Source organism: Actinomadura fibrosa (assembly GCF_900659615.1).
Taxonomy (GTDB): Bacteria; Actinomycetota; Actinomycetes; order Streptosporangiales; family Streptosporangiaceae; genus Spirillospora; species Spirillospora fibrosa.
In genome coordinates this window covers 1-56,511 of sequence record NZ_CAACUY010000032.1, presented here as the reverse complement: position 1 = coordinate 56,511, position 56,511 = coordinate 1, and the positions used below count along the sequence as shown (strand labels likewise).

Here is a 56,511-nt window from a genome sequence, read left to right as displayed (position 1 = left end):
CGAGCGGGTCACCGCCCTGGATCATGAAGTTCGGGATGACCCGGTGGAAGATGGTGCCGTTGTACAGCGGCGCGTCGGTCTTCTGGCCCGTGTTGGGGTCGTGCCAGGTCCGGTTGCCCTCCGCCAGGTCGACGAAGTTCGCCACGGTCTCGGGCGCCTGCTCCGGATAGAGCTGGATCACGATCTTGCCGAGCGACGTGTTCAGCGTCGCGAAGATCTCGTTGGCCATGCTGGCCCCCTCCTCAGGAGAACGGGTGTTCGGCTGGTCCCGGACGAGCACCTGACCCTCACGCTCGGTGACCGCGCGACCCCGGAACAGGGTTTACCCCGCGGACTTGGGGAAGGGTGCAGAACAGGACCTCGCAAACAGGGAGGTTAGCGTGTCCCTAATGATCAGTATCCGCCGGAAGCCGCGCGAAGAAGTCCTGACGCGGCTCGGCCGCGCCCAGGAGGCGGCCCGCCACGGCGCCGAAGCGTGCCGGCGGCAGGCCTCCACGGCGACGGAGCGGATCCGGCCGGTCGCGCAACGGCGCGTCCGGGACGCCCGCGGCTGGGGTGCGCCCCGGCTCCGGCGGGCGGCGCGGTACGTGGAGAGCGGGCTCGCCCCGAAGGTGAGCACGTTCCTGAGCGACGTCGCCCATCGGGTCGAACCGTCGAAGCCCGCACGGGCGCGGCGCGCTCCGATGATGGCGATGGTCGGATCGGTGGCGGCGCTCGGCCTCGCCGGCGTCGTGCTGACGCGGCGCGGCGCCGCGCGCGACCTGGCCGGCGGGCCGGAGCGGGACGAGGCGGCCACGTCCGCCGACTCGATGACCGTGTCCGGCTCCGGCGAGCAGGCGCGCTCCCCACGCTGACGCACCGAACGGAGGGCCCGGCCGAGGCCGGGCCCTCCGCCGTGCCTGCCGTACCGGGTGGTGCTACCACCCGGTACGGTGAACGCCATGTCGCCGCGACCCCACCCCCTCCGGCACCTGCTGGCCGTCCGGGCCAAGGAACGGGCACGCCAGGGCGTGCACACGGCCGTGCACCGGGCCTGGGAGTGGATCCAGCGCCACGGCGAGATCACGCCGCACACGCCGGGCCGCCGGAAGTTCGCCCACCTGGGCGAGGGCGCCTGCATCGGCTTCCCCGTGGGCGCGATCTACGGCGAGCCGTGGATCTCGATCGGCGACCACACGCTCGTCGGGACGCACGTCACCATCTCCGCCGGGTTCGTCCCCGGCCTCGACCTCGGCCCGGACGTGATCGTCAAGATCGGCGCGAGCTGCTCGCTCGGCCGCGGCACGCACATCGTCGGCCACCAGTCCATCGAGATCGGCGACGACGTCTTCACCGGTCCGAACGTCTACATCACCGACCAGAACCACACCTACGGCGACCTCGACACGCCGATCGGGCGGCAGTGGCCGGAGAACAACCCGGTCGTGATCGGGGACGGCTGCTGGATCGGCACCGGCGCGATCATCCTGCCCGGCACCCGGCTCGGCCGGAACGTCGCGGTCGCGGGCGGCGCCGTCGTCCGCGGGGAGTTCCCCGACCATTCGGTCATCGGCGGCGTGCCCGCGAAGATCCTGCGCAGCCACGACGAGGAGAACGGCTGGCAGCCGCCGCTGCGCAGCAGCCCGCTCATGTCCCTGGACGAGCTGGCCGCCCTGTCCGTGGACGGCCTGGAAGGGCTCCAGATCCTCCAGGACAAGCTCCGCGAGGACAAACTCCGCGAGGGCGAGGACAAACTCCGCGAGGAAGCCGGCTAACGCGTCCCGAACGCGCGGGAGCCCCCGTCCCGGATCACCGGGACGGGGGCTCCTCACATCGCGCGTCAGTTGTAGCGGGCCGCCCTGCGGTCGCCGCCCTCGCGGCGCTGGCCGCCGCCTCCGTACGAGCCGCCGCGGCGGTTGCCGTGCTGGCCGCCGCCCGTCCGGGGGCCGCCGCCGCGCCGGTCGCCGCCCGCATACGACCCGCGGTGCTCGCCGTAGCCGCCCTCGCGCCGGTCGCGGTACCCGCCGTCACCGCGGCCCTCGGAGTAGCCGCGGCCCTCCGAGTAGCCGCCTTCGCGGCGCTGGCCGCCGTCCTGGCCGCGGTCGAACGAGCGCGGACCGCGCCCGCCGCCGTTGAACCCGCGGCCGCCGCCGCGGCGCCCGCCCTGCCGTCCCCGGCCGCCTTCGCCGCGGCGCGGGCGCTCGGGGATGATCGGCCCCTCGATCGGGATGCCGGACGGGGTCCGGGCGCCGGTCAGCTTGATCAGCTCGGCGTCCCCGGTGGCCACCTTGACGCGGGGCGCGTTGATGCCGGCCCGGCGCGTCATGGCGGACGTGGAGCGCACCTGGTGCGGCAGCACGAGCGTGACGACGGTGCCGCGCTCGCCGGCGCGCGCCGTCCGCCCGGCGCGGTGCATGTAGTCCTTGTGGTCGGCCGGCGGGTCGACGTGCATGACGAGGCTGACGTCGTCGACGTGGATGCCGCGCGCGGCGACGTCCGTGGCGACCAGCACGCTGATCGAGCCCTCGCGGAACTCGGCGAGCGTGCGGGTGCGCAGCCCCTGGCTCTTGCCGCCGTGCAGGCCCGCCGCGCGCACGCCGACGTCGACGAGCTGCTGGGCCAGCCGGTCGACGCCGTGCTTGGTGCGGGCGAACAGGATCGTCCGGCCCTCGCGGTTGGCGATCTCCGCGGTGATGGCGCTCTTCTCCCTCGGCGCCACCAGGAGGAGGTGGTGCTCCATCGTGTCGACGGACTCGTCCACCGGGCCGATGGCGTGCGTCACCGGGTCGTCCAGGTACCGCTTCACCAGGACGTCGACGTCCTTGTCCAGGGTCGCGGAGAACAGCAGCCGCTGCCCGCCGGGCTTCGCCTGGTCGAGGATGTCGGTGACGTCGGGCAGGAAGCCCATGTCGGCCATGTGGTCGGCCTCGTCCAGCACCGCGATCTCGATGTCGGACAGGTCGCAGGCGCCCTGCCGCATGAGGTCCTTGAGGCGGCCGGGCGTGGCGACCAGGATCTCGACGCCGCGGCGCAGCGCGTCGATCTGCTTGAACATCGAGGTCTGCCCGATGACGGTCTTGAAGTGCAGCCCGAGGCCGCGGCCGAGCGGCTCCAGGTTGGTCTGGACCTGCTGGGCGAGCTCGCGGGTCGGCACGAGGATCAGCGCCAGCGGGCGCTTCGGCGCGGCCTTGCGGCCGGCGAGGCGGGCGAGCAGCGGCAGGCCGAAGGCCAGGGTCTTGCCGGAGCCGGTCTTGCCGCGGCCGAGGACGTCGCGGCCCTCCATGATGTCGGGGATCGCGGCGGCCTGGATCGGGAACGGCGCCTCGATGCCCTGGCGGGCCAGGGCGGACACCAGCGCCGGCGGGAGGCCGAGCTCGGCGAAGGTGGGAACCCGCTCCTCGCCCACGGTGGCGGGCATGTCGGCGGTCGGGTTCTGAGCAGCAGCAGCTGTGGTCACGCAGTACCTTCCGAGAGGGGGGCACGTCTCGGGAGGCACCACGATGAGGATCGGTGGGCTGCAAGGACGAGCCTGGCGCCATTGGGGCGCCGAAGAGTGATTTGTTCAGTCTAACGTCGTCGGGGTACCTCCTTATGCCCCGTCCCGGGCGGATCACTCGGCATCCGCCTCCCCGGCCGTCTCCCCGCCCCCTCCTATGACCGTCGAAACGGCGGGTCAGCAGGCACAGGACACGCCGCCGACCGGTGCCGTCAGGGGGTCGGGGGAGCGCCGCGCGACGGCGCCGTCGCCCGTCTCGACCGGGAGGCCCTCCCGCGCCCAGTACTCGAAGCCGCCGATCATCTCCTTGACCCGGCGGCCGAGCCGCGCGAACTCCAGCGCCGCCCTCGTCGCGCCGTTGCAGCCCGGCCCCCAGCAGTAGACGACCACCGTCGCGCCGGGCGGGACCAGGTCCGCGGCGCGCTCGGCGATCTCGGCGGTGGGCAGATGGACGGCGCCCGCCACATGGCCCTGTGCCCAGCTCTCGGCGCTCCTGGAGTCGACGACCACGACACCGCCCGCACCGGACGCCAGGTGCTCGGCGACATCGGACACGTCCGTCTCGAACGCGAGCCGGGACGCGAAATGCCGGACCGCCTCGTCCGGGGCGGCGGCCGGGACGGATGTGACGGGGGACACGGAAGTCATGGTCTGCTCCTTCTGGCCATGCGGACACCACGATGTTCCGGCCTGGCCAGACCGGAGCGACAGTGGCAGGAACGCCGTCCACCATTAAGATCGCGCCATGCAGGTCGCTCCCCCGGGCCGCCGCCACACCGTCTCCGTGGTGGCCTTCGACGGCATGGCGCCGTTCGAGCTCGGCTCCGTCGTCGAGGTGTTCGGGCTGCCGCGCCCCGACCTCGACGTCCCCTGGTACGACCTGCGCGTCTGCTCCCTCGAACGCGGCCCGATGCGCGCCGTCGGCGGCTTCACCCTGACCGCCGAGCACGACCTCCGCGCGTTCGCGTCCGCCGACACCGTGATGGTCGTCGCCGTCCCGGACGTGCGCGGCGAGCCGCCGGCCGAGGTCGTCGCCGCGCTCCGCGAGGCCCACGCCCGCGGCGCCCGGATCGCGTCCATCTGCTCGGGGGCGTTCGCGCTCGCCGCCGCCGGCCTGCTGGACGGGCGCGCGGCCACCACGCACTGGCAGCACGCGGACCTGCTGCGGCGGCGCTACCCCCGCGTCCGCGTGACCCCGGACGTCCTGTACGTGGACGGCGACGACGTGCTCACCGGCGCCGGAAGCGCCGCGGGGCTCGACATGTGCCTGCACCTCGTCCGCAAGGACCACGGCGCCCGGATCGCCAACGCCGTGGCCCGGCGCCTCGTCGTCCCGCCGCACCGCGAGGGCGGCCAGGCCCAGTTCGTCGAGGCCGCCGTGGGCACCGGCACCGGCGGGGACGACGCGATCGCGCGCAGCATGGCCTGGGCGCTCGCCCACCTCACCGAGCCGATCAGCGTGGCGCGCCTGGCGCGGGAGGCGTGCCTCGCGCCCCGCACGTTCATCCGCCACTTCAAGCGGCAGACCGGCACGAGCCCGCTCCGCTGGGTCGTCGCCCAGCGGATCATGGCGTCGCTGCCGCTGCTGGAGGACGGCACGATGCCGGTCGAGGAGATCGGCGCGGCCGTCGGCTTCGAGAACCCGGGCACCTTCCGGCACCACTTCGGCCGCGCGATGCGGACCTCACCGTCCGCCTACCGGCGGACGTTCCGCTCCACCGCCTCCTGACGCCCGGCGGAACGGCGAGAGGATCACCGGAGAGGAGCCGGTTCGGGCGGTGGCGCCCGGGGTAGCCAACGGGCGGGAGGTGCGGGTATGGCGCTACCGACGGCCCGGCCGGTTCGACCGCCGCGGCACTGGCTCCGCGTGCTGTGGACCGGGCTGGTCCTCTGGACCGCGACGGTGCTGGTCACCGTCATCACCGCCAACGCGAACCTGCTGCCGACGATCGTGCTGCTCGGCAGCTTCCTCGTCCCCGTGACGTTCGTCGTGTGGGCGTACGAGCACGGCAGGGCGGGCGAGGTCACCGTCCCGCTGCTGTTCAACGCGTTCGTGGTCGGCGGCGTCCTCGGCGTCCTCGGCGCCTCGCTGCTGGAGCGCTACTTCCTGGCCCCGTCGATGTGGATGTACTTCGGCGTCGGCCTCATCGAGGAGCTGGTCAAGCTCCTCGCGCTCGCGTTCGTCGCCCGGCGGCTCCAGGTGCGGACGCTGCGCGACGGACTCGTCCTCGGCGCCGCCGTCGGCTTCGGGTTCGCCGCGCTGGAGTCCGCGGGCTACGCCTTCAACGCGATGTTCACCGTCCACGGCATCAGCGTCCGCTCGCTGCTGGAGACGGAGATCCTGCGCGGCCTGCTCACGCCGCTCGGCCACGGCCTGTGGACGGCGATCACCGGCGGCGCGCTCTTCGCCGCGTCCCGGGCGCGGTGGCGCGTCACGGGCGGGGTCGTCCTCACCTACCTCAGCGTGTCCGTGCTCCACGGGCTCTGGGACTCCATGCACACGATCGCCATCGCCGCCACCCTCTACCTGACCGGGACGGCCTGGCAGTACCGCCTCCTCGAACTCGGCTACCTCCCCCGCGCCACCGACGCCCAGGACCACCTGATCACCCTGCTGAACTGGGCCGGTCTCCTCGTCATCTCCACGATCGCGCTGCTGTGGATGCGCTCCATGGCCGAACGCTCGCGTTACGGCCCCCGACAGCCCTACACCGGCCCGTAACCGTGGACTTCGAGCCCTACCGCGGCGAACTGGTGGCGTACTGCTACCGGATGCTGGGCTCGTTCCACGAGGCCGAGGACCTCGTCCAGGAAACGATGCTGCGCGCCTGGAAGGCCCGCGACCGGTACGACGCCACGCGCGCGTCCGTCCGGACCTGGCTGTACCGGATCGCCACCAACGCGTGCCTGACCGCGCTGGACGGGCGCGCGCGGCGTCCGCTGCCCTCCGGACTGGGCGCGCCGAGCACCGACCCCGAGGCGCCCCTCGTCCCCGCACTCGACGTCCCCTGGCTGCAACCGTTCCCCGACGCGCGCTTCGACGTCGCCACCGACGTGCGGCTCGCGCTGGTCGCGGCGATGCAGGTCCTCCCTCCGCGGCAGCGCGCGGTGCTCGTCCTGCGCGAAGTCCTCCAGTTCAGCGCCACCGAGGTCGCGGCCCACCTGGAGACCACAGTCCCGGCCGTGAACAGCGCCCTCCAACGCGCCCGCGCCGCCCTCGCTCAGGTGGACGACGCAAGCCAGGTCGCCGAACCGGACGATCCCGAGGTGCGCGCGGTGGTCGGCCGGTACGTCCAGGCGTTCGAGGCCGCCGACGTCCCCGCGCTGGTACGGCTGCTCACCGACGACGCCGTCCTGGAGATGCCGCCGGTCCCGCTCTGGTACCGGGGCAGCGGCGACTACGGCCTGTTCCTGCGCCGCGTGTTCGCGCTGCGCGGAACCGGCTGGACCATGACGCCGCTCACCGCCAACCGGCAGCCCGCCCTCGCCGCCTACGCACCGGACCCCGGCGGCGGCCACCGGCTGCACACGATCCAGGTCCTGACGATCACCGGCGGCCGGGTGGCGCACAACGTCGTGTTCGCCGACCCCGACGTCTTCACGGCCTTCGACCTGCCCGAACGGATTCCCTCGAGATAATCCCGCGAGAAGCGATGAGCCGCGCCGATGCCGCCGGTATGTACCGGCGAACATCGACCGGAAGGAACCATCGTGAGCGTCATCGTCATCCAGTTCGTCACCCTCGACGGCATCGTGTCCGACCCGGACGGCTCAGCGGGCTCACCGAACGGCGGCTGGGCGTTCCGGCACGGCCCCGAAGCGGTCACCGGGGACAAGTTCCAGCTCGGCGGCACCCTGGACAACGGAGTCATGCTGCTGGGACGCCGGACATGGGACCTGTTCTCCCGCCTGTGGCCAGGCCGCGACGACCCGTTCTCCGCACGGATGAACGCGGTCCCCAAACTGGTCGTCTCCCGCACGCTCACCGACACCTCGGCGTGGTCGAACTCCCGGCTCACCGACGGCGGCCCCGCCGAAACGGTCAAGCGGGAGCACCGCGATGTGATCATCGCCGGCAGCCTCAGCGTGGTACGCGCGCTGATGGCCGAGGACCTCGTCGACGAGTACCGGCTCCTGACCTTCCCCACCGTCACCGGAACCGGCGAGCGCCTCTTCCCCGCCAGCGCTCCGCCCACGCACCTGGAGTGCCTCTCAGCCGAACTGGTCGGCGCCGCCGTCCTGACCAGATACGCCAGGTAACGCCTCGCCGGCCCGGTTCCGCGCTGGACGGCCCCGAGGACCGGCCAGCGCGGACGGACCGCTCAAGCGGTGACCGGATACAGCTTCGCGACACCTCCCGCCAGATCGGCCTGGGCCCGCTGCGCGTCCTGGTCGGCGAGGATCTCCAGGGACCCCCGCTCAAGAGCGTCGAGCGCCAGCGCCGCGATCACGGCCGGGTCGCTCTTGGGGGCATCGACGAACGCGACCATGTCGGTGTCCAGGTAGCCGACGTGCAACCCGGTGACCTGCGTGCCCTGCGCCGCGAGTTCGAGCCTCAAGGCGTTGGTCAGCGACCACTGCGCCGCCTTCGCGGCGGCGTACCCGCTATAGCCGGGAAAGGTCAGCCACGACAGCACCGACAGGACGTTGAGGATCGCGCCGCCCCCGCCGGCTGCGAGCCGCGGTGCGAACGCCCGGCTCACCGCCAGCGTGCCGAAGTAGTGGGTCTCCATCTCCAGCCGGATGTCGTCCAGCGACCCGTCCGACACCGACGCCCCGGTGTAGGAACCCGCATTGTTGATCAGCAGCGACACCTCCGGGACGGCGTTCGCCGCCGCGAGCACCGACTCCGCGTCCGTCACGTCGATCCTCACCGGGATCACGCCCGGCACGTCCAGCGAGGCCACATTGCGGACACCGCCGTAGACGGTCGCCCCTCGCGCCACGAGCTGCTCGGCGAATCGACGCCCCAGCCCCCGGTTGGCGCCCGTGACGAACGCCGTACCGCCCTCTATCTTCATCGCTTCCCCTTCGGAATGAGCAGGTCACGACCGTCTCAGCCGGAACCCCGCCCGGACGACACAGCATTCGTACGGTCAGGCGGCCGGACAGTCGTGATACGCCTCCACCTGCCACCGCCCGGCGGACCGCCGCAGCACCCACGTGACCATCGACCAGGTCTCCGGCTGCTCCTCATCGGCGCGCGCCGTCCCGCTCCGGGTGATCGCGATGACCGTGTCGTCGTCCAGATGGCGGGTGCTCTGCACCTCGTGGACCCGCCGCGTCCCCTTCAGCGGCCCGGCGAAGGCGTCCGCCATGGCCGCCCGGATGTTCTCCCTGCCACGCAGGTGAAACCCGGGCAGGGTCGCCGTCGCGTCCTCGCTGTAAGCGGCGGCGAACTCGTCCACGTCACCGGCCCGCCACGCCTCCGAGACCCCGTCGAACACCGCGCGCACGTCTTGCTGCATCCCGTCCTCCTCGAATAAGTGGAACCCACCTATTCGTCGCGGGACGGACCGCGTTTCGGACACTCACCCCCGCAAAGTCTGCAACCGCCGCGCCAACTCGGCGCGCTCGACCTCGTTGCCGGTGATCTCCAGGGCCCGCCGGTACGCGCCCTCCGCGCCGTCCACATCACCGGCGCGCCTGAGCAACTCGGCATGCGCCGCGTGAAGCGGCTGGTAACGCTCCAGAACCGGCTCATCGAGCAACGGCGCGAGCAGCGCCAACCCCGCGCCCGGCCCGTCCGCGAACCCGACGGCGACCGCCCGGTTCACCTCCACGACCGGCGCCGGGCTGATCTCCCCCAGCGTCCCGTACAACCGCGCGATCAGCGTCCAGTCGGGCTCCGGCGCCGCCATGTGCAGCGCCGCGATCGCCGCCTGGAGCCGATACTCGCCGGGCCCCTTCGCACGCGCGAGCGCCGCCAGCCCCTCACGGATCTCGTCGCGGTCCCAAAGCGAACGGTCCTGCTCGTGCAGGGCGACGTAGTGCCCATCCGCGTCCACCCTCGCCGGACGCCGCGCATCATGCAAGAGCATCAGCGCCAACAGCCCCCACACCTCCGTCTCACCCGGCAGGAGCTCGGCGAGCAACCGGCCCAGCCGGACGGCCTCACCGCACAGCTCCCCCCGGACAAGCCGATCCCCCTCCGCCGCCGAGTACCCCTCATTGAAGATCAGGTAAACGACGCGCAGCACGCCCCGGAGCCGCTCCGGCAGCTCGTCCCGCCCCGGCACCCGGTACCCGACGCCCGCCTCGGCGATCCTCCTCTTCGCCCGGACGATCCGCTTGCCCATCGTCGGCTCCGCGACCAGGAACGCCCGCGCGATCTCCGCCGTCGTCAGCCCGCCCACCATGCGCAGCGTCAACGCCACCCGCGCCGGCATCGCCAGCGCCGGATGGCAGCACGTGAAGATCAACCGCAGCCGGTCGTCGTCCACGGCCCCGGCGTCCGGCCGCCCGTCCTCCAGCCGCATCAACCGCGCGAGCCGCTCCGCCCGCTCGGCGATGGACCGATCCCTCCGCAGCCGATCGATCGCCCGCCGCCGCGCCGCCACCGTGATCCAGGCCCCGGCCCGATCCGGCACCCCGTCCCGCCGCCACGCCTCGACCGCCGCCGCGAACGCGTCCTGGAGCGCGTCTTCCGCCAACTGCACATCGCCCACCTGCCGGATCAGCGTGGCCAGGACCGCCAGCCGCTCGTCCCGGAAGACACGCGCGACCACCGCGTCCGGCGACTCGGTCAACCGCGTCCACCCCACCCCGCCACGACCGGACGCACCTCGACCGCCCCGTACCGCGCCAACGGCAACCGGGCCGCATGCCGCAACGCCTCGTCCAGATCCGCGCAGTCGAGCACGTAGTAACCCGCCAGGAACTCCTTCGTCGTAGCGAACGGCCCGTCCGTCGCCTCGGCCGCCCCACCACGCACCCGCACAGTGGTAGCCGCCTCCGGAGACTCCAACGCCGCGTTATCCACAAGCACCCCCGCCTCCTGGAGACTCTTCGTCACCTCAACCCAGAGCGGCATCTCCTCCCACCTGTCGCGTTCCCCGTCCTCGGCGTAGAGCAGCAACACGTACTCGGCCACAACGCACCTCCAGTCGGCACTCCTACCAACACGTCGCAGCACCCCCCACCATTTGGACCACAGTCAGGCCGCGCCGTCGTCATGCCACTGCACTCCCGGCCAACAGCCGGTCGTAGCCAAGAAGTGAGCGAGTATCGGCATGACCTCACGAGTCTCGACCGTGTCGCGGTCGGCGTACTCGTCCAACTGCCCATTGGCGAGCAGGTAGTACCCGACCTGCTCCGATGACGCAGCCGGGTCAACGGCATGCCAGCCAGCGTCACCGGATTCCGCGAGACGAAGGACCATCGCCCGTCCGGAATCACCGAGCACGATCCCAAGGACCGGCCCATCGGCATGCTCCACCCACAACTCGCCCTGACCACGGCTGATCGCCTGCTCCATAACGCTGACAATCTCGGCGTCACTCGGGTCATGGACAACGACGTTGCCGTTATGCAGAGTCCACACGTCGACTCCTCCGCTGCGTGGCCCGGAATGCTGTCAGCGGCTGAGGACTGGCGCCTGCCGATCGATCTCACGGCAGAGAACGGTGATCATGTCATCGAAGACGCCGGCGCCGTGCTTCTGGATGAGAACGCCGTAGAGACCCTTGCGGCTGGCCTCTCTGACCATCCAACTGAGTGTGCGGTGATCAACCTGCTGACCAGCGGTGAACTTGTCGTAAGCATCACGCGCGACCCTCATCAACTTCGGAAAGGCGGCAGACTCCGCCAGAATCATGCGAGTCGCGATGGTGAGATTCATGCGAGGAGCCTAGGCCAGCCGCTGCGTCCTGCCTCCCATCCGGCTCTACAGTGCGGGCATGAGCGATGGAAAACCGGCTCCCGACCAGCGCTACCAGGAGTTACAGCGTCTTGGCGAGCAAGAACGTCTGACGGCAAAAGAGCTGCATGACCTCCGGGAGGCGATCGCACGTCTCGTCAAGGAGCTCCTGCCGCACCACGCCCCCAAGAACCGCATCAACGACGTCGTCAAAGCGAGCGGCTACAGCCGACCCCTGATCGAAGCGCTACGCGGCGGCAAGGACATCTGGACACACCCCTAACCCCGACCTCAAGCCGCCAACCCCCACCAACCACGCCCGGAGGTTGCTATGCGAATGGCACCGATACGGTGCAGGCAGGGGATGAACGAGTTCGACGATGAGTCCGGGATGCAGGGTCGCCCCCGGTCAGCGGACCTCTTCAAACTCGCGGAAGACTCCGACTTCCCTGGAGAGCGGGACGCCTTCCGCCCCTATCCGGCTTTCGAGCGGGTGCGGCCGATTCATCGAGGCTGCACGCGATGCACCGCCGGGCCGCCGGCCGGAAGGAGGGTGGGGTCACGGGATTCTGCCTGCTCCGAGACGTATCCGGGAGCGGTTCCATACCCACCCTCCCTGAGCCGCGGACCCTGACGGGTACTCAGACCGGTCTCCAACACACGCAGACTACTCTCCGGAGGGCGCTCTGGATCCTGGCTGTGCACGTATGGTGCCGACCATGGACCTGGAGGCGATCCGGCGAGCATGAGTGGTCGTGCCGTGGGAGGATCTGGCGCATGCTGCTCAAACGAAAGGGCTATGCCGCGTAGGCGCCCTGCTCGGCTTCGCGCCGAACGGCTTCCCTATGGCTGGATGAGGCGTACCGGTCCGGAGCGAGACGTCTTGGTTGTCCCCGGCCTTTCGCCGCATGGCCGGGTGGTCGTCGCCCGCTTGGAGCATTCACGGTTCTGGCCGGGGGCCGCTGCTGAGGCGCTGACCGCCTGGGAGTGGTTCCTGCGTGATCCGTATCATCGCCTGTTCGATCCGCAGACAGGCTGCGGGATCATGCGGTGCTGCCCGGATCCTGTGGAGCTCCGCCAGATCTTCGAGGCCGTTGCGCACGCGCTCCCTTGGCGTGATGCGCGGGAGTTCAGACGGCGCCTTGCCCTGCTCGATGCTCAATGGTGAGCGCCACGGCGCGTATCCCGTGACCGCCGTCAGCCGAGCTGCTGGGCCCGGCCGGCGGCTTTCGCGCGCCCGCCTTCGGCCCGCCGGGGTGGGGCCGGCGCCCACGCCGCACGCCGGCCCCGGCGTCGCCGGGCAGGCGGTGCGGTGCCACGAAGCGCCGCCGCCCATTGAAATGGACAGTGGTGATCTGGTGGTGGGGCCGACGGAATCGCGGGCTGGCGCTCGTACCGTGTCGCTTCCGGCGGCGACTCTTTCGGCGATTACTTCCGGCGCGCGTCACGGGGGGCGGACGCGGTCACTCGTAGTACCAGACCTCCTCGGTCCACGGCTCCTCAGTCATGAGAGGGAGGCACCTACGGGCTACCTGTCTCGTTTCCTCCCAGAGCGGCAGAGTCATGATCGCGTCATCGGTCCAGGCGCGGCGGTCGGCGCTGAGGCGGTCCAAGAGGGCGTCGAGTTCATCAAGCTGTGACCGCAGCTCGGGTGAGATCCAACCGACCTGCTCGCACATCCAGGATGCCGGGTAGCCCGGATCCCACTCGAAGCATTCGCCTACGTCGGGGTCTTTGATCTGCTCGGCGCCTTCCAGTCCGAGTTTGATCACGCTTCTGCGCAACATGGACCAGATCCCTGGTGCCCGCGCTCGAACCATCCGCTGGGTGTCGTCGGGGGGCTCGCTCATGTGGCGATTCTCGCGCGGGGTGACCTCCGCGCCGCTGGCTTTGCTCCCCACCATCCTCCCCCCCCCGCCCCGATAAAAGCCGCACTTGGCGGCGGGGACGAGGAGGACGGCGAGGAGGACGGCGGTCTCGGTGGCGTGCTCGTCCCGGTGGCCTGATTGCACGAACGCCCCCGTCCATGATCTGGGCGGGGGCGTTTTGGCTGGTGGAGCCTAGGGGATTCGAACCCCTGACACCCGGCTTGCAAAGCCGGTGCTCTACCAACTGAGCTAAGGCCCCTGGGTCTACCTGCGGTGACGCTGGTTCGGTGCGACCGGCACCGATCGTACACCGTTGGTCGGGTGCTGGCCTTCGGGCCGAGTGCTCCGGGGCAGGCGAGGGCTAGTTGTGGTCGGCGGTGGCCGGGGTGTTGTGCGGGGTCGGGGTGGGGAGCAGGAGGTCGGGGAGGCCGGCGACGCTGGGCAGGACGTGGGTGGCGCCCGCCGCGTGGAGGGCGGTGCTGTCGTGCGCGCCGGTGAGGACGCCCGCGACGATGGACGCGCCGGAGCGGCGGCCCGTCAGCATGTCGTTCGCGGTGTCGCCGCAGACCGCGATGTGCCGGACGTCGTCGGCGCCGAGGCGGAGCGCCGCCATGAGGACGAGGTCGGGCCAGGGGCGGCCGCGGCCGTCCTCGGGGCAGAGGGTGAGGTCGACGCGGTCCCACCAGCCGAGCGTGTCGAGGATCCGGGCCTGCGTGCGGCGGCCGAAGCCGGTGAGCAGGCAGACGCGGATCCCGGCGCCGCGGAGGCGTTCGAGCGCGCCGTCGGCGCCGGGGACGGGACGCAGGCCGCGGCGGTCGACGAGCTGGTCGTAGGACCGCTCGAAGGCCAGGTGCGCGACCTGGGCGCGGGGCTCGTCGAAGAGCGAGCGGAAGATGCCGAGCTTCGAGCCGCCGCGGGACTCGTGGAAGCGCGCCATGGCACGCCTGTGGGCCGCCGTGCCGGGGACGACGCCGAGGACGGCGATCGCCTCCGCGAAGGCGGTCTCGACGGTGTCACCGTCGGCGACAGTGGTCCCGGCGAGATCGAGGCAGGCGATGGTGATCGGCTCTGCTTCGCTCACGCCGGGCCCTCCCTCGACGTCGGACGTGCGCTAGCGCCGCCGTCTCAGTTGTCGGACGAGGTGGCCTCGGTCCACAGGTCGAGCTCGGCGCGGTCCTGCTGGAGACGGCGCCAGACGGCGAAGCCGCCGAGAGCGACAACGGCGAGAACGAGAAGCTTCTTCACGGTGGGGACCCCTTCACCTCGGTTATGAAGCCAAACCCGGGACGTGATCGGATCAGTGTCGACTCCCCCAGGTTCTCCGCAGCCTAGCAATCGTTCGCGGGCGATCAGCACCTGCGGGTGTTATCGGACCGGATGTCCAACGATGGGGTGCCGCGGCTCTGCCGTTCCGGGCATCTCGCCGGATCGGGCCGGGCGCCGGATAATCCGGGGAACGACCCTCGGGAGTGCCGATGCCAGAGGACGACTTCGGGCTCTGGGAGCGCGAGCTCGATCCCGGACCGCAGGACGACGGCACGTCCAGCGGGCTGGGGATGGTGGTGGTCGCCGGCCTGACGGCGTCCGGCTGCACCGCGATGATCGCCCTCGGGGAGGTGCCGCTGGGCGCGGCGGGGCTGGTGGTGTCCTCGATCATCCTGCTGCTGTGGCGCGTGGGCATGTGATCGGCCATCATCGGCGCCATGGATCTGCGCGGAGCGAACGTGCTGGTGACCGGTGCGACGGGCGGGATCGGGCAGGCGCTGGCGACGGCGCTCGCCGGACGGGGCGCGTCGGTGGTGCTGACGGGGCGGCGCGCGGCGGTGCTGGAGCCGCTGGCGGAACGCCTCGGCGGCCGGGCCATCGCGGCGGATCTGGCGGACCGGGCCGCGGTCGAGGGCCTGCTGGACGAGGCGGGCGACGTGGACGTGCTGGTCGCGAACGCGGCGCTGCCCGCGTCCGGGCTGCTGTCGGAGTACTCGGTCGAGGAGATCGACCGGGCGCTGGACGTGAACCTGCGGGCGCCGATCGTGATGGCGAAGATCGCGGGGGAGCGGATGGCCGATCGTGGCCGCGGGCATCTGGCCTTCATCTCGTCGCTGTCGGGGAAGACGGCGTCCGGCCAGGCGTCCCTGTACAACGCGACGAAGTTCGGCATGCGGGGGTTCGCGCTGGCATTGCGGGAGGACATGCGGCCGCACGGGGTCGGCGTGTCGACGGTGTTCCCGGGCTTCATCCGGGACGCGGGGATGTTCGCCGACGCGGGCGTCACGCTGCCGCGGGGCGTGGGGACGCGCTCGCCGCGGGACGTCGCGAGGGCCACGGTCCGGGCGATCGAGAGGAACGTCGCCGAGGTGGACGTGGCGCCGCTCGGCCTGCGTCTCGGGGCGGTCCTCGGCGGTGCCGTGCCCGCGCTGGCGGCGGCCGTGCAGCGGCGGGCGGGCGGGCCGCGGATCTCGGCGGGGCTGGCGGCCGGGCAGCGCGACAAGCGTTGACATGCCGGATGTGCCGGAGATAATCCCGGCACAGCCCCGCGTGATCAGCGGGACGCGCGGGCGCGCCGTCCCCCCCGGGCCGCCCCCGCCCACCGTGCGCGCCGCCGAGGAGGTCCGCGCATGTGGAAGGGCAAGGCGAGCGCGATCGGGACGGCGGCCGCGACCGTCCTGGCCCTGGCCGCGGTGCCGGCGCGGGCGTCGGCTCCGGCGGACGCGACGGTGGTGCCGATCCAGGTCACCGGTGACCCGGCGCGGCGTTTCAACCTCGTGATCATGGGTGACGGGTACACGGCGTCCGACATGCCGGAGTTCCGCGCCCATCTGGCCGAGCACCTGAACGACCTGTGGACGATCGAACCGTTCAAGTCCTACCGCAGCTACGTCAACGTGTACGCGGTCGAGATCCCGTCGGGCGAGTCGGGTGTGAGCTGCGATCCGGCGCTGTCGTCACCGCGCCGGACGACGCCGTTGAGCATGGCGTTCTGGGGCGGTTGCAAGGCGGAAGGCCCGCAGCGGCTCCTCGTCATGGACTCCGCCGCCGCCAAGACCTACGCCGACCTGGTGGCGGGGACGACCGCGGCCAACCGACAGATCCTCGCTCTGGCCAACAGCGACACCTATGGCGGTGCGGGCGGCACGTACGCGACGGCTTCGGGTGGCAATGCCCTCTCGGCCCTCATCGCGCCCCATGAACTCGGGCACTCGCTTGGTGGACTGGACGACGAGTACGACTATTACCAGCGGGGAGTCCCTGGCGGTCCCTATACGGGACCGGAGCCCGAGTCCATCCATCACACGCTTCTGACAGAGCGGGAGATGCTCGCGCAGAAGAAGAAGTGGTGGCGCTGGTTGGGCGAGCCCAGCGAGGCGGGAGGCACCATCGGACGGTACGAAGGCGGCCTCTACAGCACCACGGGTGTGTGGAGGCCGAGTCGGCATTCCATGATGAAATCGCTCGGCTACTACTACGACCAGGTCGGGCGCGAGCGTATGACGGAGCGCGTCTCCGGCAAGGTCCAGCTCGTCCAGGCCAATACGCCTACGGACCGACCGGTAGGTGACGACCGTGTCCTGTGGCTGGAGGTCATGCATCCCACCAGTCACATGTTGTCCATCACGTGGACCGTCGATGGGAGGCGTGTGTCGAAGAGGGCCAACCTGGATCTCGCCCGGCTTCGGCTCAAGCGCGGCACGCATACGGTCACTGCGACGGTGACGGATCCGACGGACTTCGTCCGCGATCCGGCGATCCGGTCGTCCGCTGCGCTCACCCAGTCGCGGACGTGGACGGTGGATACGCGCGTCGACACTCCGCCGACGAACGTGCCTGTGGATTTCGTCTCCGCCACCTCGACCGATCAGGCAGTGGGCGGAGACAGCATCGTGTACGTGGAGAGCACCCATCCGGTGAAGGCTGTACCTACTGTCCGGTGGGAACTCGACGGACGTCCGGTGCGCGGAGGTGAGCGTGACATCGATCTGGGACGTCTCCACCTGGCCGACGGCACGCATCATCTCGTCGCACGGATCGGCTCCAAGACCCGTACCTGGACGGTGGACGCGCACCGTCCGACGGTCACGTACGAGCTGTCCAAGGCCGCGCAGGAGGCAGCCCGTCCGGGACGGACGCCCGAGTACACCTTTGACGGGCCGTTCACCATGCGCCTGACCGGGGCGGACGACCGTCCGGGCGTCGTCGTCACGGAGTTCCGCGTGGACGGCGACGGCTGGTTCAACTATTTCGGCTGGCCGACGGACTCCGACGCTCCCTGGCTGTTCACCGATCAGGGGACGGTCATCGACAGCCTCACCTACGGCAAGCTCGGCAAGGGGCGGCACACCATCGAATACCGGGCGATCGACTCGGCGGGGAACGTCGGCAAGGCCCGAGCGTTCATCGCTACTCTGCGGTAGCCCCACGAGCCGGAACCTCGGTCACCTTGGGGGCTGGCACGTCCCCTTCCAGCAGGACGTCCTTGGTGGGACTCCTGCGTGCGGTGGCGAGAACGGAGCCACAGAGGATCAGCGCGAACGATGCCAGCATGGTCTTGCTCAGCGACTCGTCCAGGAAGACCACCCCGGCGAGGACGGCCACGGCCGGGTTGACGTAGGTGAAGACCATCGCCCGCGACGTGTCGACCTCCCGCAGGAGCTCGTAGAAGACGAGGAACGCCAGCGCCGTGCACACCACGCCGAGCCCGGCCAGGGCGGCGAGGACGCGTCCGCTGGGCAGGTCGTCCGGCCATGTCGCGATCGCCGGCGGCGTGTAGACGACCGCCGCGAAGCCGAGCGAGGCCGCGGCGAGGTGCAGGCTCGGGACACCGCCGAGGCGCCGGGCGGCGATCAGCGGCGCGGACGCGTAGCCGAGCACGACCAGCATGACCTCGCCGAACGCCCGCGCGCTGCCGCCGCCGAGGTTCGGCGCGGCCAGCACGCCGACGCCGCCGAGCCCGACCAGCAGGCCCGCCCAGCGGACGGGGCCGAGCCGCTCGGCGTCGCCGGTGAGCCGCGCGACCAGCACGCCGACGATCGGGACCGCGGCGATCAGCAGTCCGGTCATCGAGCTGGTCAGCCGCCGCTCGGCGTCCGACAGCAGCGCCCACGGGCCGAGGATCTCCAGCGCCGCGAACGCCGCCAGCGGGCGCCAGTGGCGGCGCACGACGTCCAGGCCGCCGGCGCGGAGGACGAACGGCAGCAGCAGGAGGGCGCCGAGGGCGGTCCGCGCGAACACCAGCACGGGCACCGAGACGCCCTCGACCGCCACCTTGATCATCAGGTAGGGGATCCCCCACACCACGCTCATCAGCGTGAACAGCACCCACCCGCGGCGACTCACGGCGTCCTCCGATCCAGGTCCTCCGCCGCTTCGCCCGGCGGGCCGACCGCGCCCGGACGCGCGCCCTGCGGGCGCGGGTACGGCGCGGCCCTCAGAGTGCGGGACGGCGCCGGACGGTGTCTTGAACGCTGTTGCGGTACGCCCCGGGCGTCACGCCGAGGACGCGCCGGAACCAGCGCGTCAGATGCGCCTGGTCCGCGAACCCGACGAGTGCCGCCGCCTCCACCGGACGGTGCCCGGCGTCCAGGAGCGTCCGCGCGCGCGCCACGCGGTGCTGCGCGAGCCACGCATACGGGGGCATGCCCACGGCGTCACGGAAAGCGCGCAACAGCTGATACCGCGAAAGGTCCAGATCGGCGGCCAATTCGGCGAGCGTCGGCGGGGCGACCAGCTCGTCGGCCAGGCGGGTCGTCACGGTGCGGGCGATCCGTGCGGAGTCGGGTCCGCGCCCCGTCGTGGACAGGCCTACCCGCCGGTCTGGTACCGCGTGCCGCCGGACGAGCGCGCCGAGCACCTCCAGCAGCCGCGCCTCGCCCTCCAGCGGATCGTCCCCGGCCCGGAGGGCGCGGTGCGCGATCCGGAGGGCATCGCTCAGCCGCGGATCACCGATGACCGGATCGCGGAAGTGCGGCCGCACCGGCGCCGCGTCCGGCCGCCGGGCGATCGCCGCGCCGAAGAACTCGGCGCTCGGATACAGGCATACGTAGGCATACCCCTCCGGACCGGCCGGCCCGCCCGTGTGCGCCTCCCCGGGCTCGATCACCACGAGGCCCCCGGCCGCCGAGAAGATCTTCTCGCCGCGGTAGCGCATGGTCTCCAGCCCGTCGACGCACACGCCGATCGCGAACTCGTCGTGGACGTGCGGCGCGTAGTGCCGCCGGCCGAACCGGGCGCTCAGCAGGTCGAGCGGCGTCCCGTGGAGCCCGTCGACCCGCGTCCAGACGGCCCGGTCGGCGCCCGTCCCGGGACGGCGGTCAGGCGGAGAAGAGGTGCCGGAGCCGCCAGCGGTCCTGGTCACGTCCGAGCTCCGCGACGGCCACGCCCTCCGCGCCCGTGACGCGCACCCGGTAGACCCGGCCCTCCGACGACGTCCCGTAGGTCTTCAGCACCTCGTCGACGGCGTAGCGCGACCCCCGCCACTCGTATGCGGTGAGCCGTCCCGCCGGGTCGTGCTCGGCCCGGATCGGCTCGTTCAGAAGGTGGCCCATGAGTCCGGGAGCGTAGCACGCGTTCGAACTGATGTTCGCAGGTGGGGGCGGGTACGGCGGGCTCTGGAAGGCCCCCGCGGCAGCACCCGATCATGCCGGACCGGGCTCATCGTACGCGCGCGAGATCGCTCCCGCCGGGCGTGGCGCGGGCCCTCGCGGACGCGTCACGCGAGCCGCCGAGCGCAGCGGACCGATCGCGACGGGCCGCACCCCGGGCGTGGCGGACGCATCCCCGAGCGTCGTTCGGAAGCCAGTGGACATGACTCCATGTCGACATTAAGTCGCAACCATGCCGAGCCTGTCCACACCACCCGGAATCGATGCCGATCTCATCCGGGCGCCTGGGCGTCCATGAGTTGTCCACAGGCTGGGGGCAGCCTTGCGCACAACGCTTCGAGCCCTGTACGCAGGGGCTCCGGTCTTCCGGTCCACAGGCGAATCCCCAGGCAGCACGGGCTTTGGCGATACCGCACAGTATCCGCTCACGGTTCTCCACAGGTCCCGAGCATCCGGGCGGCCGTCCACAGTTTCCACAGCTTGTGGATAACCATGGTGCACAACCTGGGTATGACCGAAGCCGCCGACGCCCACCATTCTTCCCCAGGTGGCCCCCAACCGTCGCGATCACTTATCCACGGCGTGGATAACGTTATGACCAGCGAAAAGGATGGGTCGAGCACTCGTCTGCACACAGTCCGTACACAGCCTGTGGGCGCCGGTCCTCCACAGGGGGCCGGTGCCGGTGGACAACGCTGCCCACTGGTAATCCCCAACCCGGTCCCCAAGCAGACCGGCCCACCTCTATCCCCAGGCTCGCCTTTCCACAGGCCGCAGCGGCCGAGCGCACCGCCGCGTCAACGGTGATCGGCAAGGGGTTGTGGCGGGGGCGTCGGGTTCAGCAGGACCGTTCGACGAGGGCGCGGGCGGCCAGGCGGGCGGCGGGGACCGCCTCCGCGATCGACTCCAGGGCGGCGGCGGACATCGCGCCGTCGAGGACCAGGGTCAGCTCCCGGGCGAGCATCGCCGGATCGACGGCACCGGCGGCGGCCGCGAGCTCGGCCACCCATTCCCGCACGGCGCGCTTGTGCTCGACGGTCGCCTCATGGACGGGCGTATCCGGCAGCGACTCGCTCGCGACGTTGATGAACACGCATCCGCGGTAGCGTCCGCCCTCACCGCCGGCCGCCCCGATCGCGTCGAAGAGCCCGACGAGCTGCTCGCGCGGATCGTCCCCCGCGGCGGCGGCCGCTTCCCGCAGCATCCGCCGCCACTTCTCGTCCGCCTGCCGAAGGAAGGTCAGGACCAGGTCGTCCTTCGACTTGAAGTTCGCGTAGAGCGTCGCCTTGGCCACGCCCGAGTCGGCGATGATGCGGTCGATGCCGACACCGCGGATGCCGTAGGCGTAGAAGAGATCCGTCGCCGTCCTGAGGATCCGGTCGCGGGCCGGCTCGCGCGTTCTCGTGGGCATCGGGCGGCTCCTCTCCGGCTCCCATCGTACAGACAGGTCCGTCTGGCAGAACCGCCCGATGCCCGTGTTTCAGGTCCCGCGCTTCGGTCTGAGGACGGCACCCTGGTGGTCGCCCTCGACCGCGTCCACGTAGGCTCGCGCGACGTCCACGGCCGGGACGCCGTCGGCACCGTCCAGGCCCATGGCCTCCAGCGTCTCGGCGACCCAGCCGGGACCGACCGCGTTGACCCGCAGCCCGCGCGGCATCTCGATCACCGCGGCCGTCACGAACGCCTCCAGGCCCGCGTTGACCAACGCACCGAAGGACGCGCCCGCCATCGGACGGTCGAAGACGCCGCTGGTCAGGGTCACCGATCCGCCGTCCCGCAGGTGGCGCAGCGCCCGCCGCAGCAGGTGGACCTGCCCGAACAGCTTGCCCTGGATCGCGGCGGTGAAGTCGCCGTCGCCGTCCAGCGGCGTGAGCGCTCCGCTCGCAGCGCAGCACACGACGGCGTCGACATCGCGGACCCGCTCGAACAGCGCGTCGATCGACGCGGGATCGTCCATGTCGACCCGTACCGGACCGTTCCGGGACGCCCGGACGACCTCGTGCTCCTTCTCCAGCAGAGCCACGACGGCCGACCCGATGGTGCCGGTCGCGCCGATAACGATGATCTTCATTGCGAGGCTCCTTCGAGGTCAGGCCGCGACCGGGACCGGCGCGTCCAGCAGCAGTTCGCGGTAGCGCCGCACCTCGCGCTCCAGCTCCTCGTCCGCCAGGGACGAGGCGCCGTGCACGATGAACGGCTCCTCATAGCGCATCCCGGTGAGATGCGCGGTCGCGTCGAAGGGCCGCAGCAGGTCCCGCACGGCGAACCGGTTGAGCCCCTCGGGCCGGTAGAGCTCCTCGCGTCCACCGACCGCCGTGGCGAGCTGGAGCCGCTTGCCCCGCAACGCCGCACCGCCCGGCCCGTAGGCCCACCCGCGCTCGAACACCTCGTCCAACCACTTCTTGAGCAGCGGCGGGACCGAGTACCAGTAGAAGGGGAACTGCAAGACCACCCGGTCATGCGCGTCCAGCAGCCGCTGCTCGCCGGGTACGTCGATGCGCAGGTCCGGGTGAGCCGCGTAGAGGTCGTGGACGGTGACGTCCGGCAGATCCCGGACCCCATCGGCGAGGGCCGCGTTGACCCGGGACGTCGCGAGGTCGGGGTGGGCGAGAACGACCAGCGTACGAGTCATGATTCGAAACTCCCGTCACAAGACAGACAGGTCTGTCTACTTCGTCCGCAACAGTAGGCAGACAGACCTGTCTAGTCAAGTCCTGTGACACGCAGGACCGGCCGGGTGGTGCCGGTCACCGCAGGATCGCGGGGTCGATCGCGGCGGCGATGGCGTGGTAGCCGGCGTCGTTGGGGTGCAGGCCGTCCATGAAGACGTAGCCGGGCCTCGGCATCGCGCGGTCGGCCGGGTCGGACATGACGCGGTCGGCGTCGATGACGGCGTCGTACTCGCGGCTGGTGCGGATCCACAGGTTGAGGGCCTGGCGGGCCTTCTCCGCCTCGGGGCTCCAGATCGGGAAGAGCGCGCCCTTCATCGGCCCGATCGTCATGCCGATCGCCTTGACGCCGCGGGCGTGGGCGGCGCGGATGAGGGCGCGGTGGCCCTCGATGAGCTGCTGGGCGGTGACCTTCGGATTCGGCCGCACGCAGGGGTCGTCGATCTGGGGCGCGCCGAGGTCGTTCGCGCCCAGGTGGACGATCACGGAGCGGATGCCGGGACGGCTGAGGACGTCGCGCTGGAAACGGGACAGTCCTCTCTCACCGCCGCAAAGGGAGTCGTTCAGCAACTTGTTCGTGCCGATTCCCGCGTTGAGCACGCCCAGTGGACGGGACGAGGTGGCGAGTCGTTCCTGAAGGTCGTCGGGAAAGCGGGCGTCGGCGTCCTTGGTGGAGCCCACGCCATCGACGAGCGAGTCGCCGAAGACGGCTACGGAGCCTGGGGACGAAGCGCGTCCTGCCACTTCGACGCCTGCCAGGTAGTACCAGGAGCCGGTGGACTCCTTGAAAGCGTCCTTGCCGACGTCGGCCAGGTGATCGCCGGGGGCGCGGTAGGAGTCGGTCAGAGCGATGCGGTGGAAGGTGGCGGGCCCCGTGGCCGCCGTGAACCGCATCGTGATCGCCAACCGCTCCAGCGGGGAGGTGGTGAGCGCGACGGGATCGCTGAGCAGCTCGCCGCCGGGCGGCACGACGGCTTCGGCCGAATGGCCGAAGGAGACCTTCGCGATGGTCTTCGGCCAGGCGAGGGCACCGCCGGCAGATCTACCGATGCTCACTCCCGCCACGCGCAGCGGCGCCTTGCCGTACGCGTTCGTCAGCCGGATCCGAACGCGGGTACCTCCCACGCCGACCCGCACCACTTGCCGAACGGACTGGTTGGCGAAACCCTGCTGCGACCAGTTGGGACCGGAGTCCTCATCGCCCGCGACCGGGGCCTGAACGCCGGCTCCCCAGGCGACCGTCCAGGAACCGGTGGGCGACTTCGCGCCGTCGAGCCGTGCGCCGACCGGACGGGGCGACGGCGACACGTGAGTCATCCCGGCGATCAGCGCGGCGGCGGCGAGCGCGCCCATGGTGATCCTCAGTGGAAGGGGCGGCATAGGGAGGTTCATGCACCGATCCCACCGCCCCGAGGACCTCCGGAGCATCACGGTGAGCTCTACTCTTCGGGTAGGGCTGTCCCTACCTGGATCAGTCGCCCTGGGCACGAAGGGACCACCGTGGACTTCAACGAGCACACCGCCACGAAGGCCGTCCAGGACAGCTTCGCCGGGACGCACGATCCGCGCCTGCGAGAGCTGCTCAGCATGCTCACCCGTCACCTCCACGATTTCGTGCGCGAGGCGAGGCCGTCCGTGCAGGAGTGGGAACAGGCGATCGGGTTCCTCACCGCGGTCGGGAAGACCTGCACCGATACCCGCCAGGAGTTCGTGCTGCTATCGGACGTCCTCGGCGTATCGATGCTCGTCGAGACGCTCAACGAGAAGGAAGGCGGGACGGAGAGCACCGTGTTGGGGCCATTCCATGTGGTGGAGTCGCCCCCGCGCGCGCTTGGCGACAGCATCGACCTCGTTGGCGAAGGACAGCCCTGCCTGGTCACCGGACGAGTACTCACGCCGGCCGGTACGCCCATCGCCGACGCCGAGGTGGACGTGTGGCAGTGCAACGAGCACGGGTTCTATGACGTCCAGCAACCCGGCATCCAGCCCGCAGGTAACGGACGTGGGCTCTTCCTCACCGATGCCGAAGGCCGGTTCGCCTTCCGGACAGTGACGCCCAGCCACTACCCGATCCCCTCCGACGGACCGGTCGGCCGTCTCCTGGAAGCCACAGGCCGCCATCCCTACCGGCCGGCGCACATCCACTTCATCGTCGGCGCAGACGGCTTCATACCGCTGACCACCCACATCTTCGTGGCGGGCAGCCCGTACCTCGACTCGGACGCGGTCTTCGCCGTCAAGCAGAGCCTCATCGTCGACTTCCCTGAATCGGACGACGCGGAGACGGCCGCGCGCTACGGCGTATCGGCGCCTTTCAGGCACGCGGAGTTCGACCTCACGCTGGCCGATGCGACCGGCTGACCGCCGTTCCCAAGCCTGTGGATAAGTTCCGTCCCGGAACGGCGACAGAAGTGGATCACGGGTTGCCCACAGGCGGGTTCGACGCCATTCTGCTGGTGCGATGCGCATCCACACTGGTCAGGACGGTGCGTCCGGCCACTGTGGAAAGCCGTCCACAACCTGTGGACAAAGATGCTCACAGGGCCGTGGACGAAGCATCCCCAGGCCCGCCTGTGGCCTCACCTAGCCGGGACCGTCTGCCTGTGATCGTCCGCGCTGGCGACCATGCCCGTCACGCTTGCGTCTGCTCGTAGAACGCTCGGACCCGCGCCGTCCGCCCCTGCTCGTCCAGCTCGACCACGTCCAGTACGCGGTTGCCGTTCTCGCGCTCCTGAGGTGAAACAGGTGCGATCGTGGGCCTTCGGTGCATTTGGCGCCGGGGAGGTGAACCGTTGCCGTTCACGACTGCCGTCAAAAGACCCCCACCGGTACACCGGTGGGGGTCTTCGAGGTGGTGGGCCTAGGTGGACTTGAACCACCGGCCTCATCCTTATCAGGGATGCGCTCTAACCGACTGAGCTATAGGCCCGCACTTGCCGCCGCCCCTGGCGGCGCAACGAGAGATTACCTCATCTGGCGCGGCAACCGGAAATCGATTGCGGGGCGGCGGCGGGACGGTGCTACTCGGCTTCCTTCAGGGTGACCTCGACGCCGCCCACGAGGTCGGCGGCGAGGTTGTAGATGACGGAGCCGACCGTGGAGAGGGCGGTGATGAGCAGGACGTTCAGCGCGCCCACGAGGACCGTGTAGCCGAAGACGCGGACGAAGGAGAACCAGTTGCCGGCGTCGACCCCGCCGGTGGTCTCGCCCTGCTGCTTGGTGAGGCTGTTGATCGTGTCGCTGATGGCGTCGAACACGCCGAGGCCGGACAGGATCACGTACAGGACGACCACCGCGACCAGCAGGATGACGAAGCAGACCAGCGACATCACGAAGCTGAACTTCATCACCGACCACGGTTCGAGCCGGGCCAGCTGGAGTTGGGCCTTGCGCGCCGGCTTGCCGTTGGCGGCGGGCTTGGACGAGGAGGCCGAGTTCATCGGGGCCGCCGCGGGAGCGGGACGGTCCTTCAGGACGGTGCCGGCGAAGCCGGAACCGGCGGGCTTGGCCGAACCCGAGGTGGAGCCCGACGAGCCCGACGGGCCCGACGCGTTCCCGGACGGCTCGCGGCGTCCGAACGGCTTGGGCGCCTTGTCGGTACGGTCGCGGGAGACGGAGCCGGACGGCTCGGCGGGCTTCGTCCAGGACGAGGAGCTCGGTGCTGCCGCCTCCGGGGTGCTCACCGGGATGCCCGTGGACGGGCTCGACGAGCTGGGAGAGGCGCTGGACGGACTGGACGCGGCCGCCGACGGGGTCGAGGTCGTGCCCGTGGACGGCTTCTTCGACGGGCTCGGCGCGCTCGGCGCGGCCGCGGCCGAGCCGCCGGCGTCGGCCGCGGCCCCGGAGGGCGCGGCCGGCGGCTCGGTGGTGTCCTTGAGCGGAGCGATCTCGGGGGTGTCGACGGCGGTGTCGTCGGTGACCTTGCCGAGATCGGTCCGCGTCGCGTCAGCGGACGAGGACGCGGGTTCGATGTCCACGGTCGTCTCGTCCCGGCCGGGCTTGGCGGACGCGGCCGCGACGGTCTTCGCGGGCTTGGCCCCCGGTTTCTGGCCGGAACGGCCCGCGCCGGACCCGCCCTTGCTCTTGCCCGGCTCGGTGCTCACGTGTCCTCCTGGCCTTGCGGCTGCGTGACGAGGTCGGATACGTCACTCACCGTCGCCCCCCTCGCCGTCGGCGTCTACGTCAGAGTCCACCATGGACTCTACGTTCCTCGCGATGGCGACCACGCTGTCGCCGTCGGCGAGGTTCATCAGCCGGACGCCCATGGTCTGCCTGCCCGACTGCTTGATCTCCGCGGCGGTCGTGCGGATGACACCCCCGTTGGACGTCATCGCGAACACCTCGTCGTCCGGGCCGACCATCAGTGCCCCTACCAACCTGCCGCGAGTTTGCACGATCTTAGCGGTCAGTACGCCCTTACCCCCACGTCCCTGCCGCGGGTACTGGCCGGCGGGCGTCCGCTTGGCGTAGCCGCCCTCGGTGGCGACGAGGACGTCCTGCTGGTCGTCCTGCACGACGAGCATGTTGAGGACCTCCTGGTCCTCCTCGAACCGCATGCCGATCACGCCGGACGTGGCGCGGCCCATCGGGCGCAGCGACTCGTCGTCGGCGCGGAAGCGGATCGCCTGCGCGCCGGTGGAGACCATCAGCAGGTCGTCGTCGGACGAGACGAGGCGCGCCGAGATCACCTCGTCATCGTCCACGAGGTTGATGGCGATGATGCCACCCGTGCGGGGTGAGTCGAAGTCGCGCAGCGCAGTCTTCTTGACGCGGCCCTTCTTGGTGGCGAGGACGAGGTAGGGCGCGACCTCGTAGTCGCGGAGGTCCATGACCTGGGCGATGTGCTCGTCCGGCTGGAAGGCCAGCAGGTTCGCGACGTGCTGGCCGCGCGAGTCGCGGCCGGCGTCGGGCAGCTCGTAGGCCTTGGCGCGGTAGACGCGGCCCTTGTTGGTGAAGAACAGGATCCAGTGGTGCGTCGTGGTGACGAAGAACTGGTCGACGATGTCGTCCTGCTTGAGCTGGGCGCCGCGGATGCCCTTGCCGCCGCGCCGCTGCGCCCGGTACAGGTCGGTCTTGGTGCGCTTGGCGTAGCCGCCGCGGGTGATGGTGACGACGACGTCCTCTTCGGCGATGAGGTCCTCGTAGGAGACGTCGCCGTCGAACGGGATGATCTCGGTGCGCCGCTCGTCGCCGTACTTCTCGACGATGGGCGCGAGCTCGTCGCCGACGATCCGGCGCTGCCGCTCGGGGGAGGCCAGGATGTCGTTGTAGTCGGCGATCTCGGCCATGAGCTTGTCGTACTCGTCCATGATCTGCTGGCGCTCGAGGGCGGCGAGCTTGCGCAGCTGCATGTCGAGGATGGCCTGGGCCTGGATCTCGTCGATCTCCAGCAGGCTCATCAGGCCCTGCTGCGCCTCCTGGGCGGACGGCGAGCGGCGGATCAGCGCGATGACCTCGTCGATGCGGTCCAGCGCCTTGAGGAGGGCGCGGAGGATGTGGGCGCGCTCCTCGGCCTTGCGGAGCAGGAACCGGGTGCGGCGGACGATGACGTCGATCTGGTGCGCGACCCAGTGCCGGACGAACTGGTCGATGCGGAGGGTGCGGGGCACGCCGTCGACCAGCGCGAGCATGTTCGCGCCGAACGTCTCCTGGAGCTGGGTGTGCTTGTAGAGGTTGTTCAGGACGACCTTGGCGACCGCGTCCCGCTTGAGGACGATGACGAGGCGCTGGCCGGTGCGTCCGGAGGTCTCGTCGCGGACGTCGGCGACCCCGTCGAGCTTGCCGTCCTTGACCAGCTCGGCGATCTTGAGGGCGAGGTTGTCGGGGTTGACCTGGTACGGGAGCTCGGTGACGACCAGGCAGGTGCGGTTCTGGATCTCCTCGACCTCGACGACGGCCCGCATGGTGATGGAGCCGCGGCCGGTGCGGTAGGCGTCCTCGATGCCCTTGCGGCCGACGATGAGGCCGGCGGTCGGGAAGTCGGGGCCCTTGATCCGCTCGATGAGGGCTTCGAGGAGCTCCTCGTCGGTGGCGCCGTAGTTGGCGAGGTACCACTGGACGCCTTCGGCGACCTCGCGCAGGTTGTGGGGCGGGATGTTGGTGGCCATGCCGACGGCGATGCCGGCGGAGCCGTTCACCAGCAGGTTGGGGTAGCGCGACGGGAGGACGTCGGGCTCCTGCGAGCGGCCGTCGTAGTTCGGGGAGAAGTCGACGGTCTCCTTGTCGATGTCGCGCAGCAGCTCCATCGCCAGGGGCGCCAGGCGGCACTCGGTGTACCGCATGGCGGCGGCGGGGTCGTTGCCCCGCGAGCCGAAGTTGCCGTTCCCGTCTACCAGCGGGTAGCGCATCGACCACGGCTGTGCGAGCCGGACGAGGGCGTCGTAGATGGCGGAGTCGCCGTGGGGGTGGTAGTTCCCCATGACGTCGCCGACGACGCGCGCGCACTTGAAGTAGCCGCGGTCGGGCCGGTAGCCGCCGTCGTACATCGCGTAGAGGACGCGGCGGTGCACCGGCTTGAGTCCGTCACGGACCTCGGGCAGGGCGCGCGCGACGATGACCGACATCGCGTAGTCGAGATAGCTCTTCTGCATCTCGACCTGGATGTCGACCGGTTCGATCCGCTCGCCCGGGCCTCCGCCCTCTGTGGTCACGTCCGTCACTCTTCAGACCTTTTCTGCTCGGTGGGGAAGGAAGTACGGCTCCGCTGGAGCCGGGCCGGCGGGACCGGCCGCAGCCGGCCCGGGCCCGCCCGTACCTCAGATGTCGAGGAAGCGCACGTCCTTGGCGTTGCGCTGGATGAACTCCCGGCGGGGTTCGACCTCCTCGCCCATGAGCACGCTGAACAGCTCGTCGGCCTGGGCGGCGTCGTCGAGCTGGACCTGGAGGAGGACGCGGTTGTCGGGGTCCATGGTGGTGTCCCAGAGCTCGTTGGCGTTCATCTCGCCGAGGCCCTTGAAGCGCTGCACCTGGTCGCGGGGGCGCGGGTCCTTCTTGCCGGCGGCGATCCCGGCCTCGATGACCGCGTCGCGCTCGGCGTCGGAGTAGGCGTAGTCGGACTGCGTGCCGCGGGCGTCCCACTTGATCTTGTAGAGCGGGGGCTGGGACAGGTAGACGTGCCCGGCCTCGATGAGCGGCTTCATGAACCGGAACAGCAGGGTCAGCAGCAGCGTGTTGATGTGGTGGCCGTCGACGTCCGCGTCCGACATCAGGATGATCTTGTGGTAGCGGAGCTTGGCGATGTCGAACTCGTCGTGCACGCCGGTGCCGAGGGCGGTGATGATCGCCTGCACCTCGTTGTTCTTCAGGATCTTGTCGATCCGGGCCTTCTCCACGTTGAGGATCTTGCCGCGGATCGGGAGGATCGCCTGGAAGTGCGGGTTGCGGCCGCCCTTGGCCGAGCCGCCCGCCGAGTCGCCCTCGACGATGTAGAGCTCGGACTTCGACGGGTCGGTGGACTGGCAGTCCGACAGCTTGCCGGGCAGCGACGTCGACTCCAGCAGGCTCTTGCGGCGGGTCAGGTCGCGCGCCTGCCGCGCCGCCACCCGCGCCCGCGCCGCCTGCGACGCCTTGTTGATGATCTCCTTGGCCTCGCCGGGGTTCTCCTCGAACCAGTCGCGCAGGTGCTCGTTGCACGCCTTCTGCACGAACGACTTGGCCTCGGTGTTGCCGAGCTTGGTCTTGGTCTGGCCCTCGAACTGCGGGTCGGCCAGCTTGATCGAGATGATCGCGGTGAGGCCCTCGCGGACGTCCTCGCCGGTGAGGTTGTCGTCCTTCTCGCGCAGCAGCCCCTTGTCGCGGGCGTACCGGTTGACGATCGTGGTCAGCGCCGCGCGGAACCCCTCCTCGTGGGTGCCGCCCTCCGCCGTGTTGATCGTGTTGGCGAAGGTGTGGACGGACTCGGCGTACGACGAGTTCCACTGCATGGCGATCTCGACCGACATGCCCTCGGTGTCGTCGCCGAAGTAGATCACCGACTCGTGGGCGGCGTCCTTGCGCGCGTTGATGTAGCGGACGAAGTCCTCGATGCCGCCCTCGTAGTGGTACTTGACCACGTGCGGCGCGCCGTCGCCCTCGCCGTTGCTGTGCTCGGGACGCTCGTCCTGGAGCGTGATGGACAGCCCACGGTTCAGGAACGCCATCTCCTGCATGCGGCGGGAGAGGGTCTCGAAGTTCCACTCGGTGGTCTCGAAGATGTCCGGGTCGGGCCAGAAGGTGATGCGGGTGCCGGTCTCGCCGGTCTCCTCACCCTTCCGCAGCTCCGTCTGGGGGCCCTGCCAGGTGTACGACTGGCGCCACACGTGGCCGTCGACCCGCACCTCGGCCTCCAGCCGGGTGGACAGCGCGTTCACCACCGCGGAGCCGACGCCGTGGAGGCCGCCCGACACGGCGTAGGACTTGCCGTCGAACTTGCCGCCCGCGTGCAGCGTCGTCAGGACCAGCTCGATGGCCGGCCGCTTCTCCACCGGGTGCTCGCCCACCGGGATGCCGCGGCCGTTGTCGAGCACGCTGACGCCGCCGTCGGCCAGCAGCGTGACGACGATCTCGTCGGCGTAGCCGGCCAGGGCCTCGTCGACCGAGTTGTCCACGATCTCGTAGACCAGGTGGTGGAGGCCGCGCTCACCGGTCGATCCGATGTACATGCCGGGGCGCTTGCGAACCGCCTCAAGCCCTTCAAGGACAGTGATCGAACTAGCGTCGTACGCCAAAGGAGATCCTCCTGCCGGGGACGTCGGCCGCCCCGCGCCCGAGGGAGCGCGGTGTGCCCCGTAACACACATAAGGGCGCCCATGTGCTCTGTACGTGTTCGGTAGAGCCCTGGGCGACCCATGGCGGCGCAGCATCCTGAACCCAGATTCATTCTACCGGCTCACGCGGCGAAAAGTGGCACTCACGAGCGCTGTGTAGACGTGTGGCGGCCGCACGGCCCTGGAGATGCATCCCCCCATAGACCCCGGGGGGTTCTCAGGCCTACGGCGCGCTCGCCGCTGAACTCGTCACCTCGCTTCCCGAACAGATGTTCCCACCCGCCACCGACATTCGGTCACGCGGAGCGACGGCGGCGCGAGAGCACCGTGACAAAACGCCCATCTTTGTTACTTGTGCGTAGAAAACGCGACCGCTCGTCCCCGGCGGCGGTCAGCGGGCGCGCCAGGCGCCCGTCCGGCGCGGCCCGGAGGAGGGCCCGACCACCTTCACCCGGCGGACCGTCCCATGGCCGAGTTCCTCGTTCAGCCGCCGGACGAGCGTGGACGACAGCAGGCGGAGCTGCGTCGCCCAGGTCGTCGAGTCGGCCGCCACGGTGAGCTCGCCGTCCTCGAAGCGCTCGGGACGGGTGTGCTCGGCCAGCTCGGGGCCGACGATGCCGGGCCAGTTGCCGAAGACGCCGCCGACGGCCGCCCGCTGCTCCCACCCACGGGACGCCAGTAGATCGCGGATCGCGGCGCCGAACGCCTTCGGGTCACCGCCGCGCCCGGGCTCGCGGACGCGCACCAGCTTGGGCCCGCCCTTCCGCTTGCCCTGCCCGGGCAGCGTGCCGCGCTTGAGGGCGTCCGCCTTCGCCTGGGCCAGGGCCTCGCGCGCCAACTCGATCCCCGACTTCGCCGGGACCGCCGGGGCCGCGGAGGTCTCTTCCCCGGAGGCCGGAGTAGCGGCACCGGACGGAGAGTCCACTGCGTCGGGGGAGTTATGCACATCCTGTGGATCGTCGACCATGAGCCTTCTCCTCCCCAGCCCGCGGATCACGCACCGCCGAGAACATGGAACCGCGCCCGCGACCGCTCGGGGGCGCCCCGGGAGCACGCCCCGGGATCAGTCGCGTACGACCTGACCGTCCGAGACGGTATACGAACCCCCTGTCAGTTCGGACGGGACGTCGGCGGGCACCGCCGCCGTGATGAGGACCTGCTCGGCCGGGGCCACCATCTCCGCCAAGCGCGCGCGGCGGCCAACGTCCAGCTCAGCGAACACGTCGTCCAGGATGAGCACGGGGTCGTCGCCGTCCGCGCGGAGCAGATCGAACGCGGCGAGCCGGAGTCCGAGCGCGAACGACCACGACTCGCCATGGCTCGCATAGCCGCGCGCGGGCAACTCCCCCAGCCGCAGGACGAGGTCGTCCCGATGTGGACCGACGAGACTGACGCCCCGCTCCAGCTCCTGTTTACGGGACTCGGCCACCGCCGCCAGCAGTTGCTCCGCGAGTTGTGCACGGTCTGTGGACAACTCAACGTCGCCCAAGGAGCTCTTGTAGACCAGATCCACAGCGCCACTGGCCGGGGCAAGGGCCGCGTACGCGCGCGCCACCAGAGGATGGAGCGCCGCCACGAGGTCGAGCCGCGCGGCGAGCAACTCCGATCCCGTGCGGGCGAGATGTGAGTCCCACACGTCCAGCGTGGCGAGAACCTCCGGGCCAGGGGAGCGCCGGTGAGCGGCCGCCGACTTCAGCAGGGCGTTGCGCTGCTTCAGGACGCGGTCGTAGTCGGAGCGCACCGCGGCGAACCGCGGCGCCCGGGTGGTCAGCAGCTCGTCCATGAACCGCCGGCGCTCCCCCGGATCGCCCTTCACGAGGGCGAGGTCCTCAGGGGCGAACAGGACGGTCCGCAGCATCCCCAGGATCTCGCGCGGCCTGGGGACGGGGGAGCGGTTCAACCTCGCCCTGTTCGCCTTCCCCGGGTTGATCTCCAGCTCGATCAGGGCCTTGCGGTCGTCCTTGACCACGCCCGCGCGGACGATCGCCCGGGGGGCGCCATGGCGGACGAGCGGCGCGTCGGTGGCCGCCCGGTGGCTGCCGTGCGTGGCGACGTACCCGATGGCCTCGACCAGGTTCGTCTTGCCCTGCCCGTTGGGGCCCACGAACGCGGTGACCCCTGGCTCTAGCCCGACCTCGGCGGCCGGATACGAGCGGAAGTCCTGGAGCGAGAGGTGGGCGACGTGCACGGGACACGAGCGTAGAGCCTTCCGCCCGTCCCGTACGTCACACACCCCCCGCCCAACCTGTGGACAACTCCGCTGAACCGAGGGTTCAGACCGGGGGACTGGAACCGAGGACTCAGACGGAGGGCGGGGAGACGTCCGCGCCGGGGGAGTCCGCGCCCTTGGCGGACTCGACCGCGTGCCCACCGAACTGGTTGCGGAGGGCCGCCACCACCTTCATCGCGGGCGAGTCGTCCTGGCGGGAGGCGAACCGGGCGAACAGGGACGCGGTGATGGCCGGCAGCGGGACGGCGTGGTCGACGGCGGCCTGGACCGTCCACCGGCCCTCACCGGAGTCGTTCGCGTATCCACGGATCGCGTCGAGCTGTGGATCGTCGGCGAGCGCGCGGTTCATCAGGTCCAGCAGCCAGGACCGGATGACCGTGCCCTCCTGCCAGCTGTGGAGGGTCTCCGGCACGTTGGTCACGATGTCGCTGGCCTCCATCAGCTCGTAACCCTCGCCGAAGGCCTGCATCATCGCGTACTCGATGCCGTTGTGGACCATCTTCACGAAGTGCCCGGCGCCGATCTTGCCGGAGTGGACGAAGCCGAACTCCCCCTCGGGCTTGAGGGTCTCGAAGATCGGCATCAGCCGCTTCACGTTGTCCTCGTCACCCCCGACCATCAGCGCATAGCCGTTCTGCAGGCCCCAGACACCGCCGCTGACCCCGCAGTCGACGAAGCCGATGCCCTTGGCGGCGAGCTCCTCGCCGTGCCGCTGGTCGTCCACGTAGTGCGAGTTGCCGCCGTCGATGACGACGTCCCCGGCTTCGAGCACCTCCCCCAGCCTGGTGACGGTGTCGTTGGTCGGCTTCCCCGCCGGCACCATCACCCAGACGGCACGGGGCGGGGACAGCCGCTCGACCAGCTCCTCGACCGAGCCGACGTCGCTGGCGTCCTTGCTGTGGTCGTAGCCGACGACCGTGTGACCGCCGCGGCGCAGCCGCTCGGCCATGTTGCCGCCCATCCTGCCCAGGCCGATGATCCCAAGCTCCATTGTCCTGCTCACTCCCCTGTGCGTACGCGTGCCCGTGCGGGCCCGCGGGGGCGTCTCCCCCGCGGAAGGTGTCCCCCTGGTATGCCCCAGGACACCGCCTTATCCAGACAGTCGCACAGGCATGATCAGATACCGGTAGTTGGGGTTCTCCCCGTCCTGCGGCGGCTTGCCGGTGAGCACCGCCGGCTTGGTCGGCGTCGTGAACGACAGCCTGGCGACGTCCGAGCCGATCGCGGAGAGCCCGTCGAGCAGGAACCCGGGGTTGAAGGCGATGTCGATGTCGTCGCCCTCCAGCGTCGCCTCCAGCGCCTCCACGGCCTGCGCCTCGTCCCCGGTCCCGGCCTCCAGGACGACCTCGCCCTGGCTGAACGAGAGCCGCACGGGGGTGTTCCGCTCGGCGACCAGCGAGACGCGCTTCACGGCCTCGATGAACTGCGAGGTCTGCACCTCGGCGAGCCCCGCGTACTCGCTCGGGAGCAGCGACCGGTACTTGACGAAGTCGCCGTCCAGCAGCCGCGAGGTCGTGCGGCGGCCGCCGCCCTCGAAACCGATCATGCCCTCGCCGGTGCCGCCCGTCCCGCCGAGCGCGATCGACACCTCCGCGCCCGCCGTCAGCGACTTGGCGGTGTCGGCGAGGGTCCGCGCCGGGACGAGCGCGACCGCGGAGAAGTCCGGGCGCTCCGGCTTCCAGTGCAGCTCCCGGACGGCCAGCCGGTACCGGTCGGTGGACGCGAGCGTGACGGTCTCGCCCTCGATCTCCACACGCACACCGGTGAGCATCGGGATGGTGTCGTCCTTGCCCGCCGCGATCGCGACCTGCGCGACGGCGGCCGCGAACTCGTCGCTGCCCACGGCGCCGGCGGCGGGCGGCATCTCCGGCAGCGTCGGGTAGTCCTCCACAGGCATGGTGAGGAGTGTGAACTTCGCGCTGCCGCAGCGGAGCATCACCTTCGCCCCGTCCGTCGTCACCTCCACAGGGTGGGGAGGAAGGCTGCGCGAGATCTCGGCGAGGAGTCGGCCGGACACGAGCGCCGTGCCGGGCTCCTCGGTGTCGATGTCGGTGGACACCTGCGCGGAGACCTCGTAGTCGAACGCCGACAGCTTCAGCCGGTCGCTCGCCTCGATGTGCATGCCCGCGAGGACCGGCACCGGGGGCCGGACCGGGAGCGTGCGCGCGGTCCATGCCACGGCGTCGGCCAGGGCGTCTCTGTCGATGCGGAACTTCAAGGGGACCCGCCTCCTGCAGGTTTCGGACAAGGGTGACTTGGCAAGATCTTCAGTGGCGCGCCCGGGGCAGGTTTCCCCAGGCCCTGACTTGAGTTGGATCTTTTCTTGGATAGAGAAGTAGTGCAGTACTAGTCATAGGGGCTGTGGATAGTGTGGACAACCCGAGTTTTCCCAGGTGAGGCCGTGGATCTCTGTCCACCGGTCCTGTGCATGACCCGTGGACGGCGCGGCGCCGCCTGAGGACGGCGAATCTATCCCCACACGTCGTCCTCAAGTCATCCCCCGGTTATCCACGAGTTCTCCGCAGGTTCTCCCGGCTGTTCGTGCGCCCTTACATCGATCATGAAGGGGCGCCGGCGTCGTCCCCAGCCCGTCCCCAGGTCTTCCCCAGGCTGTCCACGAGTTCGTCCCCATGATGCCGGGTGGGCGTCCCCAGCCGGTCCACAATCCATCCACGAGTCGTCCTCAGGTTGTCCGCAGGTTTTCCCCGGGGTTATCCACTGATCCCCAGAGTTATCCCCAGGCTGTGAATTCCGTCTGCCCAGGCCTGTCGGGTTTTCCGCCATTTTCTCCTGCCGCGGCGGGGGCCGAAGCGCGACCTGGCGGCCGTCCACAGATTCCTCCCGATCGAGGGTGATCGTCCGGCGGTCGTCCACAGGTCCTTTCCGGGTCCCGGCGCCGTCCACAGCCTGTGCGCGACGGCTCCGCGAGAGGCTCGGGGCATCCGGGACGCCGGCCCGTCCGAGCGGCGGTTCAGCGCTTGCGGGCCTGGTGCTTGATGCGGCCCGTCAGCTCCGTCACCTGGTTGTAGATGGCGCGGCGCTCGGCCATCAGCGACCGGATCTTGCGCTCGGCGTGCATGACCGTCGTGTGGTCGCGGCCGCCGAACTGCTGCCCGATCTTCGGCAGCGACAGCTCGGTCAGCTCGCGGCACAGGTACATCGCGATCTGGCGCGCCGTCACGAGCATCCGCGAGCGCGACGGGCCGCACAGGTCCTCGATCGTCGTCCCGAAGTACTCCACCGTCTGCGCCATGATCATGGCGGCGGTGATCTCCGGCCCCGAGTCGTTGGGGATGAGGTCCTTCAGGACGATCTCCGCGAGCTTCATGTCGACCGACTGGCGGTTCAGGCTCGCGAACGCCGTCACCCGGATCAGCGCCCCCTCCAGCTCGCGGATGTTCGTCGCGATCTGGGACGCGATGAACTCCAGCACGTCGGGCGGCGCGGCCAGGCCCTCCTGCCGGGCCTTCTTCTGGAGGATCGCGATCCGCGTCTCAAGCTCCGGCGGCTGCACGTCGGTCGTCAGCCCCCATTCGAACCGGTTGCGCAGCCGGTCCTCCAGCGTCACCAGCTCCTTGGGAGGGCGGTCGCTGGAGATGACGATCTGCTTGCTGGCGTTGTGGAGGGTGTTGAAGGTGTGGAAGAACTCCTCCTGCGTCTGTTCCTTGCCCTCAAGGAACTGGATGTCGTCGACGAGGAGGATGTCTACGTCCCGGTAGCGGCGCCGGAATCCGTCCGCCTTACCGTCGCGGATGGAGTTGATGAAGTCGTTGGTGAACTCCTCGGAGCTCACGTAGCGGACCCGCGCGCCGTTGAAGAGGCTCTGCGCGTAATGGCCGATCGCGTGCAGCAGGTGCGTCTTGCCGAGGCCGGAGTCGCCGTAGATGAACAGCGGGTTGTAGGCCTTGGCCGGCTGCTCGGCGACCGCGACGGCAGCCGCGTGCGCGAACCGGTTCGAGGACCCGATGACGAACGTCTCGAAGGTGTACTTCGGATTCAGCCGAGCGTGCTCGGACGCGCCGCCCGTCCCCTGGCCGCCTCCAGAACCCCCTGGGCTGGGCGCGCCCGTACCAGGACCGGAACCGCCCCCGGGACCGCCTTTCGGACTGCCAGGCCCAGGACCCCCAGGCCCGAGTGGACCGTTACCTTGCGCCGGGACGGGACCGCGAGCGTCGTCACCCTCGTCATCGCGATAGACGCCTTCGCCCCGGTAGGAGTCCTCGGGACGGTACTGGTCCTCACCGCGGTACTGCTCCGCCCCTGCGAACGGCTGCTCTGCCCCAGGAAAGGACGTCTCCCCCTTCGGGAAGGAGTCGTCGTGACCGAGCGGACCGTCGTTCCCACCCTGCTGGGGCTCACGTCCCTGTGACTCGGAACGGCCACCGGACCGCAAGGGGCCGAGCGTGCGGTCATTGAGATGGGACGGGGCATGCGGAGGCCGACCGGGGGGCTCTGCTCCGTAGCCCTCAGACCCGTACGCCTCGGGACCGCCACCGTAGTTCTCCCCGGAGTAGCCCTCGGCGCCGCCGAAGCCCTCCGTACCGTTCATCCCGGACGGGCGACCTCGTCCAGGGGGACCCTGGCTTCCACGTGAGTCGAACGGGACCCCGCGTCCACCCGGCCCCATCCCATACGCGGGCGGCCGGGGAGCGGGCGGATAGGCGTTGCCGTGTTCGGAGTCGCGCTGCGGCCATCCACGATCCTCGTCCTGCTGTGGATAACTTCCGGAGACTCCGGCCCCGTGGGTACCTCCCGACTGCGTCCGGTACCCCTTATCCCCATACCCCTGGTCGCCGTAAGGCTGCTCGGGATACGGACGGTCGGACCGGTCGGTATAAGGCTGCTCTCCGTATTGCTGGTCCCCATAAGGACGGCCACGATCCAAGTCGTCGTGCTGCTGCTCGCCATAGGGAGGACCGGAGTCGCGCCCACCCGCCCCCGGGCCGGGACCACCCGGCACCGGCGCCGCCAACGGCTCGCTTCCGCCCGGCCGGGGGTTGCCGCCCGGCCCGCTTCCGGCGCCCCCCGGAGGCTCCGGCTGGACGGTGACCGCGACGCGGATCTCCCTGCCCAGCTCATGCGAAAGCGCCTGCGTGATGAGGTTGCGGAGCCGCGTCTCCAGCGCGTCCTTGGCGAACTCGTTCGGCGCCGCGAGGAGCGCGGTGCCCTCCACCAGAGCCAGCGGACGGACCATCGGCAGCCAGGCGCGGTAGCTCGGCGAGAGGTCGCTCTCAGCCAGAGCGGTGAGGGTGCGGGCCCAGACCGATCCGAGATCCTGTCCGTCCATGCGCAAGGTCCCCTCCCCACGACTCCGCCGAACGGAGTACCTGACTGCCCAGCTCTCCCACGGGTCGCGGTCCGCCTCGTTGGGCTCGGCCGCGACGCGGGAGACTTACTCTCTCACGAGTTGTCCACAGAGTTGTCCACATGCTGTGCATGAGCATGAGGCACCCTGTGTAAAAGCCCACAGCGCGGGCTCGGAGAGACGAGATCGAGGTGCTTCCCGGTCGTCCGCCAGTGCGGGCGGGAAGCGTGCGGGGCGTTACGGGGGATGGTGCTCGAACGGGACCTGATTCGTGCTGCGAAGGGGGAAGCTCGAAGGGGAACCGACATCGGGTCGTCCATGGACCGCTGAAGGAGTGTCGGCTTGCCCGCAAGACCTTAACCGGTGGCCGTCCCGCCCGCAACACGACTCGTCCCGTTCACCACTGGACCAGCGCCACTCCCCAGCGCACTGACGGCCCACCCCCGCACGCGCCTCGACACCCACCCCCGCACGCGCCTCAACACCCACCCTCGCAGACGCCCCGCCCTCCAGACTTCAGGCACAGCTCTGCTCTCAGGATGCGCCCCCCGCCGTCCACTCTCAGGGGCGCCTCAACACCTAGCCTCAGGGCGCCTCATCTTCGGAGCTCGGGGACGCCTTGCCCGTCCGGACTCCAAGTGCACCACTGCTCTCAGAAGCGCCTCGCCGTCTAGCCCCGAGGCCGTCTCGAACACCCGGCCTCGGGACGCCTCATCATCTGGCCGCGGGACGCCTTACCGGTCCGGCGCTGTGGCGCCTTCATCGTCTGGGTTCAAGGGACCTGCCACCCGTCCAGGCGGCGGGGTGCTCCGTTTGACCGCATGCCCGGGTAGCCCGTAACGTTCTGAGGTCGAGTCGCATCGACGGAGATGACGCGTGCCCGCCGGCCGCCCCTCCTGGGAAGCACGGGTGGGCCCCCGCTGCGGGGGACCAGACGCGGTCCTCGATGCGAGCTATCGAGCCTGAAGCCGAACCGAACCGCAGCACTGGAGCCTCGAGTGAGCAAGCGTACTTTCCAGCCGAACAACCGTCGCCGCCACAAGAAGCACGGCTTCCGGCTGCGCATGCGCACCCGCGCCGGGCGCGCCATTCTCTCCGGGCGCCGCGGCAAGGGCCGCGCCCGCATCGCGGTCTGACCGAAACCCCTTCCCATGCTGCCGTCCGGGCACCGGATGCGGCGGCGGGACGACTTCACGCTGGCCGTCAGGCGCGGGCGCCGCGCCGGACGGCCAACGGTCGTCGCCCACCTGCTCCAGCCGCGCGAGGAGCCGGAAGCGCCAGCGCCGCCGCTGGTCGGATTCATCGTGGCGCGGACCGTCGGCAACGCGGTCGTCCGCAACGCGGTGCGCCGCCGGCTCCGTCACCTCGTGCGGGCGCACCTCGACCGACTCCCAGCGGGTAGCCTGCTCGTAGTGCGCGCCAACCCCGCCGCGGGGACGGCGCGCCCTGACGAACTGGCCGCGGATCTGGAGTCGGCGATCGACCGGCTGCTGCGGCCCGCGTCCAAGGGGCGAAGATGAGGAGTCGGCACGGGGACCAGATCCCCGCCCAGCACCCGGCGGGGGCCCCAGGCCCCGTCGCCGCGGTGCTGATCCTCCTCGTCCGCGCCTACCGCCGCTTCTTGAGTCCCCTGCTCGGGCAGCAGTGCCGCTTCCACCCCAGCTGCAGCGCGTACGGCCTGGAGGCCCTCCAGACCCACGGCGCGCTCCGCGGCGCGTGGCTGACGGTCCGGCGGATCGGCCGGTGCCATCCCTTCCACCCCGGGGGTTACGACCCGGTGCCGCCGAGGAAGACGTCCGGGACGCCCGTCCCCGGGGAGGCCTCCCTCCGGGAGAGCCCCCCGGCGGCCTCCTCGAACTCCGGCCGCGAGGAGAGCGGCCCCGCCCTAGCAGAGCCCAAGGAGCTGCCCGGTGCTTGATTGGCTGTACGAGATCGTCTCTCAGCTCATTGTGTGGATCCACACTGCGCTGAGCACCGTCGTCCCCAAGAACAGCGGATGGGCCTGGGGCGGCTCGATCATCCTGCTCACGGTCCTGCTCCGGCTGGCCCTGGTTCCGCTCTTCGTGAAGCAGATCCATGCCTCGCGGAAGATGCAGGAGCTGAACCCGAAGGTCCAGGCGCTTCGCAAGAAGTACAAGAACGACAAGCAGCGCCTGAACCAGGAGGTCATGAAGCTCTACCAGGAGAACGGCGCCAACCCGCTGTCGGGCTGCCTGCCGCTCCTGGTGCAGATGCCGGTCTTCATCGGCCTCTTCCAGGTCCTCAAGCGGATCTCGGACGCCGACCCCGGCAAGGGCGTCTTCGCCGTCACCCCCGACCTGGTGCAGAGCGCGCAGAAGGCGAACATCTTCGGGGCCCACATCCCCGACACCTTCCTCAACGCCTGGGGCGCCGACCCCAAGAGCTGGACGGCGATCATCGTCACCGGCATCGCCGTGGTGATCAGCTCCTGCACGACGTTCTTCACCGTCCGGGCCAGCATGAAGCGCCAGCCCGTCACCGACGACGCCAACCCGATGATGCAGGCGCAGAAGATGATGGTCTTCCTCGCGCCGCTCTTCGGCCTGTTCGGCCTCGGGTTCCCGCTGGGCGTCCTCATGTACTGGGTGACGTCGAACAGCTGGACGCTCGCCCAGCAGCACTACATCTTCAAGCGGTACCCACCGCCCGGCACCCCCGCCGCCGAGGCCAGCGCCGCCGCGGCCGCCAAGGGCAAGCCGGCGGGCACCGCGGGCAAGGCGAACGCCAAGGGCACGGCGGCTCCCGGCGCCAAGACCCGGCTCAAGAAGGACGCGGCTCCGGCACCCGAGCCCGAGGACACCAAGCCGAAGGTCGTCCGGAACCAGCCGACCCGCAAGCCGCGCAGCAAGCGCAGCGGCAGCCAGAAGCGCTAGTTTGAACCCCGAGCCCGTGCCGGAGAAGGAGACCCCGTTGAGCCAGACCGACACCACCGAGGTCGACGTCCAGGCGCTCGAACAGGAAGGCGAGATCGCCGCCGACTACATCGAGGGCCTGCTGGACATCGGTGACTACGACGGCGACATCGACATGGACGTCGAGGGAGAGCGCGCGGTGGTCGCGGTCGTCGGCGGCTCCCTGGACGAGCTGGTCGGCAAGCGCGGTGAGGTCCTGGAGGCGCTGCAGGAGCTGACCCGGCTGGCCGTCCACCGCCAGACCGGCAACCGGACCCGCCTCATGCTCGACATCGGCGGCTACCGCGAGCGCCGCCGCGCCGAGCTCACCAAGCTCGGCACGGACGTCGCCGACGAGGTCAAGCAGGCCGGCGAGTCCAAGCCGCTGGCGCCGATGACCCCGTTCGAGCGCAAGATCGTCCACGACGCGGTGGCGGCCGCCGGCCTCCGCAGCGAGTCCGAGGGCGAGGAGCCCGAGCGCTACGTGGTCGTCTACCCCGCCTGAACGCGTATCCCGAACGGCCCCGGCACATGCTGCCGGGGCCGTTCTGCGTTCCACCTCAGCGGAGGCGCGGGGGCGGGATGGCATGACAGGGGCCCCGCGCCCTGACCGGTACGGGGCCCCTGCGGATGCCCGGTGTGCACCGCCGCCCTAAGCACACCGGGCGGGTCCGTGCGTTACCGTCGCTCGTGCGGCGCGGGCCGGGTCTGCGGAATGACCGTCCTGTTCTGGGCGGCGGGATCCTGCGCGACCGCGGGATCCTGCGCGACCGCCGGATCCTGGGCGGCATGCCCGCTCGGGACGTCGCTCACCCGGTGCTCGATCACACGTTCGACCCGCTCGGCCGGACGCCCCATGGGCGCGCCGTCCTCCTGGATGATGTGCTCCTCGCGGACGACGGCCGCGGGCTCGTCGCCATAGGCGGGGTCAGCTCCGACGACACGTCCGGCACGGCGACGAGGCCGGGTGTACTTCAAGGTGAAGCCCATGCTGATCAGTCCGACCAGGATGAGGATCCATCCGACCAGGTGAATATCGACGCCACTGAGATCGACGCGGAGGGCGAACGCGAGGATCGCACCGATGGCGATGAACGCGAGACTGACTCCGATTCCCATCTTCCGGAGCTCCTTCCGGGGGGCTGGCGGGTAACGCTGAACCCTCATCTACCCCCAGATCGGCGAATATTCAGGGGGAGAGGCGGTTCTCGCCCTACCGGAAGGTCCAGATGGTCCCTGGGCTGGGACGTTTCGTGTGCACGCCGCCGTAGGTTTTTGTGGAACGATTCGTACGGTGGGGATTGCACGTGAGGTATTCGGTGACGCGCTCCCGGTCGCGGAGCGCTACGCGGCGTTCCTCGCGGACGCGGGCGTGGAGCGCGGGCTGATCGGCCCGCGCGAGGCCGACCGGCTCTGGGACCGGCATTTGATCAACTGCGCGGTGGTGGCCGAGGCCATCCCGGACGGCGCCGAGGTCGTGGACGTCGGCTCCGGCGCCGGCCTCCCGGGCGTCGTGCTGGCGATCGTCCGTCCCGACCTGAAGGTCACCCTCCTGGAACCGCTGCTGCGGCGCACCACGTTCCTCAACGAGTGCGTCGACCTCCTCGGACTCTCCAACGTCGAGGTGCGGCGGGGCAGAGCGGAGGAGGCCGCCAAGGACCTCTCGGTCGACGTCGTCACCGCCCGCGCCGTGGCCCCCCTCGACCGCCTCGCCGGGTGGGCCCTCCCGCTGCTGCGTCCGGGCGGCGAACTGCTGGCCCTGAAAGGCGAGCGCGCCGCGGCCGAATTGGCGGAAGCCGGTCCCGTTCTGGAGCGATTCGGGGTGCGTACCACCGAACTGCTCCAAGTCGGGCGCGGTATGGTCGACCCGCCGACAACGCTTGTCCGCGTGGTCGCCGGCCAGGACGCCGGGGCGGTCGGGCGACAGCAACGCGCGCCCCGGCGCGCTAAAGGGTCGAGGAAGAGGTCTTCATGAGCACGGGACCAGGACTGGGCTGGCCTGACCGCGCCGACGAATCCCCCGACGATCAGCCGTCCGGCCTGGGCGGGCCCGGCGAGGACGAGACCGCCGCCGCGGGCTCCGACACCGGGGCGAAGGGGGAGGCGGGCCCGGGCGCCGCGCCCTCCGGGCACGCCATGTGGGGCAACACGACGTCCGGAACCGCGGAGAACGTCGGCTACGTGCCGACGAACACCGGCGCGCAGCCGCCGCCGGGTCCGCGCAAGGGACCATCTCAGGGGGAGTCAGAACTCGTGCGCGAGGCGCTCAAGGACGCCAAGGTTTCACGTGAAACGGCCGGCAACGCACTCACGATGATGTCCGGCCGCAGGGAGAAGGAGTGGCCGCGGCCCGCCCAATGCCGGGTCATGACCATCGCCAACCAGAAGGGCGGCGTCGGCAAGACCACCAGTTCGGTGAACCTCGCCGCGTCCCTCGCCATGCACGGCGCCCAGGTGCTCGTGGTCGACCTCGACCCGCAGGGCAACGCCTCGACCGCCCTCGGCGTCGAGCACCACGCCGAGATCCCGTCCATCTACGACGTCCTGATCGAGGACATGGCGCTGGCCGACATCGTCGTCCCCGCCCCCGAGATCCCCAACCTGTTCTGCGCGCCCGCGACCCTGAACCTCGCCGGCGCGGAGATCGAGCTGGTCTCCAAGGTGGCCCGCGAGTCCCGGCTGCGCCGCGCGCTGGACGCCTACGAGACCGAGAAGTTCGACTACGTCCTGATCGACTGCCCGCCGTCGCTCGGCCTGCTCACCGTCAACGCCCTCGTCGGCGGCGACGAGCTGCTCATCCCCATCCAGTGCGAGTACTACGCCCTGGAGGGCCTCGGCCAGCTCATCCGCACCGTCGACCTCGTCAAGGCGCACCTCAACCCGAAGCTCAACGTCTCGACGATCCTGCTGACGATGTACGACGCCCGCACCCGCCTCGCCGCCCAGGTCGCCGAGGACGTCCGCAACCACTTCGGCGACGTCGTCCTCAACACCGTCATCCCGCGCAGCGTCCGGGTCTCCGAGGCGCCGAGCTACGGCCAGTCCGTCATGACCTACGATCCAGGCTCCAGCGGCGCGCTCGCCTACAGCGAAGCCGCCTCGGAGATGGCCCACCGGGGGGCGGCCAAGTGAGCCAGCAGCGCCGCGGCCTCGGCAAGGGGCTCGGAGCCCTCATCCCGACCGCCCCGCCTCCGCCCACCACCGCGGACCCCGGCACCGCGGGCGAACCGGGCTTCCCGGGCGGTGGAACGCCCGACCCCAGCCCGCACGACGCCGGACCCGACATCAAGCCGGTCGTCGGCGCCCACTTCGCCGAGCTCCCCGTCGACTCGATCACGGTGAACCCGCGGCAGCCCCGCAAGCACTTCGACGACCTGGCCCTCGAAGAGCTGGCCGAGTCCATCGGCATCGTCGGACTGCTCCAGCCGGTCGTCGTCCGCAAGGCCGACCTCGACGACCACGACTACGAGCTGATCATGGGCGAGCGCCGCTGGCGCGCGTCCCAGATGGCCGGCCTGGACGTCATCCCCGCGATCGTCCGCGACACCGGCGACGACGACCTCCTCCGTGACGCGCTCATGGAGAACCTGCACCGCCAGCAGCTCAACCCGCTGGAGGAGGCCGCCGCCTACAGCCAGCTCCTCAAGGACTTCGGCGCCACCCACGAGCAGCTCGCCGGCCGCATCGGACGCTCCCGTCCCCACATCACGAACACGCTGCGCCTGCTGAACCTCCCGCCCGCCGTCCAGCGCCGCGTCGCCGCGGGCGTCCTCTCCGCCGGCCACGCCCGCGCCCTCCTCTCCCTCGACAGCGTCGAGGCCCAGGAGCACATGGCGCAGCGCATCGTCCAGGAGGGCCTGTCCGTCCGCACGGTGGAGGAGATGATCAACCTCCGCGAGCTGGACGACGAGCCCAAGGCGCCCCGCCAGGGCCGCCGCAAGAAGCCCGTCGCCCCCGGCCTCAAGGAGATCGCGGACCGCCTCTCCGACCGCTACGACACCAAGGTCCGCGTGGACATGGGCCGCAGCAAGGGCAAGATCGTCGTCGAGTTCGCCACCCTCGAAGACCTGGACCGCATCATCAAGTCGATGGCCCCCGACGACAACAGCCCACCCGACTTCTAACCCACTCACCCCAGCGCCCCGGCCCGACCGGGGCGCTGCCGTTTAGGAACCACTCCGGAACACCCGATCCTCCCCCACCACCTAACTGCGGTGCCTGGCGTCCGCTGCGCTTCCACACACTGTGCGTCACCGCGTCCGCTTGCCGCGCCAAACTTCCCGTGTGGCTCGGACCCGCCTTCGCATCGCCGGACGGTGGCGTCGCATCGCCACGTCCACCAGACCGCGACGCGTCCACATGTCATACGAACCGTCTTGTGCCTGCCGTCTCGCTGGGGGAACAGCGAGTGCGTCCCACTTCCGCGCTCTTTCCCCCGCCGCGCTGTCGCGCTCTGCTCGCCGCACCGCTTGCGCGAGTGCCGGTTGCGGCGCGCGGGTCGACTGCCACCGTGCCCACTGCGCCCGCCGTCGCCGTGCCTTGTGCGGACTGCGCTGCCGCACGCCATCTGCCACGCCAACTGTCCACGGTCCACCGCGCGGTCGCACCGCTAGGCGCTGCCTACCGTGTAGCCGTGCCCGAGTCGGTTGTCCCCCCGCGCATCCTGCCTCGCCACCGCCCGTGGTCTGTCGCCCCGCAGGGCGCTGCGCGCCGCACCCATCCCACTACCCCACTGCTCGCCGCACGCCGTGTCGCTGCGCCAGGTTCACTCCCCTCCACGGTCATGCACGAATCGGCCGCGAAGCTACTGGACGCCGCACCACCGCGCCCAAGCCCAGCATTTGTGCCTGCTGCCGCACTGCGTCCACGTGCCGTGCCGCTGCCCGTGCGCCCACCACGCCTTCGCACCGTCGGACGCTGCTCGCTGCACCGCCGCGCACTGGTTATCGCCGTCACCGCGTTCATGCGCCGCGCCAGACCGCCCGTGAGCCTGCCGCCGTCGCATCGACGGACGCTCACCGCCGCGTAACCGGATGCTGTGCACCGCATCGCCCCATCCGCGGCGTCGCTTCGCTGTATGTGCTGCGCCACCACGCCCGCGCCCACTGTGCCCCTGTACCCGAGCCACAACAACTGGGTCCGCCATCCCCCATGCCGCTTGTGTCACCACGCGTCCACGTGCCGAGTCCTTCACCCGCCGTGCCGTTGCACCGACCGCTCCCGTGTTGCCGCGCGCTCGCTGTGTCGCTGTGCGCCAAGCCCCCTATGTCGCCGTCCGTTTCGCTGGCGCTCCCTTGCCGCGGGCCTTGTCCGCCACCCCACCGCGCGTCCATACGCCTTGCCAGCCACCCGCCATCAACTAGGCGTGCCATGGACGCTCGGACCGGCTTTTTGGGCTGGACGGCCAACCATCTTTCAGCGCTACGTTTCCCGTGAAACATCGCCAGCGGCGACTTCTCAGGCCAACCGCCGATGAGCCAGGCGTCAACCGACGCCCAACACAAGCAAGGCCAGGCAACGTTGGACTGGGCCTACCGCCCCCTGAAGTTCATCTGAAGGGTGTGCTCGGCTGCCGTGTCCGGCCTATGTTTCACGTGGAACCTCGTCCTGCGAGGGGCCGCCTCGAACGGCATCAAGGCCGCTGAGAGGCGAGCACCGCGCCACGATCACCGGGCCACGTTCGCTGTTTCACGTGAAACGGCCTCACTGGCGTGCTGCGCAAGCACCGGCGATGCGGCGGACGGCGTCACGGTGCAGGGCTCACAAGGACACGCGGAAGCACCGAATCGCCGTCCCCAAGCTCCAACGCTCGCTACCCCTCGCGGCCCCATAAGCCACACCAACTGCTCAGCCGCGCCCACGCCATCACACCGTCGGCCGTCACTCGCCACACCGCTGCTTGCTGACCAGCTGCCGTAATCACGCCCCCATCGGCCGGATACACCGCACCGCTCGTTTTGGACGCACCTCACGGCTCGGGCCATTGCACCGAAGGGGTGCTTGTGCACTGCACCACCGCGCCGCCACGTACCACCTACCGTCATCGCGGTATCGTCGCGACGCTCCCCGACTCCGCGCTGCCGTGCCCCGCCCGCTGCACTGCTTGGCGTTCACACGCCGACCGACCGCTTCAGGCTTGCTCCCGAGCCGTACCGCTGCACGCGTCCGCGCCGTACTGTCACGCGCTCGTCCGCCACAGCGTCCCGTCATCACGCCCGCCGGACGCCCACATGCCGCGTGAGCCACCTTTGCGTACCCACAGCGCGCGTCCATTCCGCGCTTGCCCGTCGCGCTGCCACGTTGGCGCACGCCACCTCCCTCGACCACATGCTGTACGGCATCGAGACCTTCACCCGCCCAGCTCGGGTTCATCTGCCGTGTTGACCGCCTTATGCGCACCGCCTCGGCCCGGTGCAGCACGTGTCCTGCGCCGTACTGCCGTGCTCCTTCGCCACCACGCGGTCGCGCTCCCTGCCCGCTTCGCCGTCGCGCTTCGCCTGCCGCGCTGTCGCACCGCCGGTCGCTGCCTGCCATGCCGCGGTGCCTGAGTGACCGTGGCCAGTGCGCGTCCATGTGGCGCGTCGACTGTCCGTGTGCCGCCACATCGCCGTGCCGTCGCACTGCGGGTGCCGCTCGCGTACTACTGGGCGGACGCGCATTCGCTTGCTGTGCCGGTTCTGCGCGTCCAGGTGCCGTGCCGGTCAGCCCGTGTGCCCGCCGCAGCGGCACGCGGCCGCAGCGTCGCGCCGCTTTCCCGCGCCCGCCGTGTTGCTGGGCGCTCGTCCGCTTGCGGGTCCGCGTAACGCGCGAGCCGCCACGCGTCCATTACTGTGCCCCATCGCGTCCCCGAAGCCCCGGACGCCGCACCTGTGGCTCATGGCGCGTCTACGCGCCGGGCCTCCGTCCGTGCCGGTCGTTGCTCCCATGGTCGCCGCGCTCACGCTTGAGGTGCCCAGGGGGTGTTGTTGGGGGCTTGGGGTGGGTTAGAGGCGGGCTAGTAGTAGGGATTGGGCTACTTCGCCTAGGTCTAGGCCGGCGACGCTGATGGCGCGGGGGAGGAGGCTGGTCTCGGTCATGCCGGGGGCGACGTTGACTTCGAGGAAGTGGACGTCGCCGTCGGGGTCGACGATGAGGTCGGTGCGGGAGAGGTCGCGGAGGCCCAGGGCGCGGTGGGCGGTGACGGCGGCGGCGGTGGCGCGGGCGGCGGCTTCGGGGGTGAGGCGGGCGGGGGTGATGAACTCGGTGTCGCCGGCGTCGTAGCGGGCGGTGTAGTCGTAGAGGCCGCTCGGGGCGACGATTTCGACGGCGGGGAGGGCGGTGGGGACGCCGTCGCGTTCGATGACGCTGACGGAGACCTCGGTGCCGGCGATGTAGCGCTCGACGAGGGCGGCGTCGCCGTAGGCGAAGCAGCCGACCATGGCGGCGGAGAGTTCGGCGGCCTCGTGGACGACGGACGCGCCGAGCGCGGAGCCGCCGCGGGTGGGCTTGACGAACAGGGGGAGGCCGAGTCCGCGGACGATGTGGTCGAGGACGGACGCGGCGCCGAGGTCGTGGAAGACCTCCTTGGGGAGGGCGACGGAGTCGGGAGTGCTCAGGCCGGCCTGGCGGACGACGGACTTGGCGGTCGGCTTGTCCCAGGCGACGCGGCAGGCGTCCGGGCGGGCGCCGACGTAGGGGATGCCGAGGAGTTCGAGGACGTCGCGGATGGAGCCGTCCTCGCCCGCGGCGCCGTGCAGGACGGGGAAGACGGCGTCCGGGGGGTCGTCGGTGAGGGAGTCCAGGAGGGTGGCGTCCGCGTCGCGGAGCTCGACGGGGATGTCGCGGGAGCGGAGCGCCTCGGTGACGCGGCGGCCGGAGCGGAGGGAGACCTCGCGCTCGTAGGACAGTCCTCCGGCGAGGACGACGACGTGCCCGAGTTCCACAGCTGGTGCCCTTCAGACGAACGCGCCGGCCCCAGGGGGACCGGCGCGTTTCACGTGAAACATTCAGACGACGTCCGGCCCTGGAGTGTGGACGCCGCCGGAGCCGCTGCGCGCGGTTCCCCCGAAAGTGTCCCGCAGCTTGATCTCCTGCTCCACCACCGCCGCGAGCCGGCGGACGCCCTCGCGGATGCGGTGCGGCTCGGGGAAGCAGTAGGAGAGCCGCATGTGGCGGTGGCCGCCGCCGTCGGCGTAGAAGCCGGTGCCGGGGACGTAGGCGACGCGCTCGGCGATGGCGCGGGGGGCCATGGCCTTGGAGTCGAGTCCCTCGGGGAGGGTCAGCCAGACGAAGAAGCCGCCGGCGGGCCGCGTCCAGGTGCAGCCGTCCGGCATGAGCTGGTCGAGGGCGTCGAGCATGGCGTCGCGGCGGGTGCGGTACAGCTCGCGGAAGTCCTTGATCTGCTCGCGCCACGGCTGGGTGGCGAGGTACTCGCGGACGGCGAGCTGGGAGAAGTTGGACGGGCAGAGGATGGCCGACTCGGCGGCGAGGACGAGTTTCGCGCGGACGGCGTGCGGGGCGAGGACCCAGCCGACGCGGAGGCCGGAGGCGATGGTCTTGGAGAACGAGCCGAGGTAGATGACGCGGTCGGAGTCGTCGGCGCGGAGGGCTCGCATGGGCTCGCCCTCGAAGCCGAGGAGGCCGTAGGGGTTGTCCTCGACGATGAGGACGTCGTACTCGGCGCAGATTTCGAGGATCTGGGCGCGGCGCGCGGTGGTGAGGGTGACGCCGGCGGGGTTCTGGAAGGTGGGGACGGTGTAGAGGAACTTGACGCTGCGGCCTTCGCGGCGGAGGCGTTCGAGGGTCTCGCGGAGCGCGGCCGGGATGAGGCCGCCCGCGTCGAGGGGGACGTGGACGACGTCGGCCTGGTAGGCGGCGAAGGTGCCGAGCGCGCCGACGTAGGAGGGGGCCTCCGCGAGGATCACGTCGCCCGGGTCGATGAAGATCTTGGTGATGAGGTCGAGGGCCTGCTGGGCGCCGACGGTGACGACGACGTCGTCCGCGGATCCGTGGACGCCTTCGAGGGACATGACCTCGCAGATGTGCTCGCGGAGCGTCTCGTCGCCCTGGGCGGAGCCGTACTGGAGGACCTCGGCGCCCTTGCCCGCGACGAGCTCGCCGATCATCTCGCCGACGGCGTCGAGGGGCAGCGCGGAGACGTAGGGGGCGCCGCCGGCGAGGGAGACGATCTCGGGACGGGCGACCATCGCGAACAGGGCCCGGATCTCCGAGGGCACCATCCCGGCGGCGCGGGCGGCGTAGCGGTCGGTGTAGGCGTCTGTACGCGAGTGCTGTTCCACGAGGCACCTCCGAGGGTGGGACGCTGGCCCGCCTGCGTTCCGGGCTTGGCCTGCCCTGCAAACTACGGCATCGGGGAGCGGGTGATCCGGCGAACCCCCGGTCCGGTCGGATCCGGGTACCGCCGTGGCGAGCCGCGCGGGTGGTGGATCTCCTGTCCGATACGATGCCCGAGTGTCCCGGATTGTTGCCGGGAACTTTCCATGGAGAGGCGCCCTGCCCGACGAGCCCGGTACGGAAGGCGCGTGGTCCGGGCTCCGGCCGGCGGGCGAGGATCGCACAGCAGGGGGTGCCGACCCGGTGTCGCGTCGTCTCGTCAACATCACGCTGGACAATCTGGACGATCTGCCGCGGCGGTGCCGGGGCTGCGTGTTCTGGGAGCTGGATCCGGTGAGCCGGGAGCGGGCGCAGGAGAGCGGCGACTCGGCCCTGGAGAAGGAGGCGTGGATCTCCTCGACGCTGCTCGAATGGGGCAGCTGCGGCAAGATCGTTTATGTCGACAACGTCCCGGCGGGGTTCGTGCTGTACGCGCCGCCGCTGTACGTGCCGCGGTCGGTGGCGTTCCCGACGAGCCCGGTGAGCGCGGACGCCGTCCTGCTGATGACGGCGCACATCCTGCCGGAGTTCGCGGGCGGCGGGCTGGGCCGGATGCTCGTGCAGGGGGTCGCGAAGGACCTGACGCGGCGCACCGTGAAGGCCATCGAGGCGTTCGGGGACCTGAAGGGCGAGGAGGGCGGCTGCATGGTGCCGGCCGACTACCTGCTCTCGGTGGGGTTCAAGACCGTCCGGCCGCATCACCGGTACCCGCGGCTGCGGCTGGAGCTGAAGTCGGCTCTGTCGTGGCGTGAGGACGTCGAGGTGGCGTTGGAAAGGCTCCTGGGCTCCATGACTCCTGAAGGGGCGCTCCGGCCCGTCTGAGGCGTCCTGAGGCCCTCTCGCAGGTGTGGCCCGCACTCCGGGTGGAGTGCGGGCCACACGCGTTCCCGAGGGATCAGAGGAACTCGGCGAGGTCGCGGAGCAGCGCGGCCTTCGGCTTGGCGCCCATGATCTGCTTGACGACCTGCCCGTCCTTGTAGACGTTCAGCGTCGGGATCTGCAGGACGCCGTACTCGGCGGGCACCTTCGGGTTCCGGTCGATGTCCAGCTTGACGATCTCGATCTTGTCGCCGTGCTCCTTGGAGATCTCCTCCAGGATCGGCGCCACCATCCGGCACGGCCCGCACCACTCGGCCCAGAAGTCGACGAGGACGGGCTTGTCGCTCTTGAGGACCTCGACCTCGAAGTCGGCGTCGGTCACGGCTTTCATGGTTCTCCTTCGTTCATCGCGTCCGGGACGGGTTCCCGCCCCGGCGGGAGGCGTCAGCGCTGCGGCGCGGTCTCGGCGGCGGGCTGCGGCACGGTCTCCGCGGCGCCCTGGTCCTGGAGCCAGCGCTCGGCGTCGATGGCGGCCGAGCAGCCGCTGGCCGCGGCGGTGATGGCCTGCCGGTAGATGTGGTCGACCACGTCGCCGCAGGCGAACACGCCGGGGATCTTCGTCCGGGTGGTCGGGGCGTCGACGAGCAGGTAGCCGTCCGGGTCGGCTTCGAGCTGGCCGGCGAACAGCTCGCTGCGCGGGTCGTGGCCGATCGCGATGAACAGGCCGGTGATCTCCAGCGGGGTCTCCGCGCCGGTGCGGACGTTGCGGATCTGGACGCCGGTGACGCGGTCCTCGCCGTGGACCTCGACGACCTCGCTGTCCCACAGGAACCGGATCTTCTCGTTGGCGAACGCCCGGTCCTGCATGATCTTGGACGCGCGGAGCTCGCTCCGGCGGTGCACGACGGTGACGGAGCGGGCGAACTTCGTCAGGAAGATCGCCTCCTCCATCGCGGTGTCGCCGCCGCCGACGACGGCGATGTCCTGGTCGCGGAAGAAGAAGCCGTCGCACGTCGCGCACCAGGAGACGCCGCGTCCGGACAGGCGCTTCTCGTTCTCCAGGCCGAGCTCGCGGTAGCCGGAGCCGGTCGCGACGATCACGGCGCGGGCGAGGTAGGTCTCGTCGCCGACCTTGACGACCTTGGGGTCGGCGGTCAGGTCGACCTCGGTGACGTCGTCGGTGATCAGCTCGGCGCCGAACCGCTCGGCCTGCTTGCGCAGGTTGTCCATGAGGTCGGGGCCCATGACGCCGTCCGGGAAGCCGGGGAAGTTCTCGACGTCGGTGGTGTTCATCAGCGCACCGCCGGCGGTCACCGAACCCTCGAACACCAGCGGCCTCAGGTCGCCGCGGGCCGCGTAGATCGCGGCCGTGTAGCCCGCGGGGCCCGATCCGATGACGATGACGTTGCGGACGTCGCTCACTGTTCTGCGCCTCTCCTCGTTGGCCGTGGTGCCGGACGTCTTGTCGTGGCCGCCGCGGCGTCCGGCCACCGCATCTCCCGCCCGTGTCCTGTCCGGTGCGGTGCCCGTCCCGGCACGACCGGGCTTGCCAGTCGCGTCAACCGATCCTAGGGCCAGAGGATTCCCGGGGCGCTCCGGCGGCCCCCCGACCTGCCCCGGGAGTCTGGCTAAGGTTGCCGCCATGGCCAAGATTCTGCTTCTGCACTCGATGTACGGGCTGCGTCCCGCCGTCCACCAGGCCGCGGACCGGCTCCGCGCGGCGGGGCACGAGGTCCACGTCCCGGACCTGTACGGCGGGCGCACCGCCGGCACGGCGGAGGAGGGCATCGAGATCAAGGAGGAGATCGGCCGGGACGAGCTGCTGCGGCGCGCGGTCGCGGTGGCCGCGCCGCTGACGGCCGAAGGCGGGCTGGTGTACGCGGGGTTCTCGCTCGGCGGCGCGATCGCGCAGACGCTGGCGTTGGCGGACGACAAGGCGCTGGGGCTGCTGCTGATGCACGGGACGTCCGACATCGCGGACGACGCGTCCACCGACATCCCGGTGCAGCTCCACGTCGCCGATCCGGACACGTTCGAGCCGGTCGACTGGGTGAACGCCTGGTACCTGCGCATGCGGAAGGCCGGCGCGGACGTGGAGGTGTTCCGGTACCGCGGCGCCGGGCACCTGTTCACCGACCCGGACCTGCCGGACTACGAGCCCGAGTCGGCGGAGCGGGCCTGGGCGATCGCCCTGGACTTCCTGGGCACCCTCTGAAGGGACGCAGAAGGCCATGGACGGCGATCGTCCATGGCCTTCTGGTCGGACCGAGCCTCCGCCGGGCGCGCCCGGCGGCGACTAGGGTCAGGCTTTCGCTTCGGTGAGCAGGTGGGGGTCCTGCGCGGTGCAGTCGGGGCCGACGACCCAGACGTTCCAGCTCTTGGGGCCGCCCCGGACGGCGATCACGGTCGCCTGCCGTCCCTCGAACGTGGCCTGGTCGACGAGCTGCGGCGTCCGCCCGTGGGTGACGCCGGCGACGCAGTCGGTGAGCCGCGGGTCGGGCGCGATGCCGTCGGCCCTCGGCGCCGTGCCGGTGCCGAGCAGCTTCTCGACCTGGCTCGGGAGCGTTCCGGCGCGGTAGTCGGTGCCGCTGTGGGAGACGGTGTAGGACGGCGAGCTCATCGCGCGGTTCGACGGCGGGGCCGCCCCCTGCGCCGAGGCGCCGCGGTCCTTCTCGGCGTCCTGGACGGGGCTGCGGGCGGCGCTCTGGTGGTCGCCGCCGTCCGATCCGTCCAGGGCGATCTTGCCGACCACCGTTCCGCCGCCGAGCACGACCACCGCCGCCGCGGCGGCCGACAGTATCCGCCAATGCCGCCTTCCGCGCCGCTGCTCCATGCTGACGACGGTGGCGTTGTTCAGCGACTCCGCCGCGATGGCGGTGTCGATGCGCTCGGCCAGTTCCGCGGGCATGGACGGGACGGGGGCCTCCGCCAGGATCCGGGAGACGTCCGCAAGGTCGGCGGAGCGGTCCCGGCATTCGGCGCAGGTGTCGAGGTGCGCGTTGACGGAGGCGGCTCGGTCGTCTTCGAGCAGTCCTTCGGCCAGGTCGGCCAGGATGTCGTAGTCAAGGTGCGCGGGGTTCATCTGGGCATGCCACCTCCTTCCACACCTCCGACGTTCCTGGGGTCGCGTCGGTTCCGGTGCTGGACGAGAAGGGGCGCGAGCCTCGCCCGCCCGCGGGCGCAGCGGCTCTTGATCGTCCCGGGCGGGACCTCCAGGACCTGCGCGGCGTCGTCGACCGAGTACCCCATCATGTCGACGAGGACCAGCGCCGCGCGCTGCTCGAACGGCAGTTGCAGCAGGGCCGTGTGGACGTCGAGGGAGACGCCGTGCGCGTCGGTCGGGTCGGGCATCTTCGGCGCGACCGCGTCGAACGTCGCGTCGTCGCCCATCGGCGTGGCGGGGCGCACGGACTTGCGGCGGATCCGGTCCAGGCAGGCGTTGACCACGATGCGGTGCAGCCAGGTGGTGACGGCCGCGTCGCCGCGGAACCGCCCGGCGGCGCGGAACGCCGAGAGGCAGGCGTCCTGGAGCGCGTCCGCGGCCTCCTCAGGGTCGCCGAGGGTGCGCAGCGCGACCGCCCACATGCGGTCGCGGTGCCGGTGCACCAGCTCGGCGAAGGCGTGCGGGTCCCCCTGGGCGTGCCGGGCGAGGAGCTCCTTGTCGGAGACCTCGTCCGCGCGCATGCTCAGCGATGTCATAAGCGATCGCCTTCTCGTACGGGACGCCCGGGCGACGCCGGACGCCCGCGACCGGCCGCACCTGCTGGGGAAGACACCACGGGATCCTGGGGGGAGGGGACATTCTGCTCACAGGAACGATACCGACAAGCGCCGACCGACGTCACAGCCCATGACCTCCGCGTGATGCCTTGTGAGGAAAGGGTGACCGTCCCCGGAAGGGGAGCTCGCCCGTGCCCGCGCGTGCGGGCGGTCAGGACGCCGTGCCCCGGATGGAGACCTCGCTGACCTCGGCCCGCAACTGGCCGTCGGAACCGTTGGAGAGCTTGGTGAACCACAGCATCACGTACCGCGCCTTCGCCGGCCTGCTCAGGCGGAAGAGGACCTGACCGCCGCCGGACGTCGTGACCGTGTCGAGCTTGGACAGCGCGTTCACGTCGGCGGAGTCGCCCGCCTTCAGCTGGATCGTTGCTCCGGCCGTCATCGGGATCTGCGCCTTGATCTCGGCGACCGACGCGGGGCGGCCCAGGTCGAGGAGCAGGCCGACGCCGCTCTTGAGGCGCCCGAAGTCGGGGGAGGCGTAGTGCGAGGTGTTCCAGGTGGTCGCGGTGCTGCCGTCGATGGCGGCGCGGCCCTTCGCCGGGCCCTTGCCGCTGTCCTGCCCGACGGGGTCGACGCCCTGCGCGCTGTCGATCTTCAGCGTGGTCAGGCTGGCGGACGGGTTCGGCGACGGCGACTTCTTGGTCGGGTCGACGGCGCCGGTGCCGCCCTTGTCGCCGTCCGAGCCGTTGTCGGCCAGCGCCCAGGCGCCGAGGCCGACGATGACCGTGAGGGCGGCGGCCGCGACGCCGAGGAGGGCGCGGTTGGCGGACCAGCGGGAGCCCGAGCCCCCCGCGGTGCGGGACGGCCGGGTCGGGTCGGGCGGCGGGGCGCCGCCGTCGCGGTGCGCCCGGGTGCGGGGCGGCGGCAGCCCCCACCCCACCGC

Annotated in this window: 58 protein-coding genes and 2 tRNA genes (1 of these 60 only partly in view); 22 read left to right on the top strand and 38 right to left on the bottom strand. The window is 70.8% G+C overall.

All coding sequences use genetic code 11. The features are described from left to right. Positions 1-229, bottom strand: the 5' end (the start) of a protein-coding gene (locus tag E1300_RS14450; RefSeq protein ID WP_131757501.1) for a peptidylprolyl isomerase. Its footprint begins 296 nt before the window's first position; the window shows 229 of its 525 coding nt (coding positions 1-229); the start codon lies at positions 227-229; its stop codon lies off the left edge, out of view. 160 nt (positions 230-389) lie between these two features. Between E1300_RS14450 and E1300_RS14445 the strand changes: the two genes are divergently transcribed. Continuing rightward, a complete protein-coding gene (locus E1300_RS14445; RefSeq protein ID WP_131757500.1) occupies positions 390-854 on the top strand; it encodes a hypothetical protein in 465 nt (154 codons plus the stop codon). A gap of 87 nt (positions 855-941) precedes the next feature. Next, entirely contained in the window at positions 942-1,754 is an 813-nt protein-coding gene (locus E1300_RS14440) for an acyltransferase (RefSeq protein WP_131757499.1), read from the top strand. Between the two features lie 65 nt (positions 1,755-1,819). Here E1300_RS14440 and E1300_RS14435 read toward each other — a convergent pair whose 3' ends face one another. Together E1300_RS14435 and E1300_RS14430 are read right to left on the bottom strand one after the other, a co-directional pair. Continuing rightward, complete coding sequence (locus E1300_RS14435) at positions 1,820-3,397, bottom strand: DEAD/DEAH box helicase (RefSeq protein WP_131757514.1); 1,578 nt, start codon at positions 3,395-3,397, stop codon at positions 1,820-1,822. A gap of 255 nt (positions 3,398-3,652) precedes the next feature. Further along, positions 3,653-4,123, bottom strand: coding sequence for a rhodanese-like domain-containing protein (locus E1300_RS14430; protein WP_131757498.1), 471 nt, complete (start codon positions 4,121-4,123; stop codon positions 3,653-3,655). A 97-nt stretch (positions 4,124-4,220) separates the two neighbouring features. On the opposite strand from E1300_RS14430, the gene E1300_RS14425 reads away from it, so the two are divergent. The 4 genes from E1300_RS14425 (at position 4,221) to E1300_RS14410 (ending at position 7,735) form a co-directional block, all read left to right on the top strand. Then, on the top strand, positions 4,221-5,204 hold the full coding sequence (locus E1300_RS14425) for a helix-turn-helix domain-containing protein (protein ID WP_131757497.1): 984 nt from the start codon (positions 4,221-4,223) through the stop codon (positions 5,202-5,204). Between the two features lie 87 nt (positions 5,205-5,291). Continuing rightward, positions 5,292-6,197, top strand: coding sequence for a PrsW family intramembrane metalloprotease (locus E1300_RS14420; RefSeq protein ID WP_131757496.1), 906 nt, complete (start codon positions 5,292-5,294; stop codon positions 6,195-6,197). A 2-nt stretch (positions 6,198-6,199) separates the two neighbouring features. Continuing rightward, entirely contained in the window at positions 6,200-7,114 is a 915-nt protein-coding gene (locus E1300_RS14415; protein ID WP_131757495.1) for a sigma-70 family RNA polymerase sigma factor, read from the top strand. A 72-nt stretch (positions 7,115-7,186) separates the two neighbouring features. Next, positions 7,187-7,735, top strand: coding sequence for a dihydrofolate reductase family protein (locus tag E1300_RS14410; protein ID WP_131757494.1), 549 nt, complete (start codon positions 7,187-7,189; stop codon positions 7,733-7,735). A gap of 62 nt (positions 7,736-7,797) precedes the next feature. On the opposite strand, the gene E1300_RS14405 is transcribed toward E1300_RS14410, so the two are convergent. The 6 genes from E1300_RS14405 to E1300_RS14380 form a co-directional block, all read right to left on the bottom strand. Beyond that, positions 7,798-8,496: an SDR family oxidoreductase gene (locus tag E1300_RS14405; protein WP_131757493.1), complete on the bottom strand. Its 699-nt coding sequence runs from the start codon at positions 8,494-8,496 to the stop codon at positions 7,798-7,800. 75 nt (positions 8,497-8,571) lie between these two features. Next, positions 8,572-8,943, bottom strand: coding sequence for an SgcJ/EcaC family oxidoreductase (locus E1300_RS14400; protein WP_131757492.1), 372 nt, complete (start codon positions 8,941-8,943; stop codon positions 8,572-8,574). Positions 8,944-9,006: 63 nt separating this feature from the next. Further along, positions 9,007-10,224 (bottom strand): RNA polymerase sigma factor, encoded by a 1,218-nt coding sequence (locus E1300_RS14395; protein ID WP_207399721.1) that lies wholly within the window; start codon positions 10,222-10,224, stop codon positions 9,007-9,009. After that, the gene (locus tag E1300_RS14390) at positions 10,221-10,568 is read right to left on the bottom strand and encodes a YciI family protein (protein WP_131757491.1); all 348 of its coding nucleotides are present in this window, start codon (positions 10,566-10,568) and stop codon (positions 10,221-10,223) included. Before E1300_RS14390 ends, E1300_RS14395 begins: the two co-directional genes overlap by 4 nt. A gap of 63 nt (positions 10,569-10,631) precedes the next feature. After that, complete coding sequence (locus E1300_RS14385) at positions 10,632-11,018, bottom strand: hypothetical protein (RefSeq protein ID WP_131757490.1); 387 nt, start codon at positions 11,016-11,018, stop codon at positions 10,632-10,634. Between the two features lie 33 nt (positions 11,019-11,051). After that, entirely contained in the window at positions 11,052-11,315 is a 264-nt protein-coding gene (locus E1300_RS14380; RefSeq protein WP_131757489.1) for a hypothetical protein, read from the bottom strand. Between the two features lie 58 nt (positions 11,316-11,373). Between E1300_RS14380 and E1300_RS14375 the strand changes: the two genes are divergently transcribed. Beyond that, a complete protein-coding gene (locus tag E1300_RS14375) occupies positions 11,374-11,616 on the top strand; it encodes a hypothetical protein (RefSeq protein WP_131757488.1) in 243 nt (80 codons plus the stop codon). Positions 11,617-12,249: 633 nt separating this feature from the next. Next, the gene (locus E1300_RS14370) at positions 12,250-12,501 is read left to right on the top strand and encodes a hypothetical protein (RefSeq protein WP_131757487.1); all 252 of its coding nucleotides are present in this window, start codon (positions 12,250-12,252) and stop codon (positions 12,499-12,501) included. Between the two features lie 295 nt (positions 12,502-12,796). On the opposite strand, the gene E1300_RS14365 is transcribed toward E1300_RS14370, so the two are convergent. The 4 genes from E1300_RS14365 to E1300_RS52445 all read right to left on the bottom strand — a co-directional run bounded on the left by E1300_RS14365 (position 12,797) and on the right by E1300_RS52445 (position 14,446). After that, on the bottom strand, positions 12,797-13,183 hold the full coding sequence (locus E1300_RS14365; RefSeq protein WP_131757486.1) for a hypothetical protein: 387 nt from the start codon (positions 13,181-13,183) through the stop codon (positions 12,797-12,799). Between the two features lie 201 nt (positions 13,184-13,384). Further along, positions 13,385-13,460 (bottom strand) — tRNA-Ala (locus E1300_RS14360). A gap of 102 nt (positions 13,461-13,562) precedes the next feature. Further along, positions 13,563-14,282, bottom strand: a complete 720-nt coding sequence (locus tag E1300_RS14355; RefSeq protein WP_207399720.1) for an HAD family hydrolase — start codon at positions 14,280-14,282, stop codon at positions 13,563-13,565. 44 nt (positions 14,283-14,326) lie between these two features. Continuing rightward, positions 14,327-14,446, bottom strand: coding sequence for a DLW-39 family protein (locus E1300_RS52445; protein ID WP_240489804.1), 120 nt, complete (start codon positions 14,444-14,446; stop codon positions 14,327-14,329). Between the two features lie 230 nt (positions 14,447-14,676). On the opposite strand from E1300_RS52445, the gene E1300_RS14350 reads away from it, so the two are divergent. The 3 genes from E1300_RS14350 (at position 14,677) to E1300_RS14340 (ending at position 17,610) form a co-directional block, all read left to right on the top strand. Further along, complete coding sequence (locus tag E1300_RS14350; protein WP_131757485.1) at positions 14,677-14,886, top strand: hypothetical protein; 210 nt, start codon at positions 14,677-14,679, stop codon at positions 14,884-14,886. Positions 14,887-14,904: 18 nt separating this feature from the next. Continuing rightward, positions 14,905-15,696, top strand: a complete 792-nt coding sequence (locus E1300_RS14345) for an SDR family NAD(P)-dependent oxidoreductase (protein ID WP_131757484.1) — start codon at positions 14,905-14,907, stop codon at positions 15,694-15,696. A 120-nt stretch (positions 15,697-15,816) separates the two neighbouring features. Next, positions 15,817-17,610: a M64 family metallopeptidase gene (locus tag E1300_RS14340; RefSeq protein ID WP_131757483.1), complete on the top strand. Its 1,794-nt coding sequence runs from the start codon at positions 15,817-15,819 to the stop codon at positions 17,608-17,610. On the opposite strand, the gene E1300_RS14335 is transcribed toward E1300_RS14340, so the two are convergent. The 7 genes from E1300_RS14335 to E1300_RS14305 form a co-directional block, all read right to left on the bottom strand. After that, the gene (locus E1300_RS14335) at positions 17,597-18,532 is read right to left on the bottom strand and encodes a DMT family transporter (protein ID WP_131757482.1); all 936 of its coding nucleotides are present in this window, start codon (positions 18,530-18,532) and stop codon (positions 17,597-17,599) included. The two genes, E1300_RS14340 and E1300_RS14335, sit on opposite strands and share 14 nt — an antisense overlap. Before the next feature lie 91 nt (positions 18,533-18,623). Next, complete coding sequence (locus E1300_RS14330; RefSeq protein ID WP_131757481.1) at positions 18,624-19,550, bottom strand: helix-turn-helix transcriptional regulator; 927 nt, start codon at positions 19,548-19,550, stop codon at positions 18,624-18,626. After that, complete coding sequence (locus E1300_RS14325; RefSeq protein ID WP_131757480.1) at positions 19,507-19,740, bottom strand: hypothetical protein; 234 nt, start codon at positions 19,738-19,740, stop codon at positions 19,507-19,509. Before E1300_RS14325 ends, E1300_RS14330 begins: the two co-directional genes overlap by 44 nt. Before the next feature lie 895 nt (positions 19,741-20,635). Further along, positions 20,636-21,208 carry a TetR/AcrR family transcriptional regulator gene (locus tag E1300_RS14320; protein ID WP_131757479.1) on the bottom strand — a complete coding sequence of 191 codons (573 nt, stop codon included), beginning with the start codon at positions 21,206-21,208 and terminating at the stop codon, positions 20,636-20,638. Positions 21,209-21,277: 69 nt separating this feature from the next. After that, a complete protein-coding gene (locus E1300_RS14315) occupies positions 21,278-21,868 on the bottom strand; it encodes a short chain dehydrogenase (RefSeq protein WP_131757478.1) in 591 nt (196 codons plus the stop codon). An 18-nt stretch (positions 21,869-21,886) separates the two neighbouring features. Continuing rightward, positions 21,887-22,429: an NAD(P)H-dependent oxidoreductase gene (locus E1300_RS14310; RefSeq protein ID WP_131757477.1), complete on the bottom strand. Its 543-nt coding sequence runs from the start codon at positions 22,427-22,429 to the stop codon at positions 21,887-21,889. 115 nt (positions 22,430-22,544) lie between these two features. Beyond that, entirely contained in the window at positions 22,545-23,846 is a 1,302-nt protein-coding gene (locus tag E1300_RS14305; protein ID WP_207399719.1) for an SGNH/GDSL hydrolase family protein, read from the bottom strand. Between the two features lie 120 nt (positions 23,847-23,966). On the opposite strand from E1300_RS14305, the gene E1300_RS14300 reads away from it, so the two are divergent. After that, positions 23,967-24,827 carry a dioxygenase family protein gene (locus E1300_RS14300; RefSeq protein ID WP_131757475.1) on the top strand — a complete coding sequence of 287 codons (861 nt, stop codon included), beginning with the start codon at positions 23,967-23,969 and terminating at the stop codon, positions 24,825-24,827. Between the two features lie 271 nt (positions 24,828-25,098). Here E1300_RS14300 and E1300_RS50050 read toward each other — a convergent pair whose 3' ends face one another. The 10 genes from E1300_RS50050 to dnaA form a co-directional block, all read right to left on the bottom strand. Next, on the bottom strand, positions 25,099-25,236 hold the full coding sequence (locus tag E1300_RS50050) for a hypothetical protein (RefSeq protein WP_165502834.1): 138 nt from the start codon (positions 25,234-25,236) through the stop codon (positions 25,099-25,101). Between the two features lie 82 nt (positions 25,237-25,318). After that, a tRNA-Ile gene (locus E1300_RS14295) sits at positions 25,319-25,395 on the bottom strand. A gap of 91 nt (positions 25,396-25,486) precedes the next feature. Then, the gene (locus E1300_RS52440; protein ID WP_242619146.1) at positions 25,487-26,569 is read right to left on the bottom strand and encodes a DUF3566 domain-containing protein; all 1,083 of its coding nucleotides are present in this window, start codon (positions 26,567-26,569) and stop codon (positions 25,487-25,489) included. A gap of 42 nt (positions 26,570-26,611) precedes the next feature. After that, on the bottom strand, positions 26,612-29,125 hold the full coding sequence (gene gyrA / locus E1300_RS14285) for a DNA gyrase subunit A (protein ID WP_131757474.1): 2,514 nt from the start codon (positions 29,123-29,125) through the stop codon (positions 26,612-26,614). Between the two features lie 96 nt (positions 29,126-29,221). Further along, positions 29,222-31,171 carry a DNA topoisomerase (ATP-hydrolyzing) subunit B gene (gene gyrB / locus E1300_RS14280; RefSeq protein ID WP_131757473.1) on the bottom strand — a complete coding sequence of 650 codons (1,950 nt, stop codon included), beginning with the start codon at positions 31,169-31,171 and terminating at the stop codon, positions 29,222-29,224. 430 nt (positions 31,172-31,601) lie between these two features. Continuing rightward, positions 31,602-32,048: a DciA family protein gene (locus tag E1300_RS14275; protein ID WP_306440654.1), complete on the bottom strand. Its 447-nt coding sequence runs from the start codon at positions 32,046-32,048 to the stop codon at positions 31,602-31,604. Between the two features lie 225 nt (positions 32,049-32,273). Further along, complete coding sequence (gene recF, locus E1300_RS14270; protein WP_131757471.1) at positions 32,274-33,398, bottom strand: DNA replication/repair protein RecF; 1,125 nt, start codon at positions 33,396-33,398, stop codon at positions 32,274-32,276. A gap of 112 nt (positions 33,399-33,510) precedes the next feature. After that, positions 33,511-34,431 (bottom strand): phosphogluconate dehydrogenase (NAD(+)-dependent, decarboxylating), encoded by a 921-nt coding sequence (gene gnd, locus E1300_RS14265; RefSeq protein WP_131757470.1) that lies wholly within the window; start codon positions 34,429-34,431, stop codon positions 33,511-33,513. Between the two features lie 99 nt (positions 34,432-34,530). Then, positions 34,531-35,658: a DNA polymerase III subunit beta gene (dnaN, locus tag E1300_RS14260; protein WP_131757469.1), complete on the bottom strand. Its 1,128-nt coding sequence runs from the start codon at positions 35,656-35,658 to the stop codon at positions 34,531-34,533. Between the two features lie 753 nt (positions 35,659-36,411). Next, the gene (gene dnaA / locus E1300_RS14255) at positions 36,412-38,727 is read right to left on the bottom strand and encodes a chromosomal replication initiator protein DnaA (RefSeq protein WP_131757468.1); all 2,316 of its coding nucleotides are present in this window, start codon (positions 38,725-38,727) and stop codon (positions 36,412-36,414) included. Positions 38,728-39,743: 1,016 nt separating this feature from the next. Between dnaA and rpmH the strand changes: the two genes are divergently transcribed. From rpmH to E1300_RS14230, 5 genes are read left to right on the top strand one after another with little or no spacing between them, the layout of a single operon-like run. Continuing rightward, complete coding sequence (rpmH, locus tag E1300_RS14250) at positions 39,744-39,881, top strand: 50S ribosomal protein L34 (RefSeq protein ID WP_131736510.1); 138 nt, start codon at positions 39,744-39,746, stop codon at positions 39,879-39,881. Positions 39,882-39,896: 15 nt separating this feature from the next. Beyond that, positions 39,897-40,265 carry a ribonuclease P protein component gene (gene rnpA, locus E1300_RS14245; protein WP_131757467.1) on the top strand — a complete coding sequence of 123 codons (369 nt, stop codon included), beginning with the start codon at positions 39,897-39,899 and terminating at the stop codon, positions 40,263-40,265. Beyond that, on the top strand, positions 40,262-40,663 hold the full coding sequence (gene yidD, locus E1300_RS14240) for a membrane protein insertion efficiency factor YidD (protein ID WP_131757466.1): 402 nt from the start codon (positions 40,262-40,264) through the stop codon (positions 40,661-40,663). Before rnpA ends, yidD begins: the two co-directional genes overlap by 4 nt. Next, positions 40,656-41,639, top strand: a complete 984-nt coding sequence (yidC, locus tag E1300_RS14235) for a membrane protein insertase YidC (RefSeq protein ID WP_131757465.1) — start codon at positions 40,656-40,658, stop codon at positions 41,637-41,639. Before yidD ends, yidC begins: the two co-directional genes overlap by 8 nt. 37 nt (positions 41,640-41,676) lie before the next feature. Then, positions 41,677-42,162, top strand: coding sequence for a Jag family protein (locus E1300_RS14230; RefSeq protein WP_131757464.1), 486 nt, complete (start codon positions 41,677-41,679; stop codon positions 42,160-42,162). 173 nt (positions 42,163-42,335) lie between these two features. On the opposite strand, the gene E1300_RS51540 is transcribed toward E1300_RS14230, so the two are convergent. Continuing rightward, complete coding sequence (locus E1300_RS51540) at positions 42,336-42,776, bottom strand: DUF6458 family protein (protein WP_207399718.1); 441 nt, start codon at positions 42,774-42,776, stop codon at positions 42,336-42,338. Positions 42,777-42,951: 175 nt separating this feature from the next. Between E1300_RS51540 and rsmG the strand changes: the two genes are divergently transcribed. From rsmG to E1300_RS14210, 3 genes are all read left to right on the top strand, one after another. Next, entirely contained in the window at positions 42,952-43,632 is a 681-nt protein-coding gene (gene rsmG / locus E1300_RS14220; RefSeq protein WP_131757463.1) for a 16S rRNA (guanine(527)-N(7))-methyltransferase RsmG, read from the top strand. Between the two features lie 338 nt (positions 43,633-43,970). Beyond that, positions 43,971-44,789 (top strand): ParA family protein, encoded by an 819-nt coding sequence (locus tag E1300_RS14215; protein WP_131757510.1) that lies wholly within the window; start codon positions 43,971-43,973, stop codon positions 44,787-44,789. Then, positions 44,786-45,781, top strand: coding sequence for a ParB/RepB/Spo0J family partition protein (locus tag E1300_RS14210; RefSeq protein ID WP_131757462.1), 996 nt, complete (start codon positions 44,786-44,788; stop codon positions 45,779-45,781). Before E1300_RS14215 ends, E1300_RS14210 begins: the two co-directional genes overlap by 4 nt. A gap of 2,859 nt (positions 45,782-48,640) precedes the next feature. Here E1300_RS14210 and E1300_RS14205 read toward each other — a convergent pair. Both E1300_RS14205 and E1300_RS14200 read right to left on the bottom strand, forming a co-directional pair. Further along, positions 48,641-49,579, bottom strand: a complete 939-nt coding sequence (locus E1300_RS14205) for a D-alanine--D-alanine ligase family protein (protein WP_131757461.1) — start codon at positions 49,577-49,579, stop codon at positions 48,641-48,643. Positions 49,580-49,642: 63 nt separating this feature from the next. After that, entirely contained in the window at positions 49,643-50,875 is a 1,233-nt protein-coding gene (locus tag E1300_RS14200; protein ID WP_131757509.1) for an aminotransferase-like domain-containing protein, read from the bottom strand. A 358-nt stretch (positions 50,876-51,233) separates the two neighbouring features. Here E1300_RS14200 and E1300_RS14195 point away from each other — a divergent pair, with 358 nt between their 5' ends. Further along, positions 51,234-51,851: a GNAT family N-acetyltransferase gene (locus E1300_RS14195; RefSeq protein WP_131757460.1), complete on the top strand. Its 618-nt coding sequence runs from the start codon at positions 51,234-51,236 to the stop codon at positions 51,849-51,851. Between the two features lie 73 nt (positions 51,852-51,924). On the opposite strand, the gene trxA is transcribed toward E1300_RS14195, so the two are convergent. Beyond that, complete coding sequence (trxA, locus tag E1300_RS14190) at positions 51,925-52,239, bottom strand: thioredoxin (protein WP_131757459.1); 315 nt, start codon at positions 52,237-52,239, stop codon at positions 51,925-51,927. Between the two features lie 53 nt (positions 52,240-52,292). Beyond that, the gene (gene trxB, locus E1300_RS14185) at positions 52,293-53,270 is read right to left on the bottom strand and encodes a thioredoxin-disulfide reductase (protein WP_131757508.1); all 978 of its coding nucleotides are present in this window, start codon (positions 53,268-53,270) and stop codon (positions 52,293-52,295) included. Between the two features lie 220 nt (positions 53,271-53,490). On the opposite strand from trxB, the gene E1300_RS14180 reads away from it, so the two are divergent. After that, the gene (locus E1300_RS14180; RefSeq protein ID WP_131757458.1) at positions 53,491-54,063 is read left to right on the top strand and encodes a dienelactone hydrolase family protein; all 573 of its coding nucleotides are present in this window, start codon (positions 53,491-53,493) and stop codon (positions 54,061-54,063) included. An 87-nt stretch (positions 54,064-54,150) separates the two neighbouring features. Here the strand turns inward: E1300_RS14180 and E1300_RS14175 are convergent, their stop codons facing one another. The 3 genes from E1300_RS14175 to E1300_RS50045 all read right to left on the bottom strand — a co-directional run. Then, positions 54,151-54,930 (bottom strand): anti-sigma factor family protein, encoded by a 780-nt coding sequence (locus E1300_RS14175; RefSeq protein ID WP_131757457.1) that lies wholly within the window; start codon positions 54,928-54,930, stop codon positions 54,151-54,153. Further along, positions 54,927-55,547, bottom strand: coding sequence for an RNA polymerase sigma factor SigM (gene sigM, locus E1300_RS14170; protein ID WP_131757456.1), 621 nt, complete (start codon positions 55,545-55,547; stop codon positions 54,927-54,929). The genes E1300_RS14175 and sigM overlap by 4 nt, the downstream gene beginning before the upstream one ends. Before the next feature lie 232 nt (positions 55,548-55,779). Beyond that, positions 55,780-56,511 (bottom strand): discoidin domain-containing protein (locus tag E1300_RS50045; RefSeq protein ID WP_165502833.1); only part of this gene is annotated, 732 nt, incomplete at its 5' end.

Excerpts from the sequence above, each read along its gene's own strand:
- E1300_RS14420 (WP_131757496.1), top strand. The coding sequence starts at position 5,292 with ATGGCGCTACCGACGGCCCGGCCGGTTCGACCGCCGCGGCACTGGCTC.
- gnd (WP_131757470.1), bottom strand. The coding sequence starts at position 34,431 with ATGGAGCTTGGGATCATCGGCCTGGGCAGGATGGGCGGCAACATGGCC.
- yidD (WP_131757466.1), top strand. The coding sequence starts at position 40,262 with ATGAGGAGTCGGCACGGGGACCAGATCCCCGCCCAGCACCCGGCGGGG.
- dnaA (WP_131757468.1), bottom strand. The coding sequence starts at position 38,727 with ATGGACGGACAGGATCTCGGATCGGTCTGGGCCCGCACCCTCACCGCT.
- E1300_RS14400 (WP_131757492.1), bottom strand. The coding sequence starts at position 8,943 with ATGCAGCAAGACGTGCGCGCGGTGTTCGACGGGGTCTCGGAGGCGTGG.
- sigM (WP_131757456.1), bottom strand. The coding sequence starts at position 55,547 with ATGACATCGCTGAGCATGCGCGCGGACGAGGTCTCCGACAAGGAGCTC.
- E1300_RS14340 (WP_131757483.1), top strand. The coding sequence starts at position 15,817 with ATGTGGAAGGGCAAGGCGAGCGCGATCGGGACGGCGGCCGCGACCGTC.
- E1300_RS14430 (WP_131757498.1), bottom strand. The coding sequence starts at position 4,123 with ATGACTTCCGTGTCCCCCGTCACATCCGTCCCGGCCGCCGCCCCGGAC.
- E1300_RS14350 (WP_131757485.1), top strand. The coding sequence starts at position 14,677 with ATGCCAGAGGACGACTTCGGGCTCTGGGAGCGCGAGCTCGATCCCGGA.
- E1300_RS14440 (WP_131757499.1), top strand. The coding sequence starts at position 942 with ATGTCGCCGCGACCCCACCCCCTCCGGCACCTGCTGGCCGTCCGGGCC.
- E1300_RS14425 (WP_131757497.1), top strand. The coding sequence starts at position 4,221 with ATGCAGGTCGCTCCCCCGGGCCGCCGCCACACCGTCTCCGTGGTGGCC.
- trxA (WP_131757459.1), bottom strand. The coding sequence starts at position 52,239 with ATGAAAGCCGTGACCGACGCCGACTTCGAGGTCGAGGTCCTCAAGAGC.
- E1300_RS14375 (WP_131757488.1), top strand. The coding sequence starts at position 11,374 with ATGAGCGATGGAAAACCGGCTCCCGACCAGCGCTACCAGGAGTTACAG.
- E1300_RS14365 (WP_131757486.1), bottom strand. The coding sequence starts at position 13,183 with ATGAGCGAGCCCCCCGACGACACCCAGCGGATGGTTCGAGCGCGGGCA.
- E1300_RS14175 (WP_131757457.1), bottom strand. The coding sequence starts at position 54,930 with ATGAACCCCGCGCACCTTGACTACGACATCCTGGCCGACCTGGCCGAA.
- E1300_RS14435 (WP_131757514.1), bottom strand. The coding sequence starts at position 3,397 with ATGCCCGCCACCGTGGGCGAGGAGCGGGTTCCCACCTTCGCCGAGCTC.
- E1300_RS14305 (WP_207399719.1), bottom strand. The coding sequence starts at position 23,846 with ATGCCGCCCCTTCCACTGAGGATCACCATGGGCGCGCTCGCCGCCGCC.
- E1300_RS14345 (WP_131757484.1), top strand. The coding sequence starts at position 14,905 with ATGGATCTGCGCGGAGCGAACGTGCTGGTGACCGGTGCGACGGGCGGG.
- E1300_RS14445 (WP_131757500.1), top strand. The coding sequence starts at position 390 with ATGATCAGTATCCGCCGGAAGCCGCGCGAAGAAGTCCTGACGCGGCTC.
- E1300_RS14405 (WP_131757493.1), bottom strand. The coding sequence starts at position 8,496 with ATGAAGATAGAGGGCGGTACGGCGTTCGTCACGGGCGCCAACCGGGGG.
- E1300_RS51540 (WP_207399718.1), bottom strand. The coding sequence starts at position 42,776 with ATGGGAATCGGAGTCAGTCTCGCGTTCATCGCCATCGGTGCGATCCTC.
- E1300_RS14320 (WP_131757479.1), bottom strand. The coding sequence starts at position 21,208 with ATGCCCACGAGAACGCGCGAGCCGGCCCGCGACCGGATCCTCAGGACG.
- E1300_RS14380 (WP_131757489.1), bottom strand. The coding sequence starts at position 11,315 with ATGAATCTCACCATCGCGACTCGCATGATTCTGGCGGAGTCTGCCGCC.
- E1300_RS14325 (WP_131757480.1), bottom strand. The coding sequence starts at position 19,740 with ATGGGCCACCTTCTGAACGAGCCGATCCGGGCCGAGCACGACCCGGCG.
- E1300_RS14315 (WP_131757478.1), bottom strand. The coding sequence starts at position 21,868 with ATGAAGATCATCGTTATCGGCGCGACCGGCACCATCGGGTCGGCCGTC.
- E1300_RS14200 (WP_131757509.1), bottom strand. The coding sequence starts at position 50,875 with ATGGTGCCCTCGGAGATCCGGGCCCTGTTCGCGATGGTCGCCCGTCCC.
- rnpA (WP_131757467.1), top strand. The coding sequence starts at position 39,897 with ATGCTGCCGTCCGGGCACCGGATGCGGCGGCGGGACGACTTCACGCTG.
- E1300_RS50050 (WP_165502834.1), bottom strand. The coding sequence starts at position 25,236 with ATGCACCGAAGGCCCACGATCGCACCTGTTTCACCTCAGGAGCGCGAG.
- E1300_RS14180 (WP_131757458.1), top strand. The coding sequence starts at position 53,491 with ATGGCCAAGATTCTGCTTCTGCACTCGATGTACGGGCTGCGTCCCGCC.
- E1300_RS14310 (WP_131757477.1), bottom strand. The coding sequence starts at position 22,429 with ATGACTCGTACGCTGGTCGTTCTCGCCCACCCCGACCTCGCGACGTCC.
- E1300_RS14215 (WP_131757510.1), top strand. The coding sequence starts at position 43,971 with ATGATGTCCGGCCGCAGGGAGAAGGAGTGGCCGCGGCCCGCCCAATGC.